The sequence below is a fragment of the Acidimicrobiales bacterium genome, from assembly GCA_030747595.1.
GTDB lineage: Bacteria > Actinomycetota > Acidimicrobiia > Acidimicrobiales > MedAcidi-G1 > UBA9410.
The window spans coordinates 1-57,518 of record JASLKK010000003.1; the positions used below are offsets into that span (position 1 = coordinate 1).

General features: G+C 66.2%; 54 protein-coding genes and 2 tRNA genes (1 of these 56 running past the window's edge). 45 read left to right on the forward strand and 11 right to left on the reverse strand.

The window, feature by feature from the left end; translation table 11 throughout:
* Positions 1–105: 105 nt before the first annotated feature.
* Positions 106–2,970, reverse strand: coding sequence for a BMP family ABC transporter substrate-binding protein (locus tag QF777_02575; GenBank protein MDP6910438.1), 2,865 nt, complete (start codon positions 2,968–2,970; stop codon positions 106–108).
* A 777-nt stretch (positions 2,971–3,747) separates the two neighbouring features.
* On the opposite strand from QF777_02575, the gene ychF reads away from it, so the two are divergent.
* From ychF to QF777_02610, 7 genes are all read left to right on the forward strand, one after another.
* Positions 3,748–4,860 carry a redox-regulated ATPase YchF gene (gene ychF / locus QF777_02580; GenBank protein MDP6910439.1) on the forward strand — a complete coding sequence of 371 codons (1,113 nt, stop codon included), beginning with the start codon at positions 3,748–3,750 and terminating at the stop codon, positions 4,858–4,860.
* Between the two features lie 103 nt (positions 4,861–4,963).
* Positions 4,964–5,803 carry a 16S rRNA (cytidine(1402)-2'-O)-methyltransferase gene (gene rsmI / locus QF777_02585; protein ID MDP6910440.1) on the forward strand — a complete coding sequence of 280 codons (840 nt, stop codon included), beginning with the start codon at positions 4,964–4,966 and terminating at the stop codon, positions 5,801–5,803.
* 85 nt (positions 5,804–5,888) lie between these two features.
* On the forward strand, positions 5,889–7,610 hold the full coding sequence (metG, locus tag QF777_02590) for a methionine--tRNA ligase (GenBank protein MDP6910441.1): 1,722 nt from the start codon (positions 5,889–5,891) through the stop codon (positions 7,608–7,610).
* 19 nt (positions 7,611–7,629) lie between these two features.
* A complete protein-coding gene (locus QF777_02595; GenBank protein MDP6910442.1) occupies positions 7,630–8,388 on the forward strand; it encodes a TatD family hydrolase in 759 nt (252 codons plus the stop codon).
* A 128-nt stretch (positions 8,389–8,516) separates the two neighbouring features.
* A complete protein-coding gene (locus QF777_02600; GenBank protein ID MDP6910443.1) occupies positions 8,517–9,344 on the forward strand; it encodes a transglycosylase family protein in 828 nt (275 codons plus the stop codon).
* A gap of 43 nt (positions 9,345–9,387) precedes the next feature.
* Entirely contained in the window at positions 9,388–10,254 is an 867-nt protein-coding gene (rsmA, locus tag QF777_02605; protein MDP6910444.1) for a 16S rRNA (adenine(1518)-N(6)/adenine(1519)-N(6))-dimethyltransferase RsmA, read from the forward strand.
* The gene (locus QF777_02610) at positions 10,251–10,991 is read left to right on the forward strand and encodes a 4-(cytidine 5'-diphospho)-2-C-methyl-D-erythritol kinase (GenBank protein ID MDP6910445.1); all 741 of its coding nucleotides are present in this window, start codon (positions 10,251–10,253) and stop codon (positions 10,989–10,991) included. Before rsmA ends, QF777_02610 begins: the two co-directional genes overlap by 4 nt.
* Before the next feature lie 8 nt (positions 10,992–10,999).
* On the opposite strand, the gene QF777_02615 is transcribed toward QF777_02610, so the two are convergent.
* Complete coding sequence (locus QF777_02615) at positions 11,000–11,098, reverse strand: AURKAIP1/COX24 domain-containing protein (GenBank protein MDP6910446.1); 99 nt, start codon at positions 11,096–11,098, stop codon at positions 11,000–11,002.
* 137 nt (positions 11,099–11,235) lie between these two features.
* Between QF777_02615 and QF777_02620 the strand changes: the two genes are divergently transcribed.
* From QF777_02620 to glnT, 3 genes are all read left to right on the forward strand, one after another.
* Positions 11,236–11,712, forward strand: a complete 477-nt coding sequence (locus QF777_02620) for a nucleoside deaminase (GenBank protein MDP6910447.1) — start codon at positions 11,236–11,238, stop codon at positions 11,710–11,712.
* Positions 11,713–11,771: 59 nt separating this feature from the next.
* Positions 11,772–11,847 (forward strand) — tRNA-Gln (locus QF777_02625).
* 73 nt (positions 11,848–11,920) lie between these two features.
* Complete coding sequence (glnT, locus tag QF777_02630; GenBank protein ID MDP6910448.1) at positions 11,921–13,273, forward strand: type III glutamate--ammonia ligase; 1,353 nt, start codon at positions 11,921–11,923, stop codon at positions 13,271–13,273.
* A gap of 60 nt (positions 13,274–13,333) precedes the next feature.
* Here the strand turns inward: glnT and QF777_02635 are convergent, their stop codons facing one another.
* A complete protein-coding gene (locus tag QF777_02635) occupies positions 13,334–14,956 on the reverse strand; it encodes an AMP-binding protein (GenBank protein MDP6910449.1) in 1,623 nt (540 codons plus the stop codon).
* 83 nt (positions 14,957–15,039) lie between these two features.
* Here QF777_02635 and QF777_02640 point away from each other — a divergent pair, with 83 nt between their 5' ends.
* Positions 15,040–15,792: an SDR family oxidoreductase gene (locus tag QF777_02640; GenBank protein ID MDP6910450.1), complete on the forward strand. Its 753-nt coding sequence runs from the start codon at positions 15,040–15,042 to the stop codon at positions 15,790–15,792.
* A 69-nt stretch (positions 15,793–15,861) separates the two neighbouring features.
* Positions 15,862–16,773 carry a phytanoyl-CoA dioxygenase family protein gene (locus tag QF777_02645; GenBank protein MDP6910451.1) on the forward strand — a complete coding sequence of 304 codons (912 nt, stop codon included), beginning with the start codon at positions 15,862–15,864 and terminating at the stop codon, positions 16,771–16,773.
* 25 nt (positions 16,774–16,798) lie between these two features.
* Here the strand turns inward: QF777_02645 and QF777_02650 are convergent, their stop codons facing one another.
* The gene (locus tag QF777_02650) at positions 16,799–17,764 is read right to left on the reverse strand and encodes a hypothetical protein (protein MDP6910452.1); all 966 of its coding nucleotides are present in this window, start codon (positions 17,762–17,764) and stop codon (positions 16,799–16,801) included.
* Between the two features lie 64 nt (positions 17,765–17,828).
* Here QF777_02650 and QF777_02655 point away from each other — a divergent pair, with 64 nt between their 5' ends.
* Complete coding sequence (locus QF777_02655; GenBank protein ID MDP6910453.1) at positions 17,829–18,671, forward strand: phytanoyl-CoA dioxygenase family protein; 843 nt, start codon at positions 17,829–17,831, stop codon at positions 18,669–18,671.
* A 20-nt stretch (positions 18,672–18,691) separates the two neighbouring features.
* Here QF777_02655 and QF777_02660 read toward each other — a convergent pair whose 3' ends face one another.
* Positions 18,692–19,927, reverse strand: coding sequence for an aminotransferase class V-fold PLP-dependent enzyme (locus QF777_02660; protein MDP6910454.1), 1,236 nt, complete (start codon positions 19,925–19,927; stop codon positions 18,692–18,694).
* Between the two features lie 471 nt (positions 19,928–20,398).
* On the opposite strand from QF777_02660, the gene QF777_02665 reads away from it, so the two are divergent.
* From QF777_02665 to QF777_02700, 8 genes are all read left to right on the forward strand, one after another.
* Positions 20,399–21,379, forward strand: coding sequence for a ribose-phosphate diphosphokinase (locus tag QF777_02665; GenBank protein MDP6910455.1), 981 nt, complete (start codon positions 20,399–20,401; stop codon positions 21,377–21,379).
* A 110-nt stretch (positions 21,380–21,489) separates the two neighbouring features.
* Positions 21,490–22,185, forward strand: coding sequence for a 50S ribosomal protein L25 (locus QF777_02670; GenBank protein MDP6910456.1), 696 nt, complete (start codon positions 21,490–21,492; stop codon positions 22,183–22,185).
* A gap of 21 nt (positions 22,186–22,206) precedes the next feature.
* Positions 22,207–22,818 carry an aminoacyl-tRNA hydrolase gene (gene pth / locus QF777_02675; GenBank protein MDP6910457.1) on the forward strand — a complete coding sequence of 204 codons (612 nt, stop codon included), beginning with the start codon at positions 22,207–22,209 and terminating at the stop codon, positions 22,816–22,818.
* Positions 22,819–22,866: 48 nt separating this feature from the next.
* Positions 22,867–26,376: a transcription-repair coupling factor gene (gene mfd, locus QF777_02680; protein MDP6910458.1), complete on the forward strand. Its 3,510-nt coding sequence runs from the start codon at positions 22,867–22,869 to the stop codon at positions 26,374–26,376.
* 23 nt (positions 26,377–26,399) lie between these two features.
* A complete protein-coding gene (locus QF777_02685; protein ID MDP6910459.1) occupies positions 26,400–27,329 on the forward strand; it encodes a peptidylprolyl isomerase in 930 nt (309 codons plus the stop codon).
* A 23-nt stretch (positions 27,330–27,352) separates the two neighbouring features.
* Positions 27,353–28,741: a MazG nucleotide pyrophosphohydrolase domain-containing protein gene (locus QF777_02690; protein MDP6910460.1), complete on the forward strand. Its 1,389-nt coding sequence runs from the start codon at positions 27,353–27,355 to the stop codon at positions 28,739–28,741.
* A gap of 10 nt (positions 28,742–28,751) precedes the next feature.
* Positions 28,752–30,029 (forward strand): phosphopyruvate hydratase, encoded by a 1,278-nt coding sequence (gene eno, locus QF777_02695; protein MDP6910461.1) that lies wholly within the window; start codon positions 28,752–28,754, stop codon positions 30,027–30,029.
* A gap of 3 nt (positions 30,030–30,032) precedes the next feature.
* Positions 30,033–30,359 carry a septum formation initiator family protein gene (locus QF777_02700; GenBank protein ID MDP6910462.1) on the forward strand — a complete coding sequence of 109 codons (327 nt, stop codon included), beginning with the start codon at positions 30,033–30,035 and terminating at the stop codon, positions 30,357–30,359.
* Positions 30,360–30,396: 37 nt separating this feature from the next.
* On the opposite strand, the gene ppc is transcribed toward QF777_02700, so the two are convergent.
* Positions 30,397–33,210: a phosphoenolpyruvate carboxylase gene (gene ppc / locus QF777_02705; GenBank protein ID MDP6910463.1), complete on the reverse strand. Its 2,814-nt coding sequence runs from the start codon at positions 33,208–33,210 to the stop codon at positions 30,397–30,399.
* Positions 33,211–33,348: 138 nt separating this feature from the next.
* Here ppc and QF777_02710 point away from each other — a divergent pair, with 138 nt between their 5' ends.
* The 9 genes from QF777_02710 (at position 33,349) to QF777_02750 (ending at position 41,561) form a co-directional block, all read left to right on the forward strand.
* On the forward strand, positions 33,349–34,296 hold the full coding sequence (locus QF777_02710) for a CoA ester lyase (protein MDP6910464.1): 948 nt from the start codon (positions 33,349–33,351) through the stop codon (positions 34,294–34,296).
* Positions 34,297–34,354: 58 nt separating this feature from the next.
* Positions 34,355–35,527 carry a malate--CoA ligase subunit beta gene (locus QF777_02715; GenBank protein ID MDP6910465.1) on the forward strand — a complete coding sequence of 391 codons (1,173 nt, stop codon included), beginning with the start codon at positions 34,355–34,357 and terminating at the stop codon, positions 35,525–35,527.
* A gap of 2 nt (positions 35,528–35,529) precedes the next feature.
* The gene (sucD, locus tag QF777_02720; GenBank protein MDP6910466.1) at positions 35,530–36,408 is read left to right on the forward strand and encodes a succinate--CoA ligase subunit alpha; all 879 of its coding nucleotides are present in this window, start codon (positions 35,530–35,532) and stop codon (positions 36,406–36,408) included.
* A gap of 65 nt (positions 36,409–36,473) precedes the next feature.
* The gene (locus QF777_02725; protein MDP6910467.1) at positions 36,474–36,788 is read left to right on the forward strand and encodes an XdhC family protein; all 315 of its coding nucleotides are present in this window, start codon (positions 36,474–36,476) and stop codon (positions 36,786–36,788) included.
* 45 nt (positions 36,789–36,833) lie between these two features.
* Entirely contained in the window at positions 36,834–37,661 is an 828-nt protein-coding gene (locus QF777_02730; GenBank protein ID MDP6910468.1) for an XdhC/CoxI family protein, read from the forward strand.
* A gap of 10 nt (positions 37,662–37,671) precedes the next feature.
* Complete coding sequence (locus QF777_02735) at positions 37,672–38,250, forward strand: nucleotidyltransferase family protein (protein ID MDP6910469.1); 579 nt, start codon at positions 37,672–37,674, stop codon at positions 38,248–38,250.
* Positions 38,241–39,671 carry a DUF501 domain-containing protein gene (locus tag QF777_02740; protein ID MDP6910470.1) on the forward strand — a complete coding sequence of 477 codons (1,431 nt, stop codon included), beginning with the start codon at positions 38,241–38,243 and terminating at the stop codon, positions 39,669–39,671. The genes QF777_02735 and QF777_02740 overlap by 10 nt, the downstream gene beginning before the upstream one ends.
* Before the next feature lie 91 nt (positions 39,672–39,762).
* Positions 39,763–40,857, forward strand: a complete 1,095-nt coding sequence (locus tag QF777_02745) for an alanine--glyoxylate aminotransferase family protein (GenBank protein MDP6910471.1) — start codon at positions 39,763–39,765, stop codon at positions 40,855–40,857.
* Between the two features lie 65 nt (positions 40,858–40,922).
* Positions 40,923–41,561: a GNAT family protein gene (locus QF777_02750; protein MDP6910472.1), complete on the forward strand. Its 639-nt coding sequence runs from the start codon at positions 40,923–40,925 to the stop codon at positions 41,559–41,561.
* 13 nt (positions 41,562–41,574) lie between these two features.
* Here QF777_02750 and QF777_02755 read toward each other — a convergent pair whose 3' ends face one another.
* A complete protein-coding gene (locus QF777_02755; GenBank protein MDP6910473.1) occupies positions 41,575–42,342 on the reverse strand; it encodes an enoyl-CoA hydratase in 768 nt (255 codons plus the stop codon).
* A gap of 119 nt (positions 42,343–42,461) precedes the next feature.
* Here QF777_02755 and QF777_02760 point away from each other — a divergent pair, with 119 nt between their 5' ends.
* Positions 42,462–43,724 (forward strand): MFS transporter, encoded by a 1,263-nt coding sequence (locus tag QF777_02760; GenBank protein MDP6910474.1) that lies wholly within the window; start codon positions 42,462–42,464, stop codon positions 43,722–43,724.
* 45 nt (positions 43,725–43,769) lie between these two features.
* Here the strand turns inward: QF777_02760 and QF777_02765 are convergent, their stop codons facing one another.
* Complete coding sequence (locus QF777_02765) at positions 43,770–44,738, reverse strand: PD-(D/E)XK nuclease family protein (GenBank protein ID MDP6910475.1); 969 nt, start codon at positions 44,736–44,738, stop codon at positions 43,770–43,772.
* 53 nt (positions 44,739–44,791) lie between these two features.
* Here QF777_02765 and QF777_02770 point away from each other — a divergent pair, with 53 nt between their 5' ends.
* From QF777_02770 to QF777_02780, 3 genes are all read left to right on the forward strand, one after another.
* The gene (locus QF777_02770; protein MDP6910476.1) at positions 44,792–45,142 is read left to right on the forward strand and encodes a hypothetical protein; all 351 of its coding nucleotides are present in this window, start codon (positions 44,792–44,794) and stop codon (positions 45,140–45,142) included.
* 30 nt (positions 45,143–45,172) lie between these two features.
* Positions 45,173–45,258: transfer RNA gene (locus tag QF777_02775), tRNA-Leu, on the forward strand.
* 64 nt (positions 45,259–45,322) lie between these two features.
* Positions 45,323–46,066: a nitroreductase family protein gene (locus tag QF777_02780; protein MDP6910477.1), complete on the forward strand. Its 744-nt coding sequence runs from the start codon at positions 45,323–45,325 to the stop codon at positions 46,064–46,066.
* Positions 46,067–46,123: 57 nt separating this feature from the next.
* Here QF777_02780 and QF777_02785 read toward each other — a convergent pair whose 3' ends face one another.
* On the reverse strand, positions 46,124–46,993 hold the full coding sequence (locus QF777_02785; protein MDP6910478.1) for a DMT family transporter: 870 nt from the start codon (positions 46,991–46,993) through the stop codon (positions 46,124–46,126).
* A 119-nt stretch (positions 46,994–47,112) separates the two neighbouring features.
* Between QF777_02785 and QF777_02790 the strand changes: the two genes are divergently transcribed.
* The 4 genes from QF777_02790 to QF777_02805 all read left to right on the forward strand — a co-directional run bounded on the left by QF777_02790 (position 47,113) and on the right by QF777_02805 (position 49,978).
* Positions 47,113–47,559 carry a GFA family protein gene (locus tag QF777_02790; protein ID MDP6910479.1) on the forward strand — a complete coding sequence of 149 codons (447 nt, stop codon included), beginning with the start codon at positions 47,113–47,115 and terminating at the stop codon, positions 47,557–47,559.
* 97 nt (positions 47,560–47,656) lie between these two features.
* Positions 47,657–48,268, forward strand: a complete 612-nt coding sequence (locus QF777_02795) for a LysM peptidoglycan-binding domain-containing protein (protein MDP6910480.1) — start codon at positions 47,657–47,659, stop codon at positions 48,266–48,268.
* A complete protein-coding gene (locus QF777_02800) occupies positions 48,265–49,533 on the forward strand; it encodes an aconitase X catalytic domain-containing protein (GenBank protein MDP6910481.1) in 1,269 nt (422 codons plus the stop codon). The genes QF777_02795 and QF777_02800 overlap by 4 nt, the downstream gene beginning before the upstream one ends.
* Positions 49,526–49,978: a DUF126 domain-containing protein gene (locus QF777_02805; GenBank protein MDP6910482.1), complete on the forward strand. Its 453-nt coding sequence runs from the start codon at positions 49,526–49,528 to the stop codon at positions 49,976–49,978. Before QF777_02800 ends, QF777_02805 begins: the two co-directional genes overlap by 8 nt.
* On the opposite strand, the gene QF777_02810 is transcribed toward QF777_02805, so the two are convergent.
* Both QF777_02810 and QF777_02815 read right to left on the reverse strand, forming a co-directional pair.
* A complete protein-coding gene (locus tag QF777_02810; GenBank protein ID MDP6910483.1) occupies positions 49,960–50,679 on the reverse strand; it encodes a hypothetical protein in 720 nt (239 codons plus the stop codon). The two genes, QF777_02805 and QF777_02810, sit on opposite strands and share 19 nt — an antisense overlap.
* A gap of 17 nt (positions 50,680–50,696) precedes the next feature.
* Complete coding sequence (locus QF777_02815; protein MDP6910484.1) at positions 50,697–51,611, reverse strand: aminotransferase class IV; 915 nt, start codon at positions 51,609–51,611, stop codon at positions 50,697–50,699.
* A 149-nt stretch (positions 51,612–51,760) separates the two neighbouring features.
* On the opposite strand from QF777_02815, the gene QF777_02820 reads away from it, so the two are divergent.
* From QF777_02820 to QF777_02850, 7 genes are all read left to right on the forward strand, one after another.
* The gene (locus tag QF777_02820) at positions 51,761–52,891 is read left to right on the forward strand and encodes a branched-chain amino acid ABC transporter permease (GenBank protein MDP6910485.1); all 1,131 of its coding nucleotides are present in this window, start codon (positions 51,761–51,763) and stop codon (positions 52,889–52,891) included.
* Complete coding sequence (locus tag QF777_02825) at positions 52,888–54,711, forward strand: branched-chain amino acid ABC transporter permease (protein ID MDP6910486.1); 1,824 nt, start codon at positions 52,888–52,890, stop codon at positions 54,709–54,711. The genes QF777_02820 and QF777_02825 overlap by 4 nt, the downstream gene beginning before the upstream one ends.
* Positions 54,708–55,490, forward strand: coding sequence for an ABC transporter ATP-binding protein (locus QF777_02830; GenBank protein MDP6910487.1), 783 nt, complete (start codon positions 54,708–54,710; stop codon positions 55,488–55,490). Before QF777_02825 ends, QF777_02830 begins: the two co-directional genes overlap by 4 nt.
* Entirely contained in the window at positions 55,490–56,233 is a 744-nt protein-coding gene (locus QF777_02835; protein MDP6910488.1) for an ABC transporter ATP-binding protein, read from the forward strand. The genes QF777_02830 and QF777_02835 overlap by 1 nt, the downstream gene beginning before the upstream one ends.
* A 107-nt stretch (positions 56,234–56,340) precedes the next feature.
* Complete coding sequence (locus QF777_02840; protein ID MDP6910489.1) at positions 56,341–56,775, forward strand: hypothetical protein; 435 nt, start codon at positions 56,341–56,343, stop codon at positions 56,773–56,775.
* Between the two features lie 30 nt (positions 56,776–56,805).
* On the forward strand, positions 56,806–57,393 hold the full coding sequence (locus tag QF777_02845) for a thioredoxin family protein (GenBank protein ID MDP6910490.1): 588 nt from the start codon (positions 56,806–56,808) through the stop codon (positions 57,391–57,393).
* A gap of 8 nt (positions 57,394–57,401) precedes the next feature.
* Positions 57,402–57,518: the 5' end (the start) of a hypothetical protein gene (locus QF777_02850; protein MDP6910491.1), read on the forward strand. Its footprint extends 960 nt past the window's final position; 117 of the gene's 1,077 nt are visible here — the first part of the coding sequence; it begins with the start codon at positions 57,402–57,404; its stop codon lies beyond the right edge, outside the window.

Genomic DNA, 57,518 nt, shown 5'->3' on the forward strand with positions numbered 1-57,518 from the left:
AAAACGGTGGGAGGCCGGGCCCTTGTGGGCCCGGCCTCCGGTCACCGTGTCCCGTTGCCTGCCCCTCAGAGAGGGACCGGATCCGGGATCAAACGTTTAGGCCGTTCAGCCAGCAGCCTCAGCGATCCACGCATCAACGTGAGCCGCGTTCTCAGCCATCCAGCCAGTCGCCAGTTCAGCGACATGGGCCTGGGAACCGTCACCATCGGTCTGGTCGACCTGCAGGAACGAAATGTCCAGGATCGACGGCTTGATCAACGGGAACAGCTTCCGCAAGAACCCATCAGTGCCATCGAGCATGTCGGTACGGGCCGACACCTGAATGTCAGCAGCCGACCAACCCAACTGGCAGGGCTGGGTGCACATGTCGGCACCGAAGGCCGTGAAGCCCTCTTCCTGCTGGTGGTTCTCGCCACCCTCCTTGCCCAACGGGTTGGACTCGTCAAGAACCGCCTCAACAGACAGCCACAACACGTTGTCACCAGGCACCAGCACCGTCAGGTACGAAGCAGGCGACCACGTGTACAAGATCCCCGGCTCACCGGCATTGACGCGGTTCACCATCTCGGCGAACAAGGCGTCGTACTCGGCCTTGGTCTCCTCCATGTTGTCCCACGGCTCACTGCCGTTACCCCAGGCGATCTGGTTCTCGATGATGTCGTCACAGGTCCACGACTCCGGGCAACCAAGGATCTCGCCCTTGCCGTTGCCATCAGAATCGAACTGCGACCACAACGACTCGTCACGGTTGATCTGATCAATCGTCGAGATGTTGTTGTCCTCAGCCCAGGTCTTGGTCACCAGGAAGCCCTGGACACCAGAGTCCTGGAACAGACCCGGCACAGCCTCAACGTGGTCACCCACGAGGCTGCCGTCAGACAACTCGTTTTCGAACCACGAGAAGTGACCCGGGTACCAAGAGTTGGCCCAGAAGTCACACGAACCCTCAGCCATTGCCGTATAGGCATTGGACGGGCCCAACTCGATGACCGACGGATCAGAGATCTCGTAGCCAGCCTGCTGAAGGACCTGACGCACGATCTCGGCCTGGATGTAACCAGACGCCCAGTTCGCACGACACATCGTCAACGACACACCATCACCAGGCAGCGCCGCCGCGTCCTCGGCGTAGGCGCCGTCACCGATGTCGTCGTAGGTGACCGTGAATGCGGTACCGAAGTACTTGCCGTTCAGTGCAGCGAGAGTGCCGTCGTCCTTCATGGACTGGATGGCCTCGTTGAACGGAGCCACGAGGTCACTGCCTTCAGTGAAGGCCCAGCCCAGCGGATCCGACTGCAGGGGATCGGGGAGCATGTCCACAGAATCTGCGTTCTCACCCTGGTAGCCCTGACCGGCCACGTCGTCCATGATCACGGCGCACACGTCACCGGTGATCAGGGCCTGCACGGCAAAGGCGAATGACTCGAATGCCACGATCCGGTCCTCGCCGACTACGTCCACTGAAAGGTCGTAGTTGGTGGTTCCGGTCTGCGAACCGACGTTGCAGTTCGCAGCCTCGAGGTCGCCACGAGAGCCGATCTCCGAGTTGCCCTTGGCCACAAGGATCTTCTGGTCAGTGCTGATGAAGCTGATCGAGAAGTCCACGACCTTGTCACGCTCTTCGGTGATCGTGATACCGCCACCGGCCATGTCGAACTGGCCCTCGCCTGTGGCGATGATCGTGGCGTCCCAGCCAAACTCCTGGAAGCTCGGAACGCAGTTCAGTCGTGCACAGACCTCGTCCATGGCGTCGTAGTCCCAACCCATAGCCACACCGGTGTCAGCCGGGATGTAGGCGAACGGCAGGTAGGCGTTGTCCACCGCGATGGTGACGACGCGGCCGCCCAGGTCGGGCAGAACCACTGCCCGCTCACCGGGCACCTCGGGCACGCTGATGGCGCCGCTAACGACCTTTGCCTTGAGGGAGTCAAGATCCCCGGCAATGTCGTCTACGAAACCACCACTTGTGGCGTAACCAACTCCGTCGTTGGAGAGGTTGAACATGACCGCTCCGCCCTGGAATGTGCCTTCACCCTGAGCCTTAATGGTGTCGAACACGGATACGTCCATGTTCTTCATCATCGAGGTCAGGAGGTATTCCTTGACCGAGTCATCGACCACGTTGTACTGGTCAGAGTCCACGCCAATGGCCCAGACCTTCGAACCTGAGTCCTCGGTATGGGACTTTGTGGCCTCGAAGACACCGAATCCGGTTCCACCAGCGGCCTGGTAGATGATGTCGGCACCCTTTTCGTACATCGACAGTGCGATCTCGCGGCCCCGGTCAGGAGCGTTGAATCCGTCGAAGTCCGGTGGTTCGGTGACGTACTCGACCAGGACTGTTGCGTCCGGGTTGGTCTGCGCGACACCGGCGGCGAAACCAGCCTCAAACTTGTTGATCAGTGGGAAGTTCACGCCACCGATGAATCCAATGACGTTGGCGCTGGTCTTCATACCCGCTGCCGCACCCACGAGGAACGAACCTTCGTGTTCGGCATAGAGCAGAGAGGCCACGTTCGACGCATCCACGAAGCCATCGATGATGGCGAAGTTCGTGTCCGGGTATTCGGCCGACACCTCGGCCATCGAGGAGTCGAACAGCCAGCCAACACCAATCACCAGATCGTTGGATTCAGCCATCAGGCGGAGTAGTTCTGCCCTATTCGAGCCATCAGAGTTGGGCGAGGCGTCGGAGATGTTGGCTCCGAGCTCGTTGGCCGCCTTCTCTAGACCTGCATAGGCCATGTCGTTGAATGACCCATCTCCGCGGCCACCGATATCGAAGACCAGTCCCACATTGACCGGTTCGTCCGGCGGTGCCGGAGCCTCGGTGGCTGCCGGTGCAGCAGTCGCAGCGGGTGCCGCGGTGGTCGCCGCTGGTGCGGCATCGTCGCTGTCGCTACCGCACGCCGAGACAACTAGGGCAAACCCCAGCATCACAGCGAGCAGGCTGGTAAATCGCTTACTCATGAACCCCTCCGGTCCCTTGTCGCATCGTTGCGCTGCGCGACGACCCATGGTCACCCGCAGGACAGATGACGGTACTCCCTCCTGTGACCGAACGCACATGAAACTGATCGGGTCGGTGAGGTACGGGCGATTCCGGTCAGCGGGAATGGTCCAGGAGGCCGAGTTCAGGACCGAGCACCGGCGACCGTCACGGTGGTGACGATGCCGCTGCTGGCCTGCTGGGTCAGGGCGGCGGAGACCGGTACCGCAACGACATCGTCTAGGTGGGCGGCGATTTCGGACACCAGACGTTCGGCGAAGATGCTGCGACTGTCAAAGGTCCGCAGGTAAAGCTTGAGCGACTTGTACTCGATGTCGATCGTGTAGAAGTCCGGCCAATTGGTGACCGGTCACGTTGAAGCGAGCTTCGAGAAGACGAAGTGCACCAGATCGAGCGAGCCCCTGGCTCTATCCCTTGGCGGGGAAGGCCTCGAACTGACTGCTGGGAAAGGCGTCGGGACGGCAGAGAACCGGCTCGTCAAGGGACGCCATGACGGGGTTCGTCAGCTGTTGCGACCCAGATTGGGTTTGCGACCGTGGTTGGCTTTCTTACGGCGGACGTTGGCCTTCGCCCTGCTGGTGCGCTTTGACATGTCGGTCAGGGTAGCGGCGGCCATCACCGGATCCGCAGGGCTGATCCAGTCAGACCGCCGGGCCTCGGTCACACAGCCGTCGGCCGTCCGGCCGTCGGACCTAGCCTGATCCGACCAGAGGACACGTCGGAGCCGGAGGCCCCAAGTGGAACGGTTCGGATTCGTGGGGCTACCCAACGCGGGAAAGTCATCGCTGTACAACGCACTGGCTGGAGGCGGCGCCCTGGCCGCCCCTTACGCATTCGCCACCACTGACCCGAATATCGGCGTGGCCAAGGTCCCCGACGTTCGTCTTGACCGTCTGGCCGAGATGAGTTCCTCGAAGAAGGTCGTCCCAACCAGCGTGGAGTTCGCCGACATTGGCGGCTTGGTCGAGGGGGCATCCCAGGGTGAGGGCCTGGGCAACAAGTTCCTGGCCGGCATTCGCGAGGTCGACGCCATCGTGTTCGTCCTGCGAGCCTTTCGCGATGCCGACGTGCCGGGCCCGAGCGACCCACTGGAACACCTCCGCGTCGTCGAGGTGGAGCTGGCTCTCGCCGACCTCGAAACCACCGAGAAGCAACTCGACAAGGTGCGCCGTGCCGCCAAGGGTGATCCGTCCCTAGGCCCGGCCCTGGCGGCCCTCGGCAAGGCCGTGGACCAGCTCGGTGAGGGCGTGCCCCTATACCGCAGCGACCTTTCGGCCGATGACCGGACGGCGCTACGGCCGTTCTTCCTCCTCACTGACAAGCCGGTCCTGGCCGTGGTGAACCTCGACGAGGAGCAGGTCATGGATCCTGACCCGGTACTGGCGCCGGTCTGCGCCGAACTCGAGGGTGCGTCGAGCACCGCTGGTCCCGGAGGAGCGGAAGCCGACGCACAGGTCGTAGGAATGTGCGTGCAACTCGAGGCCGAGGCTGCCCTTCTACCTGAGGCCGACCGAGTCGAGATGCTTGAGGGGCTGGGACTGGGTGAGGGTGCGCTGCCCGTGTTCGTCCGGGCCGCCTACCACCTGCTCGGTCTGCGGACGTACTTCACGACCGGTGAGAAGGAGAGCCGGGCCTGGACCTTCCGGGCCGGCTCGTCAGCCCCCGAGTGCGCCGGTCGAATCCACACCGACTTTCAACGAGGCTTCATCCGGGCCGAGACCATCCGGTGGGACACGCTGCTAGATAAGGGTTCGTGGTCCGGGGCACGGGATTCCGGGCTGGTTCGTAGCGAGGGCAAGGACTACTTCCCCGAGGACGGCGACGTGATGGAGTTCCGTTTCAACGTCTGATAGGAGCGAGGCCCGCCCTCGGTCGTCGGTCGGGACGTACGCTCAGTGCCATGCCATGGTTGGTTCGATGCGATGGCAATCCCGTGGATCAGGAGACGAGTCGATGACTGGCCGGCTGGTACCGGGCCGACTGATGCTGGTGGCCACTCCGATCGGCAACCTCGGCGACCTGTCGCCACGGGCCGTCGAAGCGTTGGCTAGCGCCGACCTGGTGGCCTGTGAGGACACCCGGCGGACCGGTCGACTGCTCCAGCACGCCGGAATCACCGGAAGCGACCTCCTCCGCCTCGATGATCACACCGAGGAACGTTCCGCAGTCGTGGTGCTGCGCCGGATCGGCGAGGGAGCCACCGTGGCCCTCGTGTCCGACGCCGGTATGCCCGGGATCTCGGACCCCGGAGAACGGGTGGTGCGCCGGGTCGTCGACGCCGGTCATTCGGTGGTCGTGGTGCCGGGGCCCTCTGCTCCGGTGGCGGCCGTAGCGGCCAGCGGTCTGGCTACTGACCGGTGGTGCATGGAGGGGTTCCTGCCCCGCAAAGGCTCGGCCCGCTCGGATCGGCTGGCCGAGTTGGCCGTCGAGGAACGGACCATGGTGCTGTTCGAATCGCCGCATCGTCTGGCAGCCACCCTGGGAGAAATGGTCAGGGTTGTGGGTCCCGACCGGCGGGCCGTGGTGGCCCGCGAGATCACCAAACTCCACGAGGAGTTCGTCCGGGGCACGGTGGCTGAGTTGGCTGAGCGGTTCGCCGAACCGCCAAAGGGCGAGATCGTGCTGGTGCTCGAAGGGGCACCGCCGCCGTCCGAGGTCGGCGACGAGCGTATTCGGGTGGTGCTGGCGGAGGCACGGGCCAGCGGGGCGTCGACCCGTGACGCCGCCGACGAGGCGGCCCGCCGTCTCGGGGTGTCGCGGCGCCGGGCCTACCGCCTGGGCCTCGAGAGCTGACGGAGCGGGATCGCTGCCGATTGGATTCCCTGAGGGCCGGTATCGGGCACCGTTCGATCGCGGGCCCACCGGTAGCCTGCGGGTAATGGTTGATACACCCCAGACCGATCGGCGCGCCGAGATACCTGTTGCTGGTACGCCTGCTGGCACGCCGGTACTGGTGGCCGTGGCCTGGCCCTACGCCTCCGGATCGCGTCACCTCGGGCACCTGGCCGGTGCCTACCTGCCGGCCGACATCTACGCCCGCCACCAGCGCCTGGTCGGCAACCGGGTGATCATGGTGAGCGGATCGGATGTCCACGGCACCCCGATCACCGTTCGGGCCGATGCCGAGGGGGTCACCCCAGCTGACGTCGTGGCTCGCTACCACGCCGAGTTCGTCGCCGACTGGGATCGGCTCGGCATCAGTTGGGATTGCTACACCTCCACCGGCACCGCCAACCACGCTGAGGTCACCCAGGACGTCTTCATGCGCCTCCTGGACAATGGCCACATTGATCGTCGGATCAGCGACCAGTACTACGACGCCGAGGCCGACCGGTTCCTACCCGATCGGTACATCGAGGGCACCTGCCCCCACTGCGACTACACGGAGGCTCGCGGTGACCAGTGCGAAGACTGTGGCCGCACGCTTGACCCCGAAGAACTGGTCGACCCCCGGTCCAAGATCACGGGTTCCACGCCCGAGCTGCGTTCCACTGAACACTTCTACCTGCGGCTCTCGGACTTCACCGAGCGGTTGGGGGAGTGGTTGGGCACCCGCGAGGGTTGGCGCCGGCACGTACTCAACTTCTCCAAGGGTTGGGTCGACGAGGGTCTCCAGGATCGCGCCATCACCCGGGACCTCGACTGGGGCATCGAGTTGCCGGTCGACGATCTGGGCCCCGGTAAGCGGATTTATGTCTGGTTTGAGGCCGTCATCGGCTACCTCTCGGCAGCCAAGGAATGGGCGAGGGCTAGTGGTGACCCTGAGGCCTGGCGCGATTGGTGGGAAGGCGACGACGCCCGCTCCGTCTACTTCATCGGCAAGGACAACATTCCGTTTCACACCATCATCTGGCCGGCGATGCTCATCGGATACGGCGGGTTGAACCTGCCCACAGACGTGCCCGCTAACCAGTACGTGACCTTCAAGGGCGGGAAGGCCTCGGCCAGTCGTGGTGTGGGCCTGACTATCGGCGAGGGGCTCGAACTCTTCGAGGCCGATGCGCTGCGGTATGCGCTGGCCGCCTCGTTGCCTGAGCAAAGCGATACTGACCTTTCCGTCGAGGAGATCGGCCGCCGCATCAACGAGGAACTGGTCGCCACCTGGGGAAATCTGGTCAACCGGGTGTTGTCGATGGTCCACAAGACGTGTGAGGGGGTAGTGCCCGAAGCAGATGGACGGAACGCTGAGGACCTCGCCGTGCTGGCCACCGTGGACGCTGCGCTGGCCACCGTGACCGACCAGATCGAGGAGGTCGAGTTGCGGGCAGCGCTGAGGACTGGCATGGATGCCGCGGCGTCCGTCAACGCCTATCTGAACGCCACCGAACCGTGGAAGTTGGCCAAGACCGACCCCGGCCGGGCCCGGGTGGTGCTGGGTACTGCTCTGGCCGCGGTAGCCGGCGTCCGGGTCTCGTTGTCTCCCTACCTGCCGTTCACCACGCTGGCTCTCGAGGACGTGTTCGGACCCGTCCTCGCCTGGAAGCGGGTGGAGCCGGCACCTGGCACGCCTGTGTCCAAGCCCACTCCGCTCTTTACCAAGATCGACCTCGACGAACTGCTCGACGGCCAGTCACCCATCCAACAACCCCCGGCCGAGTAGCCGACGGACCCCGGTAACCATGTCCACTTGGTTCGACAACCACTGCCACCTGGGTGCTGATGCAGGCGAGGTGGTGGACCGGGCCCGGGCTGGAGGTGTGGTCGGCATGGTCACCGTGGGGTGCGACCTTGACGACAGCAGGGCCGCCATCGTGACGGCGTCGGCCCATGACGACGTATGGGCCACGGCCGGCGTCCACCCCCATGAGGCCAGCCACGGCGTCGAAGGTCTGGCCGATCTGTTGTCGGAACCGAAAGTGGTGGCGGTCGGTGAGGCGGGGTTGGACTTCCACTACGACCACTCGCCACGCGATGCCCAGAGAGAAGTGTTCGCTGCCCAGGTCGGGTTGGCCAACGCCCACGACCTCCCGTTGGTCATCCACACCCGTGAGGCGTGGGAGGAGACCTTCGCCCTGTTGGACGCCGAGGGGGTTCCGAACCGGACGGTGTTCCACTGCTTCACCGGTGGCCCCGACGAGGCCCGTGAGGGACTAGAGAGAGGTGCCCTGCTGTCGTTTAGCGGGATCATTACCTTCCGGGCCGCCGATGATCTCCGGTCTGCGGCGGCTATCTGCCCACTGGATCGGGTCATGGTCGAGACCGACTCGCCCTTCCTGACGCCCGTGCCCCACCGCGGGAAGGCCAACGAGCCGGCCCACGTGGCGCTGGTGGGTGCCGCGGTGGCCGAGGCCATGGGGCGGCGGGTCGACGAGGTGGCTGAGGCCACCACGGCCAACGCTCGGGTCTTCTACGCACTAGCGGGCCACGACCAGACCTGACGCGTCGTGTATTCCGGGGTTCCTCCCCCGGGGCGGTGACCGACGACCGGCTGGTCGATCCGTCCCCGATCTTGCGTTGACCGGCTGTCGTCCCTATCGTCGCGCCGGCGATCCGGCCATGGCCGGTCGTGTCCGGAGGGGAAGGGGACGGAGCTCTGGACGTTGAACCCACCGTCGAACGGTGGCGTGTGGTCGTCGTGGCCCTGGCCACGATCGCTGCGTTGCCGCTGTTCGTACTCGAGAACCCGTCGTCGCCCGGTGCACTCACCGGGACGGCTGACGCGGCCACCCGCCCCGTCAGCGACGCGCCCCGGATCGAGACGATCGAACTCGTCGTCGCCACGCCGGACCGTTCCTCGTCGGGGGCATGGCCCACCCCCGCGGTTTCGGAGCTGAGTTCGCGGGCCCGGGACTGGCATCTGGCCCGGTCCACTCGGGAGGTTCAGGACCAGATGGCGGTCGTGGCCCACGAACACGAGGCCGAGGCGCTGGCCGCCGCCCGCCTGATGGCCGCCGAGGAGTTCGCTGAGAGGGCCGAGCTGGACGCCCTGCTGGCCAGCCGACAGTTGGAGGCCGATCGTCAGGCCGAACGGGCCCGCCTCCGGGCCGAGGAGCTCAAGCGTCGCGAGGAGGCCATGGTCGCCCCGGGCCCGACGACCACCATCCCGTGGGACACCGATCCTCATCCGCATGGTCCGTCGGACATTCAGTGGGAGGCACTGCGGTTCTGCGAAGCCACTGGCAACTACACGGCGGTGAACCCGACCGGCAAGTACCGAGGCGCCTACCAGTTCAGCCGACAGACCTGGGATTGGATAGCCGGACTGAACTTCGAGCATCTCGTCGGCGTGGACCCGGCTGCCGCAACGCCTGCCGATCAGGACCGCATGGCCCAGGCCCTCTACGACCTGCGAGGTCGGGGCCAGTGGCCGGTGTGCGGCCGCTACCTGCCCTGAGCGACCTTCGGGTCCGGCCCGCTACCGCGTCGACCGCCAGATCGTGACCCTCACCCGGACGCAGGTCCGAGGCCTGCTGGAGCGTCATGGCATCCACCCAAAGCGGTCGCTTGGGCAGAACTTCGTGGTCGAACCCAACACGGTGCGACGTATCGCTGAACTGGCTGGCGTCGGGCCCGGAGACCGGGTGGTCGAGATCGGGCCGGGCGTGGGTTCGTTGACCCTTGCCCTGGCCGACACCGGAGCCTCGGTCACCGCCGTGGAGATCGACGACGCACTGGTTGGCGTGTTGGCCGAGGTGATGGCCGGACCGGGGGCCCGTCGAGACGTCCGGATCGTCCACGCCGACGCCATGGAGGTCGACTGGGATTCGGTGCTCTACACCGGCCCGGGTGGAGGCGATCCAGGAGATGGGAACTGGACGTTGGTTGCCAACCTCCCGTACAACGTGTCTGTTCCGCTTGTCTGCGATTTGCTGGACGGTGTGCCGGCCATCGGCAAGATGGTGGTGATGGTCCAGAAGGAGGTGGCCGACCGTCTGGTGGCTGGTCCAGGTGACGACGCCTACGGACTGCCCAGTGTGAAGGTGGCGTACCACGCCGTCGGACGGCTGGTCGGCCGAGTGCCGCCCTCTGTCTTCCTGCCCCGCCCGAACGTCGACTCGGCCCTCGTCGAGGTGGTACGTCGGCCCGAGCCGGCTGTCAACGCCGACCAAGGTCGGTTGTTCGGCCTGGTCCGGGCAGGGTTCGGCCAGCGCCGCAAGATGCTGCGCCGGTCGCTGGCCGGGCTAGTCGACGAGGCAGTCATCGTGGCCGCGGGAGTAGATCCGACCGAGCGGGCCGAAGAACTGAGTCTCGAGCAGTGGGCGGCGCTGGTCGACGCGTCCGGCCCGGTGGGTGCTAATTCATGACGACCGAGGTGCTGGTTGCTCCGGCCAAGCTCACCCTGTCGCTGCGGATGGTCGGCCTCCGAGCCGACGGCTACCACCTGATCGATGCCGAGATGGTGGCCCTGGACCTGGCTGACGAACTGGTGGTCGGTCCGCCGACGGGCGGCGGCACGCTAACGATCGAGGACCTCACCGGCGGCGGCGGGCTGACGGTGCCCGGAGACTCTGACGATCTGGTGGCCCGGGCGTTACGTCTGGTCGACCGGACGGTTGATGTGGTGGTCCACAAGGTGATTCCGGCGGGTTCGGGCCTCGGTGGCGGGTCGGCCGATGCGGCAGCGGTGCTGCGCTGGGCGGGCCTCACTGATCTGGTCGCCGCAGCGCGGATCGGCGCCGACGTAGCGTTCTGCCTGATGGGTGGCCGGGCCCGGGTGGCCGGTATCGGCGAGATCGTCGAGCCCCTTCCGTTCGAGGAGCAGGTGTTTACCCTGCTGACACCGCCTGTCGGCTGTCCGACGCCCGCTGTCTACCGACGGTGGGACGAGATGGGCGGCCCGACAGGCGAACACGGCAATGACCTCGAGCCAGCGGCCGTGGACCTGGTGCCAGAGTTGGTGCGCTGGCGGGACGTGCTCGGGGACGCGACGGGTCGCCGTCCGAGGCTGGCCGGCAGCGGGAGTACGTGGTTCGTGGAGGGGGAGTATCCGGGAGGCGGTCGCCGAGTCGTGCGGACGATTCCACAGGCGGCGATGGCCTGAGATTAGGACTACTTGCCCCGCTGCCGCTGGGCGCGGGTGCGCTTGAGCATCTTGCGATGCTTCTTCTTGCGCATGCGCTTACGGCGTTTCTTGATCAGGGATCCCATGACGGGCCGCAGACTAACGGCGCCGTCGAGGATTGCGACGGCCGGCGTGGTGGGAACCGATCATTCGAACGTCAGGTGGTGCACTCCCTCTTCGGCCCCGTTGCCCCTCGACCGCTTGGCGATGGGAGGCTATGCCGATGGATGCTTCGCGGACCGAGGATGAATCCCTTCTGGACCTGGCCATTGTCGAGGCCCGTGCCGGGCTTGCTGAGGGTGGCATCCCGATCGGAGCGGTGCTGGTGGTCGACGGCGAGGTGCTGGGCGCTGGCCACAACCGACGGGTCCAGCAGGGCTCGGCCATCCTCCACGGCGAGACCGATGCCCTCGAGGCGGCCGGCCGGCTACCAGCGTCCACCTATGCCCGAGCCACAATGGTCACCACGCTTTCACCGTGCCATATGTGTACCGGCGCGGTTCTTCTGTACGGGATCAGGCGGGTAGTGGTCGGCGAGAACCGCACGTTCCTGGGTGCCGAGGACCTGCTGCGGTCCCACGGCGTCGAGGTGGTGAACCTGGATTCCGAGGAATGCATTGAGATGATGACGGACTTCATCGCGGCGAATCCGATGCTCTGGAACGAGGACATCGGCGAGGTCGACCGATTGGATACCTGAGTCGACCGGTTGCCTCCGATGCGCTGATCGGGGCGGCCATTATCATCGGGCATGCGCAGTGTCCGGTAGTTCAACTGGCAGAACGCCTGACTTTGGATCAGGAGGTTGGAGGTTCGAGCCCTCCCCGGACAGCCACTACCGTGCCAGACGCAGTCGTACCGCCACGGCCGCCGCACCAGTGGGTGCGCCATCAGGGGGAGGTTGGTCGATGACGCCGGACGAACTGAAGTCCCAGATCGCTGACGACGGGGTGGAGTTCATCTACGCCATGTTCGTCGAGATGCACGGCAAGCCGTGCGCCAAGCTGGTGCCCGTCACCGCCATTGACGACCTGTTGGAGGTGGGTGCCGGGTTTGCCGGGTTCGCCGCCGGGCCGCTTAGCCAGAATCCGGCCGACCCCGACATCCTGGCCATCCCCGATCCGGATTCGTACGTCCAGTTCCCGTGGCAGCCCAACGTGGCCGCCATGCAGTGCGACGCCACCGTGGAGGGCGAGCTTTGGCCCTACGCGCCGCGGGTAATCCTGCAGCAGGTGCTCGCCCGGGCCGCCGAGCAGAACCTGGTACTCAAGGCGGGAGCCGAAGTGGAGTACTCGCTGCTGCGGCGTCACGAGGACGGCTCGCTGAGCGTGGCCGACGAGCGGGACGTGTCGACGGCGCCCTGCTACGACGCTCGGGGCCTGACGGCGGTGCTCGACCACCTGAGCACGGTGTCACGACACATGGATGCCATGGGGTGGGGCAACTACGCCAACGACCACGAGGACGCCAACGGCCAGTTCGAGCAGAACTTCAAGTACGCCGATGCCCTTACCACCGCCGATCGCCTGGTCGTGCTTCGCCTGATGTTGCACACGCTGGCCCGACGGGATGGTCGGTACGTAACGTTCATGCCCAAGCCGTTCGCTGACAAGACGGGCAATGGGTTGCACACCCACCTCAGCCTGTGGACTGCCGACTCCGACGAACCGCTGTTCCACGACGACGACGATCCGAGGGGACTGGGCCTCAGTGAGATGGCCTACCAGTTCACCGGCGGGATCCTGGACCACGCCCAGGGGCTGACCGGGATCGTCTGCCCGACGGTTAACTCGTTCAAGCGCATTGGTGTTGGTCCGCCTGACTCGGGGGCCACCTGGGCGCCTTCGTACGTGGCCTATGGAGGGAACAACAGGACACAGATGATCCGCATCCCCGAGGGTGGCCGCCTCGAGGTCCGGGTGCCCGATGGGTCGGCTAACCCCTACCTGGCCCTGGCTGCCCTGTTGGCCAGCGGCCTGGACGGGATTGAACGTGCTGTGGATCCGGGCGAGCCCAACACCGACAACCTGTTCACGCTGTCACTTGACGAGATCGCCGCCCGGGGCATCGCCGCGCTGCCGCCCACCTTGCTGCACGCCATGGATGCCCTGGTGGCCGACGACGCCCTCCGATCAGCGATGGGGTCGGGTCGCGATGGCGACTACGTGGACTACTTCGCCGAGGTGAAGCGGGCCGAGTTCCGTGCCGTCAACGACCAGGTCTCTCCGGCCGAGATCGACCGGTACCTCACGCTGATGTAGAGCAGCCGGTCGCTCCTGATCGGTTGCCCTCGGTGGCCTATTGCCATTCCCGCCGCGGGATCAGGCCATCTCCGTCCACTGGCCGTCCACCCACTGGTCGCGGAGCACGAACTTCTGGATCTTGCCGCTACCCGTGAGTGGGTACTCCTCTACTTCGAACCAGTGGCGGGGCGTCTTGTGGGGCGCCAGGTGTTCCCGAAGGTAGGTGAACAGCTCGTTGCGGTCGATGGCCTGGCCGGGGGCCGGCCGCACGAAGGCCGATACCACCTCACCCCACTTGTCGTCGGGTAGGCCCACCACGGCCACTTCGCCCACCGTGGGGTGGGCGAACAGCAACTCCTCGAGCTCCCTGGGATAGATGTTCTCGCCGCCCCGGATGATCATGTCCTTGAGGCGACCCTCGATGGTCAGGTAGCCCCGCTCGTCCATGGCCGCTAGGTCGCCGGTGTGCAGCCACCCGTCGGCGTCGATCGTTTCAGCGGTGGCATCGGGCATCTCGTAGTAGCCGTGCATGACCAGATAACCGCGGGCGCAGTACTCACCGACCGTGCCTGGGGGCACCGTCTCGCCGGTCTCCGGGTCGATGATCTTGACCTCCACGTGGGGCATGGCGTTGCCGATGGTCGACGCCTTGTCCTCGATGGTGTCCGTGGTGTGGGTCATCGACGACACCGGCGACAACTCGGTCTGGCCGAACACGATGGTGAACGGAGCCTTCAGTTCCCGCTCGAGGCGTTCCACGAGCGCCGCGGGCACCGTGGAGCCGCCGGAGCAGATGGCCTCGATGGCCGACAGGTCGCGGATGGCGAAGTCCGGGTGTTCGAGCATCGCCACGAGCATGGTGGGTACGCCCAGCATGGCCGCCCCGTCGTAGGCCTCGATGAGTTCCAGCACGAGGCCCGGGTCGAAGGCCTCGACCAGAACCATGGTCATCTTCATCGACACCGCGGTGAGGACCCCGAGCACGCACCCACCGGTATGGAACAGCGGCATGGTCAGGACGTAGACGGCGCCCTCGGTGACCCCGACCCGGTCGCCGGTGTGGGCACCGTTGTTGACCAGGCCCCGATGGTGCAGCAGGGCACCCTTGGGGAAGCCGGTGGTGCCCGACGTGTACTGGATCATGCAGGGGTCCATCGGGTCGGGGTCGGGCAGCTCGCCGTCCCAGACATCGCCCGAAGCCAGGAAGTCCTTCCACTCGTCTAGGCGGATGACCTCGCGCAGTTCGGGGCACTCCGACTGCACGTCGAGGGCTGTGCCCAGCATCGGGTTGCCCCGGAACTCGGGGAGCAAGATCAGCCCTGCCGCCCGGGACTGGGTCAGGACGTACTGCAGTTCCCGGGCCTGGTAGGCCGGGTTGATGGTTACCAGGATCACCCCTGCCATGCCGCAGGCAAACTCCAACACCACCCACTGGGGCACGTTGGGAGCCCAAAGTGCCACTCGCTCCCCAGGCTCGAAGCGGACCCGCAGGGCACGGGCCGCCCGTTCGGCGTCAGCCAACAAATCGGCGTAGGTCCACTCGCGGCGGCCGGCGGGATCGGGCACGCCGGCCACCAGGGCCCGCCGGTCGGGGACCTGGGCGGCCACCTCACGAAGCAACCCGCCGATAGTCAAGTCGCGTAACGGCGGTTCGGAGGGGCCGCGGGTCTCGGAGAGGGTGAGGGTGCTGGCATCGGTCATGAACGGTGACCGTACTGTGGAGGCCGCGGCTGGTTCGTGGGCGGGGCTACATTCCGCGGAGTTGCAGCACTGAGACAGGGGGAATGCCTGTGGGGGCACTGGACGGAAAGTCGATCGTGGTCACAGGGGCCAGCAGCGGCATCGGCGAGGCCATTGCCCGCCGGATGGTTGCCGAGGGGGCCCGGGTCGTGGTGGGCAGTCGGTCGGAACCGTCGGTGGACGGTGCGGTCTGGGTGCCGACCGACGTCACCGATCCGGTGGCCGTCGATGCGCTGGTCGCCGCGGCAGTCGACGCCTACGGGGGCCTCGACGTGATGGTGGCCAATGCCGGGGTCCAGATTGCGAAGACGGTTGCCGACACCACCGACGCAGAGTTCGACCAAGTCATCGGGGTCAACGTGCGGGGTGTGTTCAACTGCTGCCGGGCCGCCGTGCGCTACATGCGCGACCACGGAGGGGGGTCCATTGTCAACATCGGGTCGGTGGCCGGCGACATGGCCGACCACGGGATGGCCGTGTACAACGCCTCCAAGGGAGCGGTGCATTCGCTGACCCGTGCGGTGGCTGTCGACCACGGGCGTGACGGGGTGCGCTGCAACGCCATCCGTCCCGGGTGGATCACCACCGAGATGGCCGAGGTGGTCTTCGCCGGGGCTGATGATCCGGCGGCCATGCGAGCTGACGTGGTGGATGCCCATCCGGTGGGTCGTCTCGGGTCACCTGGCGACATCGCGGCGTTGGCCGTGTGGCTGGCGTCTGATGAGTCGACGTTCGTGTCGGGGAGCCTGTTCACCGTCGACGGGGGCCTTACCGCCCAGAGTCCCGTCAGGAGCTGAGCCGGGGGCGGGTCGTCCGTTCATCCGACGGAACTGGACGTTCGTTCAGCCCATCGGTAGCGTGCACCCATGGCCGGATCACCCACCACCGGGCCACCTGTTGCTGGGTCGCTGGCCGCGACACAGATCGCGACCTATCGGGACGAGGGGTACCTCTTCCCGGTTCCGGTGTTCGACGCTGACGAGGCGGCCGAACTACGGGCCGCCTTCGAGGCCTTTGAGGCTCGCTGGAGCGACGACACCCACTTACCCCGCCCCTTCGCCCAATACCTGCGCGACGGAATGCAGGTCATCAGCCCGGTGGCCGACCGCATTGCCCGCCACCCGGCGGTCCTCGACGTCATCGAGTCGATCCTCGGCCCGGATCTGATGGTCTGGACGTGCGAACTGTTGGCCAAGGAACCCCACAGCTCGAAGATGCTGACCATGCACCAGGATCTCCACTATTGGGGCTTCGACGCCATTGGCCAGCATGTCACTGCGTGGATTGCCCTGTCGGAGGTGACTGACGAGAACGGCGCCATGCACTTCGTTCGGGGAAGCCACCGGTGGGGCAATGTCGACCACTACGACACGTTCGGCGCCGACAACATCTTGAGTCGAGGCCAGCAGGTGACGGTGACCCACGATCCGGCCGACGAGGTGGTGGTGGCCCTTAGCCCCGGAGAGATGTCCCTGCACGACGGCCTGATGGTCCATGGATCGGGACCCAACGTCTCTGACGTGCGGCGGGTCGGCGTGGCCATCAGGTACCTGACGCCGTCGGTTCGAATGCAGGCCGGGAGGGATGACTACGCCACACCAGTACGTGGGGACTGCTCAGGGGCCGAGCTGCTAATGCTTCCAGTGCCTGCCGTCGACTTCGACCCCGAGACGGTGCCGTTCCATGAACGGATGCTGGTGGCCCACGATGAGACGCTGGGGGCCGGAGCCACCCAACCCATGGTCTACGACGGGATCAGAACGGTCGAATCAGCCTGACGCCACTCGGCATCAGAGCCGGCCCTCAGGAGCCGGTGGGGTAGCCGGGGTAGGAGTCTTTGAACACGCCCTGGTGGAGCAGTACCTCAGCGGTCGGCCCGTCACCCTCGGTGTCGGTTAGTACCGTCCGGGTCCAGTAGGACTCGGTGCGACGGCTGGCACCCATGGCCACGATTTCCCGGTCGACCCGGTACGTGTGTCCGACCAGCACCGGTCGGCCCAGTAAGCGCACCTCCAAGTCGATGAAAAGACCGATGGATGGCTGGCGGGCCGCGAACCCCGAGTGCTTTGATGCCGAGTTGGTCAACACGCTGAGCATCTCGATGGGGACGATTGGGCCGCCCCAGGTCGTGTCGGCCTCCGGCAGATACCACGGCGACGGTTCGGTGATCCGGTCCAGTTTGTGGGCTAGCGAGAACGGGTAGAGGTCACCGAAGTCCTCGTCGAAGGTCACGGTGACCGATTCGTCGCCCGGTCCGGTCATGCCGACGGACAGAATGTCGATGACGTGGAGGTCGCCCGGTGGCTCAGCCTTCGCTCGGGCCAGCCTAGGGGCCAGTGCGGTGTCCGGATGGTCGGGGCCGACCGAAGCCGTCCCAGTCAGCACCGGCGTGCCGTCGGCCTTGGCCGCATCGATGGTGACCCGGCAGGCGTCAGATTTGTCGTCCGTCACACTGGCCCGTACCTGCTCGCCTCCGACGACCATGGTCTGGAAGTGGGCGCTCAGGCATCCGTGGGAGAACCACCGGTCCCCCCACCGGTCGACCAGCAGTGGATCGAACTGGCTGAAGTGGGTCGGTCCTTCGATGGGTCCGGCGGTCAGGCCAAGGGAGGCCGCGGTAGCGTCGTCATGCACACTGGCGTGACCGCCATAGGACTGGTCGGCCAGCATCTGGGCGGGCGCTCGCAGCGGTCCGGAGACCGTGTCCTCGACGCTGCGGTCCAGTTCGGTATCGAACGGCTGCGGGGTGTAGCGGAGATCTTCGGCCATGGGCGGACGGTATCGGTAGGCCGGCGTTTGCGCTGGGTTGGCGACAGCAGGAAGGATGCGCGTCATGAAGACTCTCACAACCGTGGATCGCGACGAACCGATCGATGAGTTGCTGGCCCATTTGCATCGTGACGGCGGGGTGATCGTCCGGGACCTGCTGTCCGACGAGGGACGCCTGGCCATCATCGAGGATCTGGCCGGAGCTATGGAGGTCATTGAGCCGGGGTCCCGGAGCGGGCTCGAGCAATGGGAGCTCTTCCACGGTCGGGAGACGATCCGGTTCTGTGGGCTGGCTGCTCGAAGTCGGGCCTTCGTCGACCACGCCCTTTTGGAACCGGTGTTCGGTGCGGTCACCGACCACGAGCTGCTCGGCGGGTGCACCTCCTACTGGTTGAACACCGGCCAGGTCATGGCTGTCGGCCCGGGGGAGAAGGCCCAGTACCTCCATCGCGACGAGAACAACTGGCCCGAGGCCATCACTGCCGAACGGGAGATCACCGTCAGTTGCATGTTTGCCCTCTCGGAGTTCACCCGGGCCAACGGGGCCACCGTCGTGGTGCCCGGGACGCAGGCCTTGCCGCCCGGACTGGTGCGCGGTCACGAGGTAACCGAGGACGACCTGGCCTACGCCGAGATGCCGGCCGGCGCCGGCCTCATCTATTCGGGCAAGGTCATCCACGGCGCTGGCGCCAACACCACCGACGTAATGCGGTACGGCATGCACGTGAGTTTCGTGGCCGGGTGGCTGCGACCCGAGGAGGCCAGCCCGCTCCACGTCGATCGGGCCCGGGCCGCCGGCCTACCCGAGGAGGCCCGAAGGCTGCTGGGTTGGTCGTCGTACCACTCCGAGGGTGGCGGTCGGACGTGGCTGGTCGACTTCGAGGACGCCGCCGACCTGTTCACCTGATCAGGACACGACTTTCTCCGTTATTCCAGAGTCGAGTATGCGCCGGCCTCGGGTTCGGAGCAGCGGTCACCGGTTGACCGCACCTCGTCCACGGCATCGGCAAGGTCGGCCAACCACTCGTCCACGATCGGTGCGTTACCGGCGCTCACCGTCAGGTGCAGGTTGTCTGGTGGTGCCTGCCGATCGTGGTGCCAACCCCGGGAGGCCAGGGCATCGCCCACCGCATACGGATCGAGCGGTCGATCGGCTACGACATCGGCGGTGATGGAGAGCAGGTGGTGGCGAGGGTCGCCAAGCACCGTCAGTCCGTCCATGGCCCGAACGCCGGCCCGGATCCGGTCGGCGGCCTCCAGCGCGGTGCGAACCAGACGCCGGTAGCCGTCGACGCCGAGGAACCGAACCACGGCCCATGCGGCGGCCATTGGTAGGCCCGACCGGGTGCCCTGCAGGTTCGGTGTGACGTACCGCCCACCCAACCAGCCGTCGAAGTCGAACGTCTGGTAACGCCGCAGCGCCCGGGACCGGTGGAGCAGCACCGACACCCCCTTGGGGGCGTAGCCCAGTTTGTGGAGGTCGGCCGAGATGCTGGTCACGCCTTCGACCGCTAGATCCCACGGCGGAGCCGACCACGCCTGTGGCTGCTCCAGGGCGGCGAACGGGAGGACGAAGCCGCCCATGCATGCGTCGACGTGGCACGACGCCCCGGCCTCGGCAGCCATTGCCGCGATCTCGGTCACCGGGTCGACCACCCCCTGCGGGTACTGGGGTGCGGAGGCCACTACCAGGGCCGTGCGATCGGAGATGGCGTCGGCCATTGCGTCGAGGTCGGGCGTCCAGTCCCCGGTCACGTCCACGACACGGGTTCGCAGTCCGAACAGGTGGGCTCCTTTGTGGAAGGCCGCATGGGCGCTGGTCGCCAGCACGATCTCCGGCTCGTTGACGCCGCGTTCGGCCCGGGCCCGCTCCCGGGCCGCCTCCACCGCACACAGGATGCTCTCGGTCCCACCACTGGTCACGAAGCCCGCAGTCCCCTCCGGGCCATGGAGCAGGTCAGCTGTCCAGGCGCAGAGTTCGGACTGAATGGTGCCCAGTGACGGGAAGGCGGCGGTGCTGAGCGCGTTCTCATGCAGGAACGCCCGGGCCGCCCGTTCGGCCACGTCACGGACCTCGGCGCCACCGTCGAACACCAGGCCGAAGGTACGCCCCTCGTCCCAACGGACGTCGTCGTGGCGTTTGTCCTCCAATTCGGCCAGCACCTGATCAGCCGGCGTAGGACCTGCGGGGAAGCGCTTCGAGTCGGGGGGAGGCGTGGGAGTGGAGATGGGAACGACAATAGGGTCGAACCAGTGGATGGTGCCGGGCCCTTCTCGTTTTCCCATCCGGTCGACGAGGTGTCGGCGGCACGGCCACGGTGCTGGTGGTCGCCGTGTCGGCCGTCGCCTTGCTGGAGGCATTTCTCGGTCTGTGCCTCGGATCCCACCTATTCCGCCTGCTGATTCAATTGGGGCTGGCGCCGCCCGAGACGTGCGAGGCATGGGTCAACCTCTGGGAGGCGCGCTGAGCAACCTCGGGTGATCCACTGGATCGGAGCCTGCTGAGGTACCCGAGGCCGGCAACCTTTCGGCATGGTCCCTTCGAAACTCGTCTACATCGGCTGATCCGTGCCACCAGTCGCCGACGTATGATCGAAAACGAAACCGCCCCCGACGAGGATCTCGCCGCAGCCCATGGAACTGGTCACGCACAAGAAGTTGTACCTCGTCGCCGGTCGGGCTAGCCGCCCGCTGGCCGAGGCCGTCGCCACCGAACTCGGCGAGTCCCTCGGGGAGCCCAACATTGCCGAGTTCGCGAACGGGGAGATCCACTGCAGGTTCTCCGAGTCGATCCGAGGTTGCGACGCCTTCATCATTCAGACCCACTGCCATTCTGAGGGCATGTCGATCAACGACACCCTGATGGAGCAGTTGATCATGGTCGACGCGGCGCGCCGGGCCTCGGCCAAGCGGATCACCGTGGTCTGCCCGCACTACGGCTACGCCCGTCAGGACCGGAAGGCATCGGGCCGCGAGCCCATCACAGCCAAGCTGGTGGCGAACCTGTTCAAGGAGGCCGGAGCCAGCCGCCTAGTGGGGATCGACCTGCACTCGGGTCAGATTCAGGGCTTCTTTGACGGGCCAGTCGACCACCTCACCGCCATGCCGGTCCTCGTCGACCGTCTGCGGTTACTCGAGGGAGACCTAGCCATCGTGTCTCCTGATGCCGGTCGAGTAAAGGTGGCCGAGCGTTATGCAAATCAGTTGGACGCCGATCTGGCCATTGTTCACAAGCGCCGCAGCCATACGGCGTTCAACACCGTGGAGGCCAAGGAGGTCGTTGGTGAAGTGGAGGGCAAGGTCTGCGTCATCGTCGACGACATGATCGACACGGCGGGCACCGTCTGTGCCGCGGCCGAGCAGTTAGCCGAACGAGGCGCCTCGCGGGTCATCGCGGCGACTACCCATGGCGTGTTCTCCGGACCGGCACTGGAGCGACTGTCTGCGTCGCCCATCGAGAAGGTCATCGTCACCGACACGGTGCCGCTGCCCGACGGTGCCGACCTCGACCTGGTCGAGGTTCTGTCCGTGGCCCCAATCATCGCCCGAGCCATCGACGCCGTCTTCGAGGACGCGTCGGTCAGCGAGATCTTCGGCGGCGACAACCTCTCCTGACGCCCCGGGGCCGTGCGCCGGTAGGCTTTTCTGCCGGTCCCCACAAGACCACCTGTCCGAACCTGCCGACCCGCGCAGGCCGGTTGAACGCACCTCCAGAAAGCACTTCCATGAGCGAGATCGTCCTCTCCGCAGAGACCACCCGGGAAACCGGAACCCGGTCCAGCCGCCGCCTCCGTCGCGCGGGTCGTATCCCCGCTGCCGTCTATGGCCTTAGCCAGGACCCGGTCAGCATCGACGTCGACTGGCCGGACTTGCGTCGTGTGTTGACGACCGATGCCGGCGTGAACGCGGTGATCCACCTTGAGTTTGACGGCGCCAAGCAGATGTCGATCGTCAAGGACATCCAGCGTCACCCGGTACGCCGTGACGTGATCCACGTCGACTTTCTGCGTATCGACCCCAAGCAGGACGTGACCGTCGACGTCCCCATCGTCATGGTCGGGGAGGCCAAGGAGGTCTCCGATGCCGACGGCATGGTCGACCAGAACCTGTTCAGCCTGACTGTGAACGCCGCGCCGGACAGCATCCCCAACGAGCTCGAGATCGATATCTCGGACCTCGTCATCGGCGATTCCAAGCGTGTCGGCGATATCGCCCTCCCGGCCGGCGTCACTACCGACGTCGACGTCGAGGAGACAGTGGCCGTCGGCATGATCACCCGCTCCACGTTGGAGGCCATGGCCGCCGACGAGGCTGCTGAGGAAGAGGCTGCCGAAGGCGCCGAGGCTTCGGACGGCGAGGACGGCCAGGACGGCGAAGGTGGCGAGGGCGGCGACGCTGACGAGGCCGCCGACTCCGAGTAGCGACTAGGACCGACACGACACGTGCTGCGTCGGTCCCGCGCCGAACGGACCGGGGAACCGGCGGCCCTACTGGTCGTCGGCCTCGGAAATCCCGGAGACGACTACGACGGCACGCGCCACAACGTGGGTGCCGACGTCGTTGCCGTCCTGGCCGACCGCCACGGTGGCTCGATGCGTCGGTCCAAGGAACTTGCCCTGTCGTGCGAGGTCCGCATTGGTGGCCAGCGAGTGGCGTTGGCGTTTCCGCAGACCTTCATGAACGAGTCGGGTCAGTCGGTTCGCAAGCTCACGCACCGGCATGGGGTGGACGATCCGGCCCGGATCGTCGTTGTCCATGACGAACTCGACCTGCCGGTCGGCAGCCTGCGGGTCAAAGTCGGCGGTGGCATGGCCGGCCACAACGGCCTGAAGTCGATCACCGCACATCTGAAGACACAGGACTACCTGCGGATCCGCATCGGGGTGGGTCGGCCCCCCGGTCGCCAGGCCGGCGCCGATTATGTTCTGCGCCGTCCCGGGAAGGCTGAGGTGGCTGAACTTGGTGTGATCGTGCAGGAGGCAGCCGACGCGGTGGAGGCGATCCTGGCAGAAGGTGTCGACGCCACCATGGGCCGCGTCAACGCCCGCTCCTGAGAAATCCTCCCTTGAGAAACCTCCGCTGAGAAACTTTCGCTGAGAAACATGTCGAACCTCCTGGAGCACCTCCCCGCGTTGCTCGACGATGAGCCGTCGGTGGCTGCCGTATTGGGTCGCCGGACCGCCTCGCTCGCCGTTGCCGAACCGGCCCGGGCCGTGGTTTTGGCCTCCCTCGTGCGCCGGACGGGACGGACGCCACTAGTGGTGGCCGTCCCAACTGGGACCGAGGCCGAGCGCCTGGCCAACGACCTACGGCTCTTTCTGGGGGATCGGGCCGTCGAGTTGTTTCTGGCATGGGAGACGTTGCCCTTCGAACGCATTAGTCCCGGCGTGGAGACCATGGGTCGCCGGCTTCGTGCCCTCCACCGGTTGGCTTCGCTTGATGACCGCCCGTTGGTAGTCGTGGCATCAGGAAGGGCGCTCGTCCAGCGACTCGGCCCGGGTGCCGGGCGGATCGACCCGGTTCGCATCGGACCCGGCGACACTGTCGACCAGCAGTCGCTCGTCGCGGACCTGGTGGCTGTGGGCTACCGGCGCGAATACCAGGTCGAGCATCGAGGTGAGCTGGCAGTACGTGGTTCGATCATCGATATCTGGCCGTCCACCGACGATGCGCCGGTCCGGATCGACCTGTGGGGCGACGAGGTGGAACGCCTGACCGAGTTCGGGGTGGCCGACCAGCGGGCCACTGTGCCCCGCTCCGAGGTCGAACTGCATCCCTGCCGAGAACTGCTTCCTGACGACGAGGTTCGGGCTCGGGCCACCCAACTGGTGGCCTCCGAACCTTGGGGTCGGGAGCAGTGGGATCGGCTGGCTGACGGCGAGCTGTTCGACGGAATGGAGTCGTGGTTGCCGTGGTTGTCCGGTGACGAGCGGGTCCTGTTCGACCTCGTCGACGATGACGCACTGGTGGTGGCCGTCGAACCTCGGCGGCTAAGAGATCGCATTGCTGACCTCCAGGCGGAGGAGGCGGAGCTGGCCGCCACGCTGGCCACCACGTGGGGTGCCGACGACACGGTCTTCCCCCGGCTGCATACCGACTGGGATCGCCTACTGGCCCATACCGGCGCCCCGGTCTGGACCATGGACGCCGTACCGGACGGGCCCGGCGTGGAGACCGTTCAGGCTTCCGGTTGGGGCCGTGATGTCGCAGTGGCCGTGATTGCCGAAGACTCCGAGGGGCCGGCTGGACGGCTTCGACGCCTGCTGGCCGAAGGCCACCGGGTGGTGGTGGCTGCCGACGGGGAGGGGAGCGCCGACCAGTTGGCGCGCCGGCTCCTCGACGCCGAGATCGAGGTCTTTCGTCCGGGTGCCCACCTGGAGGGAGAAGACCTCCGGTTCCCGACCGGCGCATCGCTGGTCGTGGCGCCCGTCGAGCGGGGCTTCGTCCTGCCGGGCTCCCGGCTGGCGCTCGTCACCGAGGGCGAGCTCACCGGCCGCCGACGGACCAGGCGACGGACCCGGCCTCGCCGACGGTCGGCCATCCGGGTGTTTGAGGATCTGGCACCTGGTGACTACGTCGTCCATGAGCACCACGGGGTGGCCCGCTTCGGCGGTCTGACTACCCGGTCGATGGGCGGCGTCGAACGCGACTACCTGCTGCTCGAGTACCGGGGCGACGACCGGCTCTATCTCCCAACCGACCAGATCGACGCCATTCGCCCCCACACGGGCGGCGAAGTCCCGACCCTGAGCCGCATGGGTGGGTCGGACTGGCAGAAAACCCGGGCCCGGGTGCGGTCCGAGGTGGCCGAGATCGCCGAGGAACTGGTGGTGCTCTACCAGCAGCGGGTGACCGCCGAGGGCCACGCCTTCGCTGAGGACACCCCGTGGCAGCGAGAGCTCGAACAGGCCTTCCCATTTCAGGAGACGCCCGACCAGTTGCGAGCTATCGATGAGGTCAAGGCCGATATGGAGCGGCCGGTGCCCATGGATCGCCTGGTGTGCGGTGACGTCGGCTTCGGCAAGACCGAGGTGGCGGTGCGCGCCGTGTTCAAGGCCGTGCAGGACGGTCGTCAGGCCGCCGTGCTGGTCCCGACCACCTTGTTGGCCCAGCAGCACGGCCAGACGTTCCGGGACCGCTTCGCCCCGTACCCGGTACGCGTCGAGGTGTTGAGCCGCTTCCTGACCACCGCTGAAGCCAGGACGGTGTCGGAGGGGTTGGCCGACGGATCGATCGACGTGGTGATCGGCACCCACCGCCTGTTGTCGGCCGACGTCCGGTTCGCCCGCCTCGGCCTGCTCGTCGTTGATGAGGAGCAGCGGTTTGGCGTCAGCCACAAGGAGGCGATCAAGACGTTCCGGGCCAACGTCGACGTTCTGACCCTGACCGCCACCCCGATTCCCCGAACGTTGGAGATGTCGCTTACCGGCATCCGCGACCTCAGCCTGCTCGACACCCCACCTGCGGATCGCCAACCCATCCTCACCTACGTGGGCGACTACGACGAACGTCCGATCGCCGAGGCGATTCGGCGCGAGTTGTTGCGCGAGGGGCAGGTGTTCTTCGTCCACAACCGGGTGCACGACATCGACCAGGTGGCCGGTGGGGTACGCGATCTAGTGCCCGAGGCGCGGGTTGCCGTCGCCCACGGACAGATGGACGAGACCAGCCTGGAGTCGGTGGTATTCGACTTCTGGGAGGGTCGCTACGACGTTCTGGTTTGCACCACCATCATCGAGTCGGGCATCGACATGCCGACGGTCAACACCCTGGTCGTGGACCGGGCCGACCTTCTGGGTCTGGGCCAGCTCCACCAGCTGCGGGGCCGGGTCGGCCGTGCAGGACAACGGGCCTACGCCTACCTCTTCACTCCGCCGGACAGGTCGCTCAGCGAACAGGCCCACGAACGGCTCCGCACCATCGGCGAAACCACTGAGCTGGGTTCGGGCTTTCGGATTGCCATGCGCGACCTTGAGATCCGGGGGGCCGGCAACCTGCTGGGCACCGGGCAGACCGGGCACATTGCGGCGGTGGGCTATGACCTCTACTGCCAGATGGTTACCGAGGCGGTGGCTGAGCTGGCTGGAACGGCATCGGTGCCGCAGGCCGAGATCCGTGTTGAGTTGCCGGTCGACGCCCACCTGCCGGAGGACTACGTGTCCCGAAGCGACCTACGACTCGAGGCCTACCGCAAGCTTGCCAACGCCGGAACCGAGCCTGATCCGGCTGCCGTCGACGCCGTGCAGGCCGAGTGGGAAGACCGCTATGGGCCGATTCCTCAGCCGGTGAAGGCGCTCCTGGCGGTGGCCCGCCTCCGTACGGCATGCGTGGCCCGTGGCATTACCGAAGTCATGGTTGGCAAGGGCCCCGGTCTCGGCGGGCCCGAACACATTGCCCGCTGTGCCCCGGTGGTCCTCCCCTTGAGTCGCCAGGCCCGCCTGGCCCGCCTGTATCGCGACGCCCGGTACAAGGAAGAGCAGCAGCAGGTCTTCCTGCCGCTGAAGAAGCCCAGCTCCGGCGACCTCGCGTCGGTGCTAACCGAGATTCTGGAAGACGTCGTGCCACTGTTTGAGGCTGGCGTGGCGACGGGTGTCGGCACCGCCACGACCTGAGGATCGCGTAGCCTGCACGACCTGTGCGTCCCTTGAACGAGGTCCCCGCGAAGAGACGAGTCGGCTCGACCGCCAGTGCGCTGGTCGCCCTCACCCTGCCCATCATGCTGCTGGTCGCAGCCTGTGGTTCCTCGGTCGAGGCGATCCGGGTCGGCGAGACCACGTTGGATCGGGAGGGAGTGGCCGCCCTTGTGGCCGAGGCCACCGGAGGCCCGGTGGATGTCGAAGCCGTGAATGCCGAGGCGGCGGCCAACGTCGTCGACCGGTACGTCCGTTACGAGGCGCTGTCCGACCTTTTGGCCGAATACGACGTGGCGGTCGATGCCGAGGCGCGCACTGCTGCCCGGGATCGCCTGATCGCTGCCGGCGTGGATGCCGGAGACCCCTCGTTGCCGCGCTTCATCGGGTGGCAGTCCGCCCTCGACGTGGTGGAGGAGGCCGGAGGCGGCATCCGGGCCGCCTACGAGGCCAACGCCCACCTGCTGGGCCACGACCTGTGCACCAGTCACATTCTCGTCTCTTACGAGGACGATGCCCGGGCCGTCATGCATCTCCTTGAGTCCGGGGAGGACTTCGCGGCATTGGCCGGATCGGTCTCCCAGGATCCGGGATCGGGACAGGCCGGCGGATCGCTGGGTTGTGTCGGACTCGGTCGTTTCGTTCCCACATTTGAACGGGCCGCCCTCGGAGCCCTAGCTGCCGGTGAGACTCTGGTGGGTCCGGTACCCAGCGAGTTCGGTTTCCACGTGATTCGCATCGACGAGGTGCGTCCCGTCGAGCCTGTGGCATTCGACGACCTCGGGGTCCGCCTGTCCGCCGCGCTACTCCAGATCGCCGGGCTGACCCGTACCGTCGAGGTGGACGCACGTTTCGGTGACTGGGACCCCGTGGTGGGACGGGTCGCTCCGCCCGCCGGCCCGCTAGCTCCGGCGCTCGCCCGACTGGGTTCGTGATCCGACGAGGTTCGTGAGGTCCGGTGAGCGGTCAGCACGTTTCCGCCACTAACGAACGTCCCCGGGTGACGGTGGTCGGCCTCGGGCCGGCCGGACCCGACCTGTGCACGACGGCCACGTTGGTCGCCATCGGCGAGCATCCCCATCGACTTGTCCGGACAGTCCGCCATCCGGCGGTCTCCGTGCTCGGTGACGCGGTGGTGGCCCTCGACCACCACTACGAGTCGGCTGTCTCGTTTACCGAGGTCTACGCCGGGGTGGTCGAGGAGGTGGTGGTCGCCGCCGAAGTTCACAGTCAGGTCCTGTATGCCGTGCCCGGTTCGCCGATGGTGGCCGAGCACACCGTCGAACTTCTGTTAGCCGACGATCGGGTCGACGTGACCCTCGTTCCGGCCCTGTCATTCTTGGACCTCGCCTGGGTGCGACTGGGCGTGGATCCGTTAGATAGCGGCGTCCGTATCGTCGACGCCCACCGCTTTCCGGTCGAGGCGGCCGGCGAGCGGGGACCATTGCTGGTCGCCCAGGTCGACAGCCCGGCGGTACTGGCCGACGTCGTGGCTGCCGTTGTCGATCCGCCGGACGAGCCGGTGACCGTGTTGCAGGGACTTGGTACCGACGACGAACGGATCGTGCAGGCCCTCTGGGATGACCTGCCCGATGTGGTCGACCCCGATCACCTGACGTCGTTGTTCGTACCCCGTCTGGCTGCGCCCATTGCCGCCGAGGTGCAGCGGTTCGTGGATCTGGTGGCCGTGTTGAGGCGCGAATGTCCTTGGGATGCCGAGCAGACGCACACCACACTGCGGCCCCACCTCCTGGAGGAGGCCCATGAGGTCCTCGAGGCCCTCGACGAATTCGACGAGGTCAGCGGTGAGGGCTCGGAGGCCCTTGAGGAGGAACTCGGCGACTTGCTCTTCCAGGTGGTCTTCCACGCTCGGATAGCGGCTGATGACGGGCGCTTCGACCTGGCTGACGTGACCCGGGGGATCCACGACAAACTCCGTCACCGGCACCCCCATGTGTTCAGGCCCGAGTCCGGTGAAGACCCGGTGGGCGTCGATGGTTCGGCCGACGTAGTGGCCAACTGGGACCGGATCAAGCAGGTCGAGAAGGGGAGGGAATCAGTGTTGGACGGCATTCCGCCGACACTGCCCGCCCTGGCCGTCGCCCAGAAGGTCGTCCGTCGAGCCGCCGGCATCGACGTCGAACCCGACCTTTCGCTGTCCGGGCTTCGGGATGACGAGGCGTTGGACGACGAGGCGTTGGGGGATCTCCTGCTGGCCTTGACAGTGTCTGCCTGGTCCGCCGGCCTAGATGCGGAGGACGCGCTACGCGGAGCGGTTGGTCGATTCTCGACGGTCGTCCGGGCCACCGAGTTGGAGCGCCTCTACGGCGGGGACCACCCCCGGTAGCGTTCAGGCCATGAGCAGCATCGCCGTGGTCGCCGGTCGTCAGGTCATCGACAGTCGGGGGAACCCGACGGTGGAGGTTGACGTCGTCCTGGAATCCGGTGCATCCGGCCGGGCCATGGTGCCCAGCGGCGCTTCGACCGGGATGTTTGAGGCCGTGGAACTCCGTGATGGTGGTGACCGGTGGGCCGGCAAGGGCGTGGGAGCCGCGGTGGCCAACGTGAACGGAGAGTTGGCGGCTGCCGTCCGGGGGTTGGATGCCTACGACCAGCGGTCCGTCGATTGGGCCCTGTGCGACTGCGACGGCACCGAAGACAAGGGCCGCCTGGGTGCAAACGCCATTCTCGGCGTGTCGCTCGCTGTGGTCCGTGCTGCGGCCGCGGATGCCGAGGCGCCGCTGTTCCGCTACGTCGGCGGCGCCAACGCCCACGTGCTGCCCGTGCCCATGCTCAATGTCCTTAATGGTGGCGAGCATGCCGACAACAACGTCGACCTGCAGGAATTCATGCTGATGCCGGTGGGTGCCGCCTCGTTCTCCGAGGGCCTGCGGTGGGGCGTCGAGTGTTATCACGTGCTCAAGAAGGTTCTGTCCGAGCGGGGCATGGCCACGGCCGTCGGCGACGAGGGCGGGTTCGCCCCAAACCTGGGTTCCAATGAGGAGGCCATCACCTTGCTGATGGAGGCCGTCGAAAGGGCCGGGCTCACCCCGGGCGATGACATGGGTATAGCGCTGGACGCTGCCTCCACCGAGTTCTTCCACGACGGCGCCTACCGTCTGGCTGGCGAGGGTCGGACTCTGTCGTCCGATGAGATGGCCGGCTACCTGGCCGACCTCTCGGACCGGTACCCGATCGTGTCCATCGAGGACGGCATGGCCGAAGAGGACTGGGATGGCTGGGCCGCCCTGTACGGGCTGGTCGGTGATCGGGTCCAACTAGTGGGCGATGACCTGTTCGTTACCAACGTCACCCGTCTCCAGAGGGGCATCGACGCCGACGTGGCCAACTCGATCCTCGTGAAGGTCAACCAGATCGGCACGCTTACCGAGACCCTCGAGGCAATCGAGATGGCTACCGCCAACGGATGGACGGCCGTCATGTCGCATCGGTCCGGGGAAACCGAGGACACCACGATCGCCGACCTGGCCGTGGCCACCAACTGTGGCCAGATCAAGACCGGTGCGCCGGCCCGTAGTGACCGGGTGGCCAAGTACAACCAGTTGCTTCGTATCGAGGAGATGCTCGGTGAAGCGGCCGCCTTCCGTGGGCGGGCCGCGCTAGCCGGCGGCTGAACCGTGCGACCAGCCGCCACCCGACGGCTGATCCTGCTGTTGGTGGTCGTCACCGCAGCCGCTGCTGCATTGCCGCTCGGGGTGGTGCCGTTTCGCGACTGGTTGGAGCAGCGGGACCGCACCGCAGCGCTGCGGGTCGAGGTTGAAGCCGTCGAGGACGTCAACCGGGGCTACGACGAACGGATCGACGCCCTGGGTACCGATGAAGAGATCGAACGGCGGGCCCGCGAGGACTACGGCCTGATCCGGCCTGATGAGGAGGCCTACGCCATTCCGCCGTCACCCCGTGCCGAACGAGAGATCCCTGGCGTCTGGCCCTTTGGCGACTGATGGGCCACCTACCCCGAACTCCCGGGCAACGGTTGCTTCAGCCGGTATTGCGCATTCCCGCGGCGATGCCGTTGATGGTCAGCAGTAGTCCCCGCTGGAGCTCGTCGTCGGCTGGCATACCTTTGGCCGGGCCGGACCGGGAACGATGCAGCATCTCCACCTGGAGGACGTTGAGCGGGTCGAGGTAGGCGTCGCGGACGGCCAGGGTGCGGCGCAGCGTCGGCTTCTCGGCCAGCAGGGCGGCACCGGTGATGGCCCGGATCTCGTCGGCCGTCCGGTGGTACTCGTCGACCACCGTGTCGAAGAGGTGGTGCAGCGACGGATCCACCAGGCGTTCCACGTAGTGGTGGGCAATGGCCAGGTCGGTCTTGGTCAGCGTCATCTCGACATTGGAGACGTAGGTCCGGAAGAAGTGCCAGTCCTTGTACATGGCGCGTAGTTCGTCGCCATGGCCGGCCGCCCGACACGCCGCCAGGCCGCTACCGGCGCCGAACCAGCCTGGGATGATCTGACGGGACTGCGTCCACCCGAACACCCAGGGGATGGCTCGTAGGTCGGCGATACCGGTGGTGGCCCCCCGGCGTCGGGCTGGGCGCGAACCGATGTTCATCTCGCCCAACTCCTCGACCGGCGTCGAGGTGGTGAAGTACTCCACCAGTCCTGGGGTCTCGACGAAACTCCGGTAGGCCGCGTAGGCGTCGTCTGCCATGTCGTCCATGATCGAGTGCCACCGGATGATGGTGGCCTCGTCGTGCCGGGGGGCCCTGTGGGCCAGTGACGCTTCGATCACCGCGGTGAACGCCAGGTCAAGATTTCGGCGGGCGATCTCGGGGTGCCCGTACTTGTCGGCGATGACTTCGCCCTGTTCGGTGAACTTCACTTCGCCGTCCAGTACGCCGTTTGGTTGTCCGAGGATCGAGGCATGGGTGGGGCCTCCACCCCGGCCAATCGTCCCGCCTCGGCCGTGAAAGACGCGAATGGGGATTCCCGTCTCGTCGGAGACCTCTCGGATAACCCGCAGGGCCTTGTGAATTTCCCACTGTGAGGTGGTGATGCCCCCGTCCTTGTTGGAATCCGAGTAGCCGACCATGACCTCCTGATTGCCGCCGCGGAGCTCCACGATGCGGCGGTAGGGGGCCACGGCGAACAGGGCCCGGAGGGTGGGCCCGATCGAGCGGAGGTCGTCGATGGTCTCGAAGAGGGGCACGAACCCGATCCGCGCCGTGTCGTGCGCTGGGTCGATGAGCCCCACCTCGCGGGCCAGCACCACGGGGGCCAGGACGTCCTGGACGCCCTGGGTCATGGAGATGACGTAGCTCTCGATCACGTCGTCACCGTCGCGGTCCATGATCTGACGCAGGGTTCGGAACAGTGCCAGAGCACCGGCGTCGTCGGGCGTGGCGGGCGGTGCCAGTGGCCGTCGGCTCTCCATCTCGGCGGCCAGAAGAGTGCAGCGTTCGGCCGGGGTGAGTGCGCCGTAGTCGACGTCGTTGGCGGCAAATAGCGTGGTCAGGGCGTCGTGGTGACGATCGGAGTGTTCGCGGACGTCGAGGGTGGCGAAGTGGAAGCCGATCACCTGGAGGATCCGTCGCACCCGGGCAACGGCTCCGTCGGCCAACAGGCCGCCACCGTTGGCTCGCAGGGAACGGTCGATGACCTGAAGGTCGGCGTGGAGTTCGGACGGTGACTCGTATCCACGTATCCCGGCGGTTGCGGTTTGGAAACCGGCGGTGGCCCGAAGTCGACGCCGGATGGCTTCGCACCGGATCCGGTAGGGCTCCGAGTGGTCGACCCGGTTGCCCAGGTCGGACAGCATTGAACGGTCGGCCTCGGTGGCCGTGGCAAGTTCATCGGACACGCCGTGGACCCTCGTGCTGATACTCAACTCATGGCCTAGGTCACGCACCTCCTCGGTGAGGATCTCGAGTGCGCGGCGGCGCTGCAGGCCGAGCACCTCGGCGGTGGTGGCCGGGAGCACGTTGGGGTTGCCGTCCCGATCGCCACCCACCCACGTCCCGAACCGGATGGGTACTCGATCGGCGGGCAGCGACTGGCCGATGGAGGATAGGGCGGCCTGCATTTCGTCGAACAGGTCGGGGATGGCCTCCCGGACCGTCAGGCCGATGTAGTAGAGGACTGAACGCGCCTCGTCCATCGGATCGGGGCGTACATGCCGCAGTTCGTCGGTCTGCCAGACGGCGTCGATGATCTCTTCGATTCGGCGGTCGATCCGTCGCTGGTCGGCCTCGGTGCGGCGCTGCTCGGACCGCTGTTCGAGGAGTTGACTCACCGTGGCCAATTTGTCGAGGATGGCCCGACGTGACGCCTCGGTCGGATGCGCGGTGAAGACCGGTCGGACCTCGGCTCGTCCGATGAGGGTGGCGATCTCGTTGGGGGTGACGCCCGTCGCCACCAACGAGTGGATGGTTTCCTCGAACTGGTTGGCGGCGTTGGGTGATCCTGAGTTGAGGTCCTCGATGCGGTGGACCTGTTCGGCCACGTTGGCCAGGTGGAAGTAGACGGTGAAGGCCCGGACTAGGAGGATGGCGTGGGCCACATCGGTGTCGTCGAACAACTCGTGGAGTTCGGTGGCCGCCCATCCTTTGGCAGAAGAGCTGGCGACGGCTGGCTCGTCGACGATCTGGCCATCGGGTGGGGTTTCCCGGGTGCCTTGCTCTCGGAGGTGTCGGGTTAGAGAGCGGACCCGTTCCACGGCCTCTAGTAGATCTTCGCCGTGCTGGCGCACCAGCGTGTTTCCCAACTGGGTCCCGAGGCGTCGGATGTCGGCCCGGAGGGCGGCGTCGGTGGGCTCAGGACCGCGCTCAGGTGTAACTGATGTCAACTGTGACATGCGGGAAACCTAGTTCTTGCGAGGGACCGAATCGTCCCTGTGGTTCTATCTACTTGAATACGAGGAAACATTCGTGCAGAATGCGTATCAGTTTCCTCCGCCCCATCCAGCATATGGGGCACTTCTTGTCGGAGCATCATGAGCCACACCCGATACGCCCCTGCCCGCCAGCGACTCCAACGGAGTGAGCTTGCCGTGCCTGGATCCAACCCGGCAATGTTCGAAAAGGCGGCAGCCAGCGACGTGGACTACGTGTTCCTGGACCTAGAGGACGCGGTCGCTCCCGGAGACAAGGAACAGGCACGCCGTAACGTCATCGAGGGTCTCCGGGACATCGACTGGCGAGGGCTGGGCAAGACCATCTCGGTTCGGATCAACGGCATCGACACCCATTACATGTACCGGGACGTCGTCGACGTGGTCGAGCAGGCCGGCGAGCACCTCGACACCATCCTCATTCCCAAGGTGGGCGTGGCTGCCGACGTCTACATGGTCGACGCCATGGTCACCCAGATCGAGGAGGCCACTGGACTCGACATCTCCGATGGCGGGATCGGCATCGAGGCTCTCGTCGAGACCACGCTCGGCATGGCCAACGTGGAGTCGATCGCCACCTCCAGTCGTCGGCTCGAGGCGATGCACTTTGGTGTCGCCGACTACGCGGCGAGCTGTCGAGCCCGCACCACCAACATCGGTGGTCTCAACCCGGACTACCCGGGAGACCAGTGGCATCAGGCTCTCTCGCGGATGCTGGTGGCCTGTCGGGCCTACGGCGTCCGACCTATTGACGGTCCGTTTGGCGACTTCAACGACCCCGACGGCTACCTGGATGGTGCCCGTCGTGCCGCCGCGCTGGGCTACGAGGGCAAGTGGGCCATCCATCCCTCCCAGATCGAGTTGGCCAACCAGGTCTTCTCGCCGCCCGCTGACGAGGTTGACCGGGCCCACCGGATCCTGGCGGCCCTCGAAGAAGCGGCTGCCGACGGTCGGGGAGCGGCTCAACTGGAGGGCCGGATGATCGACGCAGCGTCAGCCCGCATGGCCGCCAACGTGGTGGCCCAGGCCGCAGCCATCGCCGGTAAGTAGCCGAACCAGTAGATCCACGCCAGAAACGCGTTCGAGAAAGCAGGACGGAGACCAGTCCATGGACATCCACGAGTATCAGGCCAAGGCTCTGCTCTCGGAATTCGGCGTACCGATCGCCACCGGAGGTCTCGCCTACAGCCCGGAGCAGGCGGCCTATCGCGCCAAGGAGATCGGTGGCGAGAAGTGGGTCGTCAAGGCCCAGATCCATTCCGGGGCGCGAGGCAAGGCCGGCGGCATCCGCATGTGCGCTGACGAAAACGAGGTCTGGGAGGCCGCCGACGACTTGCTCGGTCGTCGACTGGTGACCAACCAGACCGGTCCGGCCGGCAAGGGCGTCTATCGCCTCTACATCGAGCCCGTGGTGCCCTTCGAATGTGAGCTCTACCTCTCCATGGTGCTCGACCGCCAAACCGAACGGATCGTGCTCGTCATGTCCGGATCTGGTGGCATGGAGATCGAGGAGCTGGCCGAGACCGACCCCGGGGCCATCCACCGCACCCACATCGAGCCAGCGGTCGGACTCCAGGGCTTCCAAGCTCGGGAGGCCGCCTTCGCCTGCGGCCTGGACGCCGGGCTGATCTCCCAAGCCGAGACCCTGCTGCTGGGGGCCTACCGATCCTTCCGGAACCTTGACGCCACCCTGCTCGAAATCAACCCGCTGGTGGTCACCGAGGAGGGTCGTCTACTGGCGCTGGACGCCAAGATGAGCTTCGACGACAACGCCCTGTTCCGTCACCAGAACGTGTCCGAACTCCGGGACAAGTCACAGGAGAACCCCCGTGAGATGAACGCCGCTGACCGTGGTCTCAGCTATGTGGGTCTCGACGGCAACATCGGCTGCATCATCAACGGGGCCGGCCTGGCCATGGCCACCATGGACATGATCAAGCACGCTGGCGGGGAGCCGGCCAACTTCTTGGACATCGGCGGTGGGGCCTCGCCCGACCGGGTGGCCAAGGCATTCAAACTGGTCCTGTCCGACGACCGGGTTGAGGCGATCCTCGTGAACATCTTCGCCGGCATCAACCGCTGCGACTGGGTGGCCGAGGGCGTCGTGAAGGCCATGACCGAACTAGACGTGAAGGTCCCGGTGGTCGTAAGGCTGTCGGGCACCAACGTCGAAGAGGGGCGTCGCATCCTCGACGAGAGCGACGTCGACACCATCACCGCAGAGACGCTGGCCGAGGCCGGCGAGAAGTCTGTGGCCGCCGTGTCCTGGGAGGCGAACTAGTCATGAGCATCATCGTGAACGAGAAGACCCCAGTCATCGTCCAGGGGTTCACCGGACGCATGGGCACGTTTCATGCCGAGGAGATGATCGAGTACGGGACGAACCTCGTCGGGGGGATCGCGCCCGGCAAGAGCGGGTCGGACCATCTGGGATTACCGGTGTTCGATACCGTCAAGGACGCCGTCAACGAAACGGGGGCTGAGGCGAGCATCGTGTTCGTCCCGCCACCCTTCGCTGCTGACGCCATCATGGAGGCTGCCGACGCCGGCATTGCCCACTGTGTGTGCATCACCGACGGCATCCCGGCCCAGGACATGATGAAGGTCAAGCGCTACATGCGGACCAAGCGGGTCGAGAGGCGAATGACCCTCATGGGCCCGAACTGCGCCGGCGTGATAAGTCCCGGCAAAGCCTTGCTCGGAATCATGCCCGGCCACATCTACGTCAATGGCCCGGTGGGCATCATTGGACGCTCCGGAACGCTGGGCTATGAGGCCGCCTCGCAGCTCAAGGCGTTGGGCATCGGGGTGAGTACCAGTGTTGGAATCGGCGGTGATCCCATCAATGGAAGTTCGTTCACCGACCACCTCAAGGCTTTCGAGCAGGATCCCGAGACCAGCTTGGTCTGCGTCATCGGCGAGATCGGTGGCCCACAGGAGGCTCAGGCAGCGGCGTTCGCCAAAGAACACATGCATAAGAAGGTGGTGGCTTACATCGCCGGCCTGTCGGCCCCCAAGGGTCGAACCATGGGCCATGCCGGAGCCATCGTCACCGGTCCCGGTGAGTCAGCGGCTGAGAAGGTCGAGATTATGAAGGACCACGGGGTGACGGTGGTCGAGCGACCGTCGGACTTCGGAGGCGTCATCTCCAAGCTCCTCTGACGTACCGACCCAGGGCTCCTCACGGAAGACGGTGGCGGCACGACGATGGGCCATAGCCTGCGGGCGTGCGAGAGTTGATCAACGACATCCAGCGGTGGCGCCGTCAGGGCCATCGGGTCGCGCTGGCCCGCGTTGTCGACGTGGAGGGCTCCGGGCCACGTCTGCCGGGCGCGGCGATGGCCGTTGCCGAGGGTGGCGAGGTCGCCGGATCGGTCTCGGGAGGCTGTGTCGAGGGAGCCGTGGTCTCCGAGGCGCTCGAGGTGCTGGCCACCGGTGACCGTCGCATGGTCTCCTTCGGGTACAGCGACGATGAAGCGTTCGCCGTCGGATTGACGTGTGGTGGCACCGTCCACATCTTCGTCGAACCCCTGGACTGGTAACCGGTGCCTGCGTCGACAGAGGGACGGACCGTTAAGGCTGGTGGGATGGACCAGATCTTCGACCGACTGGCCGAACTATTGGTCGACGAGGTGCCCGTGGCGTTAGCCACCGTCATCGATGAGACCGGCGAGGCAGTACCAGCAACGGGGGAGTCAGCGGTGGGCCGCCACCTGCTGGTCCGGCGTACCACCGGAGGTGGCGTCGAGGTTCTGGGTTCACTCGGTGACGAGGGGCTGGACCGGGTCGTCTCTCGTGACGCGCTCGGTGAACTGTCGGCCGGCCGCAGCGGTGTCCGCCACTATGGCGAACACGGCGAGGCTCGTGAGGAGACCATCTCAGTCTTCGTTGAGTCGTTCGCCGCTCCGCCTCGGATGCTGGTGTTCGGAGCGGTGGACTTCACCGCGGCGCTCGTGCGGGTGGCCAAGGTGCTGGGCTACCGGGTCACGGTGTGCGACGCCCGCGAAGTATTCGCCACTACGCAGCGGTTCCCGCTGGCTGATGAGGTCGTTGTGGACTGGCCCGACAGGCTCCTCGCCGAAGTCGGTCACGATCTCCGTCGCCGTGATGTGGTGTGCGTGCTCACCCACGACGTGAAGTTCGATGTGCCTGCCATCATCGGGGCGCTGGCCACCTCGGTCGGCTACATCGGGGTCATGGGGTCCAGACGAACACATGACGACCGCCTGGAGCGACTCCGGGAAGCCGGCGTAACCGACGAGGAGTTGGCTCGGCTGCGGTCACCCATCGGGCTGGACATCGGCGCCCGGACACCCGAGGAGACAGCCATCTCCATCGTGTCGGAGATCATCGCCCTGCGGACCGGACGTTCGGCTCGGGGGCTCTCGGCCACCGACGGCCCGATTCACGACTAAAGACGCAACCGTGCCTTCTGTGGGCGATAGGGCTACCCGAGCCGCCGTGGTGCTGGCCGCCGGAGGCGGCACCCGCTGGGAGGGCGACGGTCACAAGTTGCTGGCCGAACTGAACGGACGACCCTTAGCTGCCCACGCGTTGGACGCCGCTGCCGAAGCTGGCCTGGATGAACTTGTCGTGGTGACGGGGGCCGTGGACCTTTCCGCGGTGATCCCGGATGGGGCGACGGTGCTGCACAACGACCGGTGGGCTGAAGGCCAGGCCGCTTCCCTTCACTTGGCCCTGACCCATGCGGTGATCGCCGGCCACGACGCCGTTGTGGTGGGTCTGGCCGACAGTCCGGGTGTGCCGGCTGAGGCATGGCGGGCGGTTGCCTCGGTCGACGCCATTCTGGCCGTTGCCACCTTCGGCGGAAGCCGCCGTCCACCGACGCTGATCGGACGGAGCCTCTGGGGGGACCTTCCCGAGACCGGCGACGAGGGGGCGCGGACGCTTCTGGCCGAGCGGTCGGACCTCGTGGTGGAAGTACCGTGCCCGGGCGATCCCGCTGACGTGGACACCATGGAGGACCTCCGCCGATGGAGATGAGCCACGGTCGTACGACCGAGGGGCACGACGATCGGCCGACCGAGGGGCTGGTCGTAGAAGAACTTCTGGGTCGGCGACCCGAGGGGGCGTTCGTCGTCGTCGTCCGCGATGAGGACGGCACGCCGGTGGTCATTCGCAACCATCCGCTGCTGGACGACGGACGACCTATGCCCACCCGGTACTGGCTGGTTGGCAACGCCCTCCGGACGCGCATCGGCACGTTGGAGTCGACCGGCGGGGTCCGCGACGCCGAAGCGGCTTGTGATCCCACCGAGTTGGCCGAGGCTCATGGTCGGTACGCCGCCGAGCGTGATGCGGCTATTCCGGCCGACCACGAGGGACATCGCCCGTCAGGCGGTGTTGGTGGCACCCGCCAAGGGGTCAAGTGCCTCCATGCCCACTATGCGTGGTTCCTGGCCGGTGGCGACGACCCGGTGGGCCGCTGGATCCATGGCCGACTCGCTCCCGAGAGGACCGCGGGCGGGGAGCCGGAGGTGGGAGTAGTGGCCGCCATTGACTGCGGGACGAACTCCACGCGCCTCCTGATTGGTCGGGCTTCTGCTGGTTCGAGTCTGGCGGGATTCGAGACCCTCGACCGGCAGATGCACATCACCCGGATGGGGGAGGGGGTCGACGCCACGGGGCGACTGGCACCGCAGGCCATCGACCGGGTGTTGGCCGTCCTCGGTCGGTACCGCGAGGCCATGGATGCCTATGGGGTGGCCAGTTGTCGGATCACCGCCACCTCGGCGGCCCGGGACGCGGCCAATCGCGATGAGTTCTTCGACGCGGCCGAAGCCATCGTGGGATTCCGGCCCGAGTTGTTGTCTGGCCTGGACGAGGGGCGGCTGTCGTTCGCCGGAGCTACCGCGGACCTCGACGCCGACGATGGACCGTTCCTGGTTGTCGACATCGGCGGTGGATCGACGGAGTTCGTGGTCGGCACCACCGACGCCGAGGCGGCCTGGTCGTGCGACATTGGATGCGTCCGACTCACCGAACAGTGGATCGACCACGATCCGGCCCGACCCGAAGAGTTGGTGGCCTGCTTGTCGGTCACCGAAGCCCACCTCGATGAGGTGCTGCTCGAGGTTCCGGGGGCGGCCGACGCCCGCACGCTTGTCGGATTGGCCGGCACCGTGTCGTGCACGGCGGCCGTCGAGATTGGCCTGGCCGCCTACGACCGGGAACGAATCCACCATTTCCGACTCTCCAAGGAGGCGGTGGAGGACGTATACCGAACGCTGGCCACCGAGGATCGTGACGAACGCATGGCCAATCCGGGAATGGAGGAAGCGCGGGCTGACGTCATCGTGGGTGGCCTCTCGATCCTCGTGAAGGTGATGCGCCAGTTCGGCTTCGACGAGTGCCTGGTATCGGAATCTGACATCCTCGACGGCTTGGTGGCCTCGCAGGTTTGACCGTTCGACGAAGGCGGAGGCCCCAAGAACGTATTTCCTGAGGGGAGATAACTTTCCCACCAGTAGTGATTTATGGACTAGCCTGCGCTCCATGTCGCACGCTGACCGCATCCTCATGGGCCCCGGCCCCGGGAATCCGTACCCGGAGGTTATGGAAGCCTTCAGTCGCCCGGTCATCGGCCACCTGGACCCGGACTTCATCGCTCTTCTGGACGAGACCAACGACCGCCTCCGCCAGGTATTCCGCACCGCCAACCCGCTGACCTTTTCCGTATCGGCGACCGGCTCGGCGGGCATGGAAGCCACCTTCGTCAACGTGCTGGGCCCCGGCGACGTGGTCGTCATCGGCGTCAATGGCGTGTTCGGCGAGCGCATGTGTGACGTCGCGTCGCGCTGCGGCGCCGAGGTCGTCCGAGTCGACGCCGAATGGGGCACGGCCATCGACCCCCAGACCCTGCTCGACGCCCATCCGTCGCCCAAGGTCATTGCCGTGGTGCATGCCGAGACCTCGACCGGCGTTCGCAACGACATTGCTCCCATCGGGGCCGGAAAGGGCGACGCTCTGCTTCTCGTGGACTGTGTCACCTCCCTCGGCGGCATCCCGTTGGAGGTCGACGCCTGGGGCGTCGACCTGGCCTACAGCGGAACCCAGAAGTGCCTCGGGGTACCGCCCGGCCTCTCGCCGGTGACCGTGTCGCAGGCCGCCATTGAAGGCTTCGTCGAGAAGTCACAGTCCTGGTACCTCGACTTCGCCATGATCGCCAACTACGTGACCGGTGGCGGCGCTCGCGCCTACCACCACACCGCTCCCATCTCCATGCTGTACGCGCTCCACGCCGGTCTGGGCGTGGTGCTCGACGAGGGGCTCGAGAACGTCCAGGCCCGACACCAGGCATGTGGTGACCGGCTACAGGAAGGCCTCGTCAAGCGGGGCTTCGAACTCTTCGCCCAGGAGGGCCACCGGCTACCGGAGCTCACCTCTGTGATCGTCCCGGTGGACCGACTGCCCTCCGGCGTCGACGAAGCGGGCGTACGCAAGCGCCTCCTGGTCGACTACGGGATCGAAGTTGGCGGTGGACTCGGGCCGGTGGCCGGCCGGGTCTGGCGAATCGGCTGCATGGGCCACACCGCCCGCCAACGCAATGTGACTCTCTTGCTGGGTGCCCTGGACGAGATCCTGAGCTGACCTGCCGGAGCCCGTGGGTGGGTCCCGGGTTGTCCATAGACCCGGGCCGCCGGGGAAGATGCATCGTGGCTACCGAGGAGATCGTCGACAGCCCGGTCGTCCAGGGCCGGCGACTGGTTCTGCGACCCCTGGAGTCTGACGACTTCCAGGACTGGCGTGACGTCCGGCGACGCAACGCCGACTGGCTGACCAGTTGGGAGCCCCGCCGGGGATTCGGCCAACCCGACCCGGTGGAAGATCAGCAGGCGTTCGCCATGCGGTGCGCTACCCGGCGACGGGAACGCCAACTGGGCACAGGCTGGGGATTCGGCGTGTTTGTCATCGGTGACGTCGCGTCGCCCGCCTTCGCCGGCGAAATAAACCTCGCCAACGTGGTCCGTGGCGCCTTTCGCAGCGCCCACGTGGGGTACTGGATGGACGAGGACTTAGCCGGCAACGGCTACATCCCCGAAGCCCTGGCCGCACTCTGCAGATTCGCCTTCGACGAGGTTGACCTGCACCGCGTCCAGGTGTCGATCGTGCCCCGCAACACGAGGTCCCGTCGAGTGGTCGAGAAGTTGGAGTTCCGCTGCGAAGGACTCGCCGAGCGTTACCTGGAGATCGCCGGAGTGTGGGAGGACCACCTTCGCTACGCCATGACCGCCGAGGAGTGGTGTGTGCGACGAGCCGAACTGGTCGGCACGTGGCTGGAGGACGCGGGCTAGTTCTCGACGATTTTCACTTGTTTCCAGCGATCTTCGCCTGGAGCTTGGCCACCATCTCGGTGAAGGCCGGCTGACGCATCGACCAGACCTGGGGTTCGATCTCCAACTGCACCGACGGGACCGAGTCGGTCACCGCCGCGGTGTCGTGCAGGGTCTGCTTGGTGACGGCCACCAGTTCGCGTGGGTGCTTGGCCGCCTTGGCTGCGTACTCCACCGCCCGGTTCAGGAGGTCGTCGTCGTCCACGCAGTCCCAGGCCACGCCGTGCCGGACTGCCTCCTCGCCGTTCAGAATCTGTTCGAACAACACCATGGCTTTGGCTGTCTGGAGGTCGGTGATGTTGCGTAGGCGCCACGTGTGGCCGCCGCCCGGGTGGATACCGATAGTCAGGAACCGAGAGTCGAACCGGGCTGACCGGCCGGCGATGACCAGGTCGCAGGCCAGGATCATGTTCATCCCGGCGCCCACCGCTGCACCGTTGACGGCCGCCACCGTGGGAAGCGGCGTGTGGGCCACACGAAGAAAGCCCCGGTAGATGTCGGGGAGCGAACCGTCGGCTCCGTCTTTGCCGGCATCCAACAGGTCGTCCAGCACCGCTCCGGCGCAGAATGCCCGCCCCTCGCCGGTGAGGACGACCGCTCCGACGCCCTCGTCGGCCTCCAACTCGTCAAAGGCCGTGAGCAGCTCGTCGTTCAACTCGTTGCTGATCACGTTGCGACGATCGGGATCGTCGAAGGTCAGGATGGCCACACGGTCGCGTCGTTCGATTCTCAGCATGCTCATGGTCGGAGTCTCGCACGGGCCCGATCGGAGCTGACCATCAGAGTTCTGGCCATCAGAGTGCAGGCAGCCCCAGATGTCCGCTAGCCGGTGCGGACGGGGCCTCATCTAGGGTCGAAATCATGTCGACCGGAGCTCAAGTCTCGCCCGGTCGGCGGTATCCGGCGATGGCCTTCCGCAACTATCGACTCTTCTGGATCGGTGGTGCGCTCACCAATAACGGCCGGTGGACCCAGTACGTGGCCACCTACTGGATCGTGTACCAGATCACCGAGTCCGCGGCCTGGGTGGGGACTGCCGCCTTCGCGTCGTTCATCCCGATGCTGATCACCAATCCGGTGGCCGGCTACGTGTCGGACCGCTTCGACCGCCGAAAGGTGCTGCTGTGCACGAACACGGGCTGCTCCCTGCTGGCTGCGCTGATGGCCATCACCTGGGGTCTGGGCGTTCGCAACGTGGCAGCCTGGATCGGCCTTTTGTTGGCTGGTGGGTTCGTCTACGGGATCCAGCTGCCCACCTGGCAGTCATTCGTGGCCGAATGCGTCCCCCGCGAGCACCTCCGCAACGCCATCACCTTGAACTCAACCCAATTCAACGCGGCCCGGACGTTCGGCCCGGCTCTCGGCGGTGTACTCATCGGAACGGTCGGACCCGGGTGGGCGTTGTTCGTGGCGGCCGCCTTCTACGGTCCGGTCCTCACCGCGTTGTACCTGATTCGGGCCTCTGACCTGTTCCGGCCCGAACGGGTGCCCGACGGGAATCCGACCGACCATGCGCCGTCGATCCTCGGGGACTATCGGGAGTCGATCCGGTACGTCCTGGGCTCGCCGGGCATCAGAGTGGCCATCGGGACCACCGCTCTCGTGTCGACCATGGGTCAGCCGGTGGTCCAGCAGATCGTGGTGTTCGCCGAGGAGGTGTTCGAGGTCTCGCCGTTCTGGTTCGGCATGCTCGGTTCGGCGCAGGGCCTGGGTGCCCTGCTGGCCGCCCCGCTAATCGTCGGGGAACTCGGGCAGATGAAGCGCTCCAGGATCCAGGTGTTCGCCACCTGCGGGTACGGCATCGCTCTCATGTTGTTCGCGGCCGCTCCAGTCCTCTGGATGGGGTTCGTGGGACTAGGCCTGATCGGATGCATGCACCTCGGGTCGGCCTCCAACCTGAACGCCACCGTGCAACTCCAGGTCGACGACACCATTCGTGGGCGGGTGATGGCCCTGTACCTGATGGGGGTGCTGGGGGTGTCGCCATTCGCCAACTTGGCCATGGGGGCGGCCATCGCCGTGTTCGGCCCCCGCCCGGTCGTGGCCTTCGCCGGTCTCGTGGTGCTCGGCGGGGGAGTGTTCCTCCACCTCACGGGCCGGTTCCGACTCCTCGACGTCAATTGAGCAGCGATCCGAGCGGACGGCCGACCTGAGACGACCGGCTGATCGTCAGTCGTCGTCGAACTCGGCTCGATGGGCCTGACCGACATCGCATTCGTCATAGGCCGGACACCACCTGCAGGGTGGTCCCGGTATCCGGTTCGGCGTTCGGCCGCCGTGGCGGAGCTCGACCAGTCGCCCGACGCCGTCGGCCACCCGGGCAATGGTGGTTCGGAGGGTTTCGATGGTCACCGCCTCGGGGACGAAGTGGGCCCGATCCAGATAGTAGGAAGCCAACATCCGCGGTGGAACGCCGATCCGGAGTGCATCGATCAGGGCGTAGAAGCGGAGGTCCTCGCGGTGAAGGGGAAGAGACGTGCCGGTCTTGAAGTCCACGATGACCTTGCCGGCCTGGAGCCCGCGGGCCGTGCCCAAGGAGAGGTCGACCTTGCCGTCGAGGACTACCCGGCCGTCACACAACTCGGCCCGGAGTCGGGACTCGGTGACCGGTCGCCAGGCCGGCTGGAGGCGAGGCCAGCACTCCACGAACTTCGTGAAGGAGTCCACGGCAAGGGAACGCAGTTCGGCCCGTTCGGCCTCGGACACCCCCTGGAGCCAGTAGCCCAGGCCCCGGTCCTCAGCTTCGAGGCGGGCCAGGGCCTCGTCGACCAGGGACGGAGGCTCGAAGTCCCGTCGCCAGTGGACGGCCAGTTCCACGGCTTTGTGCACCACTGATCCACGGGCGATGGGCACCCGCCATTCGAAATCCTCGGCATCCTCGGCGAGGTACTTTGCCTCGCACCCGTGGACCTGACCGAGTCGGTGTTTGGAGAGGTAGACGTCCTCGTTCGGCGGGAGGGCGTCAAGGTGCGGCTCGATGGCCGTCTCGAGGGCCGCTCGGAGGTGCGGGCGGAGGTCCTCGTCGAATTCCGGGCGATCGCCGGCCCTGGCGCCCAACTCGTCGAGCACCGCCTGCTGGGCGGGGTTCAGCTCCTCGCGTTTGGTGGTGGGGTCATCGGCCCCTCGGTCTTCCGACATGAGACGAGTATGACCCGAGAGGGCTGTCACAGGCGGGCGCGAAGATCGTCGGCATGGAGCGGAGAGATGAGAGATCACCAAGAGCGGGTACCGGGCGCAGCGAGAGCCCGGGGGCCATCCGGTTCGCCGAAGCGGCCCGGTCGATCGGGCGGGCCGCCCGGTTGCGGGGCCTCGAGGTGCCGACCTTCCGGAGCCCACCCGGCCTGGAGGGGGTGCAGCGAACCATCCGGCGACGCGGCGCGTCGGCCACCGTCTCGGTGGTGGTCCGGGGTCGCCCCTGGGGTGCCGTGCTGGCCGACATGGTCGAAGGCGTGGCGGTAGCCAACGAGTTGGACAGTCGACGGGCCGACACCGTGCGAGCCGCGTTGTGGCAAGCCGTCGACGAACCGGCGCTCGCAGCCTGAGGCCTGCGGGCTGGCTACCGTGGGCGGTACGCCCGGGTGGCGGAACTGGTAGACGCAGCGGGCTTAAACCCCGCGGCCCCTCCGGGGGCGTACAGGTTCGAATCCTGTCCCGGGCACGGCTATTCCGATCGCGTACCGCTGCGGTTCCGGACGAGGGGGAGCGCGGGGGAGAATGTCCCCATGTCAGAATCCCCCGATGCCCAGATGGGCGAATCGCCCTACCGGTACCCCTATCCGTCGCCTGACCTGGCTGCCCGACATCCCTTCGTGGTCCATGACCATCAGCGGGTCGATGACGACACCATGCGCAGCCGTGCCGAGGCGTTTCGCTCCTCGGTCGACCGTCGACGCAGCATTCGGATGTTCAGCCCCGACCCGGTACCCCGGGACCTCATCGAGTCGGCGGTGGCCGCTGCCTCGACCGCCCCCTCTGGTGCCCACAAACAGCCGTGGACCTTCGTAGCGGTCTCCGACCCGGCGACCAAGGAACGGATCCGACTGGCCGCGGAAACCGAGGAGAAGGCCAACTACCTCGAGAACCGGATGAACGCCGAGTGGCAGGAGGCCCTGGCCCCGTTGGGGACCGATCACCACAAGGAGTTTCTGGAGGTGGCTCCGTGGCTGGTCGTCCTGTTCGAGCAGCGATACGAGTGTCGTCCGGACGGATCGAACCGAAAGAACTACTACGTCAAGGAGAGCACGGGCATCGCCGCTGGATTGTTCGTGGCGGCCATCCACGAGATCGGCCTGGCCACCCTTCCCCACACGCCGTCACCCATGGCCTTCCTGCGGACCGTGCTCGGCCGTCCCGACAACGAGCGCCCGTTCGTGATGTTCCCCGTTGGGCATCCACTTCCTGGTGCCTGTGTGCCTGACCTGGCCCGCAAGGCCCTCGAAGAGGTGCTGGTCGTCATCGACGACTGAACGACGTTCCCACGACCAGGGGGACCGGCAGGGCGCCTCGCCGGACGGGGAGACTCGTCAGAGTAGAAGAGCGGTGCCCACCACCGTGAGGGCGGCGCCCGCCCAGGCGCCGACGGTCGGAACTTGGCGCATCCGTAGCCACAGGAGGGGAAGCAGGATGACCGGCGTGGTGGCCGAGAGGATGGTGGCTACACCGGTATCGCCGTGCCCGAGCGACCACAGCAGCAGCGACATGCCCACCACCATGGCCACGAAGCCACTCCCGGCAAGCCGAAGATGGTCCAATGGCAGCAATGCGCCGCGCCGTGCCGGGCGAGCCAGCCGGTCACCGGGTCGGGCGAAGACCCAGAGGGCGATCGTGGCTATCACCACCCGGGCGGCTGCCACGGCCAGCGTGTCGGCTCCACCGTCGAGGATCGGCTTGACGGCCAATGCCCCGAGGGCCTGACCGAGGGCGCCGATACCGGCCCATGTCGCCCCGACCAGCAGTGATCCTTCGACCCGTTCGAAGACGTCGGTGTGGGTTCCGCTGCGTGAGCCGAAGTTCACGGCCAGAGTGATCCCGGCCACCGTCAGGACGGCGCCGACAAGAGCCCATGGGGCGAATGACTCGTCGAACAGCAGCACGCCACCCACCGCGGCCAACGGGGCATTGCAGGTGAACAGCACCGACGTTCGACGGGGACCGATCCGTGCCATGGCGGTGAACAACGCCAGATCGCCCACCAGGATCCCAACCAACCCCGACACGGCCAACAGGCCCAGATCGGACGCGTCCAGGGTCGTCCAGCCTCCGGTGGCGGTGACTAGGACGAGGAGCATGGCACTGACGTACAGCATCCGAATGCGGCAGAACCGGGGACCGCCGAGCCGACGCACCGGTTCGGCGGCGATGAGGCTGCTGCACGCCCAGGACGTGGCAGCCAGAAGAGCGGCGATCTGATAGGGCAGATCGGCAGTCCACCACCGGTGATCCGTTTCGGCACCATCGGATATGGGGCATCGGGTGTGGGTTCCGAGGTGCGGTGCCGTGCGAGGATGCGCGCATGGGTTCTGAACTACGGGCGTTCGAAGGCGAGGACGCCGCCGAAGAGCGAGCGACCGGAGGTTGTGCCTGCGGTGGAGTCCGCTACCGGGTCACCGGTGGGCTCCGTGACGTCGTCCACTGCCACTGCGAGCCGTGCCGGCGGATAACCGGCCACCACATGGCGGCCACCGCGGCGCGAGCTGAGGACCTCCACCTGGAGTCCGACGAAACGCTCCAGTGGTACCAGCGAACCGAGACCGTCCGGTACGGGTTCTGTTCGGCGTGTGGCGGCACCCTGTTCTGGGAGGCCACCGACAAGGCGAACCGTGTGTCGATCGCCGCCGGCACCCTTGACCAGCCGTCCGGCCTGCGAACGGGGGTGGCCATCTACGCTGGCGATGCCGGCGACTACCACCACCTCGACCCAACGATCGAGACTTTCGATGGCGACCAGGCCGTCGACTAACCGTCCATCATCGAGCCCAGGGTGGACCAGGTCTGACCGCCTCTCGAACTCCACGGGGGTACCCGGTGGGGCGGGGTGCCGGATCTATGCTCCGACCATGCGCAGGCTCGCCTTTTCCCTGACCGTTCTCGCCTTGGTTGCCACCGCCTGTGGCGGCTCCGACGACGATCCTGTCGTCGTCCCGGCCACCACGACGGCCATCTTCGCTACCACCACGGTTGATGTACCGACCGGCGACGCCTCGGCCGCCACGACCACGACTGAGGCCGTATACGAGGCGCCCACGACCACGACCACGATCACAGCGGCGCCGGCCACCACCACGGAGGCACCTCCGGAGGTCGCCGAGTCGGTGACCGTCGAGGCCGGCGATTCGCTGTCCAAGATCGCCAAGCGGTTCGGCACCAACGTCGACACGCTGGTTCGCATCAACGAACTGTGCGACGCCAATCAGATCTTCGTCGGACAGGTCATCCTGCTCACCGATCCGGATGCCGACGAACCCGCCGAGGAAGGCGACGTTCTCATCGTGACCGTCATGGCCGGGGATTCGTTGACCAAGATCGCCAAGCGCCACGACACCACGGTCGAGGAGATCATGGAACGCAACGCCATCGACGACGCCAACCTCCTCTTCGTGGGTCAGGAACTGGTCATCGACGGGGACGTCCCGGCTCCTGACGAGCCTGAGGTCAACCCGAACTGTTGACGCTCCGCCTCGACGAGCGCGACGCCGCACGTCTGGCGGGAGACGAGGGTCCGGCAGTTGCCCTGGCCATGCGGGTGGTGACCCGGGTCGCCGAGGCCATGGAGGCCGACCGACTGTTGGACGTCGTCGGGGCCCACATCGACTCCTGCCTGTTCACGGGCATGGCCGCACTCGACTTTGCCGATCGCCTGGCTGGGGGTGGCGCCCGGGTTTCGGTGCCGACCACCCTGAACGTCTCGTCCCTCGACCTGCTCCACCCCGAACTCTCCCGGGGTGATCCGGAAGAGGCCCGATTGTCGCGCCTCCTCATGGAGCGGTTTGAGGAAATGGGCTGTCGGCCCACCTGGACCTGCGCGCCCTACCAACTTGAAGATCGCCCGGCCTTCGGTGAGCACGTGGCGTGGGCCGAGTCCAACGCCATCGTGTTCGCCAACTCTGTCCTCGGAGCACGCACCCACCGGTGGGGGGACTTCATCGACCTTTGCTGTGCGATCACCGGCCGTGCGCCGGCTGCCGGCCTGCACCTCGACGCCAACCGGGTGGCCACCGTGGTAGTTCGACTTAGCGAGGTGTCTGACGACCTCCTGGATCGTGACGTCCTCTACCCGGTACTCGGCGGCCTGCTCGGGTCGCTGGTCGGCAAGGCCGTCCCGGCCATCGTGGGCCTGCCGTCAGGGGTCTCCGAGGATCGGCTGAAGGCCGTCGGTGCCGCCGCGGCCTCGACGGGCAGCGTGGGCCTGTTCCACGTCGTGGGTAGCACGCCCGAAGCCCCCACGCTCGAAGCAGCGCTTGGAGGCCGTCCCCCGGTGGCCGAATTCCGGATCGGGCCATCGGAACTCCGGGTCGCTCGGGACCGACTCAGCACGACCACCGATGGCCACCTTCGTACGGTCAGCCTCGGCACGCCGCACTATTCGGTGGGGCAGTTCGGTCGCCTCGTCGAGGTTCTGGGCGACCGTCGCGTCCACGACGGGGTTGCCGTCTACGCCTCGACAGGTCGTGACGTGCTCCACGAGGTCGAGTTGCGTGGCTGGGCTGACCGCCTGGCCCGTGCCGGCGTCCAGTTGGTGGTCGACACCTGCACCTACTTCACGTCCATCATCGAGGACACGTCGGGTACTTCGATGACCGACTCGGCCAAGTGGGCCTACTACGCGCCGGGGAACCTCGGCGTCGAGGTGGTGTTCGGCAGCGTCGAGGACTGCGTCGAATCGGCGATCGCCGGCCGGGTGGTCCGTGACGAAGGGTTGTGGGCTCGTGCCTGAGCAGGTGCCTGCTCTGATGCTTGAGGGCCGGGCCATGGTGGCCGGCGAGGCATCGGGCCAGGTCCTCCGTCTGGACGAGCCTCTGAGTTTCTGGGGTGGCCTCGATCCGGCGACCGGCCGGATCATCGACCGGCGTCACCCCCAGGTCGGACAGTCGGTGACCAACCAGATACTGGTCATGCCCTCCGGTAGGGGCTCCAGTTCTGGAAGCAGCACCCTGTGCGAGGCGGTCCGTGCCGGGACGGGCCCGGCCGCCATCTTGATGGGGGAACCAGACGAGATCATTGCCCTCGGCGCTGTAGTGGCCGACGAGATCTACGGTCGACTGATCCCGGTGGTCGTTCTTCCGGCCGATCGGTTCGACGACCTGTCGACCGGTGTCCGAGTCGAGGTGTCCGGGGCGGTCTGTCGGGTCGGGGCGTCCGGTCAGACGGCGAGCGCGTAGCCCACAAGTCGTTCGTAGAGACTCCGGGCCTCGGCGACCACCGGTCGGAGGTGGGTTGGAACGGGTTCAGTGCTGGGCACCCCGGCCTCAAAGCCCGTGGACCGGTGGGTGCTGGCGTACCAGTGCTTGGCCCACACGCCGTCGGCGGGCTTGGGCCCGGCCGGCCACGAGAGCATGGCCGGGTCGAAGGGCAGGCCGAGGCGACCACACAACAGCCTCAGCATCGGCTCGGGTGAGGCCAGCAGTGCGGCTGAGTCGACCACGAGCGGTTCCTCGCCGGCGGCAAGCATGGCCTCCAGTAGCTCGACCTGGATGGACAACCCGGTGTCGGCCACCCCCACATCGGGGACGTTCTTCGCGAACGACGTCACCACCCGCTCCGGGTCCCGGATCAGGAGCATGTTGCGACACGATTCGAGGAAGTCCAGATCGAGGTCGACTGCGTGGTGGGCCATCTGCTTGAAGAAGACCACTGGCGTCGGATGGTCGCCGAGGATCACGTCTCGTACTACAGCTTCGCCGTCGGGATCCTGGCTGGCTAGCACCTCGGCCCTCCCGGGGTGCTGGCGCCCGGTCACCCGCAGGTAGTGGGCGTAGATCGGTTCGTCGAACACCTTGGTGTCGGCCCGTTGCCCGAAGGCGTACATGAACGACGTCGAGATGTTGCGTGGTCCCGACCAGCAGTTGATGCGAAGGGTCATCAGGAAAGCAGCCCTGGTCAGCGGGACACGTCAGCTTCGACGGCCGCCTGGTACAGGTCACGAAGTAGGGCCGTCATGGTTCCCGGGCCACCGTCGCCGATGCTTCGCCCATCGACGGCGATCACAGGAGTCAGGCCGGCGAACGTGCCGGTCACGAACGCCTCGTCAGCCGAGTAGACGTCGGTCAACGAAAACGGCTTCTCGTGGACGGTCAGCCCGGCCTGCGGTGCAATCTCCAGCACCAACTGGCGGGTGATGCCGTTCAGGTTGTAGTGCCCGGTCGACGTCCACACCCCGCCGTCGCGCACCACGAAGAAGTTGGTGGCGTTGCAGGTGGCCACCGCACCGGTCGGATCCAGCATGAGGGCCTCGTCGGCACCGGCCTCCACGGCTTGGATGAGCGCGATCACCTCGTGCAGCTTGGAGTGGCAGTTGAGACGCTGGTCAAGCGTGTCGGGCGGCGGGCGTCGCACGGTTGCCGTGAACAACGAGATGCCTGACTCCAGTACCGCCGGATCGGCCGCCTTGTACTCGGCAATGATGACCACGTTGGGCCCACCCACACAGTTCGACGGGTGCTGGGAGGGAGTTTTCTTGTCGCCCCGGGTGACCATGAGTCGTACGTGCACATCGTCGTGCATGTCGTTGTGGTCCACGGTTGCCTGCAGGGCGTTGGCCACGCCATCCCGGGTCATCTCGATATCGATGCCGGTGGCGGCCAGTCCGGCGAACAGGCGATCCAGGTGGCGGTCCAGGAAGGCGAACCGGCCGTGGTGCAGGCGAAGCCCCTCCCAGACGCCGTCGCCCACCAGGAAGCCGCTGTCGAACACCGACACCTTGGCCTCGTGACGGGGAAAGAACTCGCCGTTGATGAAGATCTCGACGGTGGCGTTGCGTTCGTCGGTTAGGGCCTGGTGGGTGCTGCGGGACATAGCGGGAGCGTACCGAGGGCCACCACCGGGTGGCCGGCCAGATGTCAGCGGGCCGTTGATATGCCAACGGTGACGGAGGACACGCGACCACACCGCCGGGCAGGTAATCTTCCGTCTGCCCTTTGCCAGTGACGTCAGACGGAGCACCTGTGCCAACCCACGCCATTACGACGAAGTCAGCGCGACGACTCGTGTCCGTCGACCGCTTCCTCACCTTCATCAGGGTCTTCTTGGTGACCGTGATCGTGGTCGGGTTCCTGGCCTTCATCTGGCAGCAGTTCGACGCCGACAACCCGTTCGCCCAGTGGCGCAATCCCGGTGCCCGAGGTCTAACCGGCGACCAGTTCAAGGGCCTACTCATCTCCGGCCTCTCCCAGGGTTCGATGTACGGCCTGATCGCCTTGGGCTACTCCATGGTCTACGGCGTGCTGGGCTTCATCAACTTCGCCCACGGTGAGGTGTTCATGGTGGGTGCCATGACCGGCTTCATCGCCTCGGACAAGTTCCAGGCCAACGGGATGTGGGAGTCCAACTTCCTGCTCTGCCTGGCCCTGATCATCGTGATGGCCGTGTTCTTCTCAACGTTTACCGCGGTGGTCATGGAGAGGGTGGCCTACCGGCCGCTTCGCAACTCGCCCCGCCTCATTCCGTTGATCACGTCGATTGGTGTGTCGTTCTTCATCCAGAACTTCGTACTCGGTCTGTTCGGTCCGGCCACCAAGAGTTACCCCCGTCTCCCGGAGTGGTTGGCCAAGCAGCGGTCGATCCTGACGTTCGAGATCGCCGGAACCCGCTTGCTGGTGTTGGTGGTGGCCGCCGTCTCGATGGCCGGACTCTGGTACATCGTCGAACGCACCAAGACCGGCAAGGCCATGCGAGCCGTCGCCGAGGACAAGGAGATCGCGTCCCTCATGGGGATTGACGTGAACCGCACCATCGTCACCACGTTCGCCGTGGGTGGCGCCATGGCCGGCGTGGGAGGGATCCTGTGGGGGCTCATGTTCCGGTCGGTGACCCATATGACCGGCTTCCTACCCGGCGTCAAGGCTTTCACTGCAGCGGTGGTCGGCGGCATCGGCAACCTGGGTGGCGCCATGGCCGGCGGCATCTCTCTGGGCTCAGCGGAGTCCATTGCTCCACTGGTCATCCTCGAACCGCTCGGCGTGCCGGGCGTGTCCCAGCTCAAGGACGCGGTGGCCTTCACCGTGCTGGTCCTCGTGCTCCTGTTCAAGCCCTCCGGGCTCTTCGGAGAGCGGCTCTCATCGGAGGATCGGGCATGAGTACCTTGGCTGCACCCATGCCGTCCTCAGCTCTGGATCAGGACTGGCGAAAAGTTCTCCGATGGGGGTTCATCTGTGGCGGCGCCCTGATCGCCCTCTGCCTTGTCGGCATGCCCGTCGAGTTGGATCGCCGAGAAATCATCGAGCGGTACCTGAGTCTCGGCTACCTCTCAGTGGTGCTGGTCCCCCTCGTCATCGGCTGGGTATCTGCCAGTCAGGTCGTCCTTGAGGGCTTCGAGTCCCGCAAGCAGGGCCTGTTTGACCTTGTCACCGGTCTGGTGGTCGGCGTGATCGGCGGCGGGCTCCTGTCACTGCTCATGGTGGCGCTTGACACGTGGAACCTGCGGGACCCGCTGGTCAACTGGAGCCCCAAGCTCTTTCGATTCCTGACCTATGAGAACGGCATGGGCTTCGGTGCCGGTGCATGGATCGTGACCTGTGGGGTACTCGGCCTGGCTGGGGCGTCGTTGCACGTGGTGCCCCGCTTCGCCCGTCGCATCGTGGCCATCGTCATAATCGGATTGTTGTCCCTGTCGGTGCTGGAGGCTGCGGTTTCGGACGTCTCGGAGGGCTTCGGCCTGGAGTGGCTGACCGATCTGATCTACGCCAAGAAGGGTGGCCTGACCCTGACGTCGGCCTTCGTGGTCGGCGCCGTGATAGCCGTCGTGGCGGCGCTCACCGACGGCCGGGTCAAGGCGGTGACAAACCGGTACCGCGACATGGAGGGCGTCGAACGGCAGAAGACCTCCATGATCCTGTTTGCCGTGGTGGCCGTCCTGTGCATTGTCCTGCCGATGTTCCTCGGCAAGATCATGAACGAACTGCTGGCCAACGTCGGACTCTTCCTGTTGCTGGCCCTCGGTCTGAACATCGTGGTCGGCCTGGCCGGCCTTCTCGATCTCGGCTACGTGGCCTTCTTCGCCGTCGGCGGCTACACGACCGCGGTGCTCACCTCACCAAACAGCCCGTGGTTCGCCCCTGAGCTGCACTTCGGATTCAGCCTCTTCTTCGTGGTGATCTTCGCCATCATCGTCGGCCTGGTCATTGGGGCGCCCGTCATCAGGATGCGCGGCGACTATCTGGCCATCGTGACCCTCGGCTTCGGCGAGATCATCCGCCTGCTGTTCATGTCGGACTGGCTGGGCCCGTACTTCGGTGGCGCCCAGGGCATCACCAACGTGCCGGGCGTTGACCTGGGCTTCGCCATGGTGAAGGGCACCGACCCGAGGTCGGTCTTCTACCTGGTGTTGTTCTTCTCTGTGATCGCCATCTACGTGTCCTGGCGCCTGCAGGCGTCCCGCCTGGGTAGGGCCTGGATGGCCATCCGGGAGGACGAGCAGGTGGCCGAGGCCATGGGTATCAACACGGTGAGTGCCAAGTTGATGGCCTTCGTGGTGGGTGCCGTGCTGGCGGCCTTCAGCGGTGCCGTACTGGTGGCCAAGGTCGGCTCCGTGTTCCCGACCAGCTTCATGATCCTGATCTCGATCATCATCCTCGTGGTGGTGATCGTCGGCGGGATGGGCAACATCGCCGGCGTGATGGTCGGCTCGTTCGTCCTCATCGGCGTCCTTGGTGGGCCCAAGCAGCCCGGCCTGCTCCAGGAGTTCCAGAACTTCAAGCTGCTCATCTACGGGATGCTGCTCGTCTTCATGATGCTGAAGCGTCCGGAGGGCCTCGTGCCGAGCGCCCGCCGTAGTCGCGAGCTCCACCAAGAAGAGTTCCTGCAGGACGCCTGGCTCAGGGGAGACAAACCCGGCATCGACGATGACGATGACGCGGCGCCCCTGCTAGTGGGCGACGGGGGAGGGGAGGAGGAATGAGCCTTCTCGAGATCAAGGACCTAAAGATCACCTTCGGTGGACTCGATGCCCTGTCGGGACTGAACTTCCATATCGACGAGGGCGAGATCGTCAGCGTGATTGGCCCCAACGGCGCCGGCAAGACGACCTTCTTCAACGCCATCTCAGGCCTGGTGACCCCCACTGAGGGCGACATCCTTTTCGAAGACGAGACGATCGTAGGGCTCGATCCCAGCACGGTGACATCACTCGGCATCGCCCGGACGTTCCAGAACGTTCGCTTGTTCCCCAACATGACCATCCTCGAAAACGTGATGGTGGCCCAACACTGCCGGACCAGCCAGCTGGTCTACGGGGCGCTGCTCCAGACGAAGGCCTTCAAGCGCGAGGAGCGGGAGATCCGGGAGCGGGCCATCGAGGTCCTCGAGTTCTTCGGGCACCGCCTCGTCGGCTACCGGATGGACCAGCCGGCTTTCGCGCTGTCGTACGCCAACCGGCGCCGCCTCGAGATCGCACGTGCCATGGCCACCCAGCCTCGCCTGCTACTGCTCGACGAACCGGTGGCCGGAATGAACCCGATAGAGACCGCGGAGTTGACTGCCCTGGTCGGTCGGCTCCGTACCGAGTGGGGCTTCACGATCATCATGATCGAACACGACATGAAGGTGGTACGTGACGTCTCGGACCGAGTCGTGGTTCTCGACCACGGGGTGCCCATTGCCCAGGGGTCCTACGACGAGGTGTCGACCAACCCGGACGTGGTGGAGGCCTACCTGGGTCGTCCCGTGGAGGCCAACTGATGAGCGAGACCGCTTCCACCAACGGCGCCACGCCACTTCTCGAGTTCCGCCAGGTCAACACCCACTACGGCGCGGTCCACATCCTCAAGGACGTCGACCTGTCCATCTACCCGGGTGAGCTGGTCTGCCTGCTGGGCGGCAATGCCTCGGGCAAGTCCACGACGCTCAAGACCCTGCTGGGTATGGTCACGCCGACGTCGGGCGAGGTGGTGCTGGACGGCGAGGTCGTCAACGACAAGCCGACCAGCTACCGGGTCATCAACGGCATCACGATGGTTCCCGAGAACCGCCGGCTCTTCAAGCGCCTGTCAGTCAAGGAGAACCTTGAGTTGGGGGCCTACCTCCGCAACGACAAGGACGGCATCGCCGAGGACCTCGAGAAGATCTATGACCTGTTCCCACGGGTCAAGGAGCGCCTCTCGCAGAAGTCCGGCACGTTGTCTGGCGGTGAGCAGCAGATGGTGGCCATTGGTCGTGCGCTCATGTCGCGCCCGCGGGTCCTGCTCATGGATGAGCCGTCGATGGGTCTGGCCCCGGCACTCGTCCAGCAGAACTTTGAGCTGATCCAACAGATCCACGCCGACGGTACGGCCATCTTCATGGTGGAGCAGAACGCCAACATGGCGTTGTCCATTGCTGATCGGGGCTGGGTTCTCCAGACCGGCCGGGTGGTGCTCGACGACACTGCCGAGGCCCTGCTGGCCAATCCGGAACTGCGGGCCTCCTACCTTGGTGAAGGCTGAGATCCAGTTCCGTTGACCCCCGTGCCCAGGCCGACCGTTGAAGAAATGCTCGATCAAGGTGACTCTTGTGGACGGTCGGATCCGATGCCTACCCGAAACCCACCGCTGTGAGTTCTGTTGGCACCGGCCTGGCCCGGCGACCTCTTACCGTGATTACCGAACAGGCCTCGACTGTCGAAGCCGTCTGGGATGAGGGGCGACCCATCGTGGGTCCCGAGGTACTTGGTGAACTGCTTGGCTGGGAGTGGCGTGCCGAAGGCCTATGTCGTGAGACGGTTTGCGTTCCTGTCTCCGACCGCTCCCAGGTCGAAGACGTCGAAGGTATCGACATTCTGGCCGTCGCCAAGATATTGGACCGACCAACCGTGATAGACCCCGACGCCGGGCTACTGGTTGTTGGGCAACCCTCAGGTGACCGGCACGAAGTCCTTTACAAGCGCAGGGCCCCCGACTTCACGCTCCCTGACCTGACGGGGTCGCTTCACTCTTTCTCCGACTGGGTAGGCCACAAACGGCTCCTGGTGGCCTTCGCTAGTTGGTGAGGATGCGCCTTTGACCTGCCCGGGTGGCAGGTGCTGCAAGACGAACTGGGCGACACGGGCTTTACGGTCATTGCGGTAGCTATCGACGAAGACGTCGACGCTCTCAAAGAGCTCGCTAAAGAGGTTTCCTACCCGGTCCTGGTCGATGCCGATCACCACCTCACCGAGTTGTACGCAATAAGCAACGTGCCAACTGTGGTCTGGGTGGACGAAGAGGACCAGATCGTCAGGCCGAATGCAGCAGAGTTCGGTACCGACACCTTCACCGAGCTGACCGGCATCCACTGCGAGGACCATTTCGAACTCGTACGAGCATGGGTCGGTGACAGCCAGGTTCCCACCGATGCAAGTCACGCCGTGGCCGATCTGACCACCGACGAGGTGGAAGCTCGACTCCACTTCAGGCTCGCCGCGCACGCCCGTCGGGCCGGCCTATCCGATGTTGCTGACTCCCACTTCGATCAGGCAGCCGAGTTAACTCCCCTCGACTTCACGGTGGTGCGAGCAGCCATGCCTCTTCGCGGCGAAAACCCGTTCGGTCAAGAGTTCTTCGATCTCTACGGTGCCTACCGGGAAGCCGGATCGCCGTACCACGGAATCCCCAGAATCTCCGGCTGAGGTCAGTTGTGGCGCTCAAGGTGGTGGTGTGGGGTACCGGAAATGTGGGCCGGCCAGCGATTCGGGCCGTTGTCGCACACCGCGGGTTGGAACTGGTCGGCGTGATCGTTGCCGACCCTGACAAG

What these genes read in the sequence shown, in the direction of transcription:
- QF777_02795 (MDP6910480.1), top strand. Translation starts at nt 47,657, where the DNA reads ATGCGCAGGCTCGCCTTTTCCCTGACCGTTCTCGCCTTGGTTGCCACC.
- mfd (MDP6910458.1), top strand. Translation starts at nt 22,867, where the DNA reads ATGTCGAACCTCCTGGAGCACCTCCCCGCGTTGCTCGACGATGAGCCG.
- QF777_02595 (MDP6910442.1), top strand. Translation starts at nt 7,630, where the DNA reads ATGTCCACTTGGTTCGACAACCACTGCCACCTGGGTGCTGATGCAGGC.
- metG (MDP6910441.1), top strand. Translation starts at nt 5,889, where the DNA reads ATGGTTGATACACCCCAGACCGATCGGCGCGCCGAGATACCTGTTGCT.
- QF777_02760 (MDP6910474.1), top strand. Translation starts at nt 42,462, where the DNA reads ATGTCGACCGGAGCTCAAGTCTCGCCCGGTCGGCGGTATCCGGCGATG.
- QF777_02655 (MDP6910453.1), top strand. Translation starts at nt 17,829, where the DNA reads ATGAAGACTCTCACAACCGTGGATCGCGACGAACCGATCGATGAGTTG.
- QF777_02650 (MDP6910452.1), bottom strand. Translation starts at nt 17,764, where the DNA reads ATGGCCGAAGATCTCCGCTACACCCCGCAGCCGTTCGATACCGAACTG.
- QF777_02640 (MDP6910450.1), top strand. Translation starts at nt 15,040, where the DNA reads ATGCCTGTGGGGGCACTGGACGGAAAGTCGATCGTGGTCACAGGGGCC.
- QF777_02615 (MDP6910446.1), bottom strand. Translation starts at nt 11,098, where the DNA reads ATGGGATCCCTGATCAAGAAACGCCGTAAGCGCATGCGCAAGAAGAAG.
- QF777_02635 (MDP6910449.1), bottom strand. Translation starts at nt 14,956, where the DNA reads ATGACCGATGCCAGCACCCTCACCCTCTCCGAGACCCGCGGCCCCTCC.
- eno (MDP6910461.1), top strand. Translation starts at nt 28,752, where the DNA reads ATGAGCAGCATCGCCGTGGTCGCCGGTCGTCAGGTCATCGACAGTCGG.
- QF777_02645 (MDP6910451.1), top strand. Translation starts at nt 15,862, where the DNA reads ATGGCCGGATCACCCACCACCGGGCCACCTGTTGCTGGGTCGCTGGCC.
- QF777_02830 (MDP6910487.1), top strand. Translation starts at nt 54,708, where the DNA reads ATGAGCCTTCTCGAGATCAAGGACCTAAAGATCACCTTCGGTGGACTC.
- ppc (MDP6910463.1), bottom strand. Translation starts at nt 33,210, where the DNA reads ATGTCACAGTTGACATCAGTTACACCTGAGCGCGGTCCTGAGCCCACC.
- QF777_02770 (MDP6910476.1), top strand. Translation starts at nt 44,792, where the DNA reads ATGGAGCGGAGAGATGAGAGATCACCAAGAGCGGGTACCGGGCGCAGC.
- QF777_02715 (MDP6910465.1), top strand. Translation starts at nt 34,355, where the DNA reads ATGGACATCCACGAGTATCAGGCCAAGGCTCTGCTCTCGGAATTCGGC.
- QF777_02710 (MDP6910464.1), top strand. Translation starts at nt 33,349, where the DNA reads ATGAGCCACACCCGATACGCCCCTGCCCGCCAGCGACTCCAACGGAGT.
- QF777_02790 (MDP6910479.1), top strand. Translation starts at nt 47,113, where the DNA reads ATGGGTTCTGAACTACGGGCGTTCGAAGGCGAGGACGCCGCCGAAGAG.
- QF777_02670 (MDP6910456.1), top strand. Translation starts at nt 21,490, where the DNA reads ATGAGCGAGATCGTCCTCTCCGCAGAGACCACCCGGGAAACCGGAACC.
- QF777_02620 (MDP6910447.1), top strand. Translation starts at nt 11,236, where the DNA reads ATGGATGCTTCGCGGACCGAGGATGAATCCCTTCTGGACCTGGCCATT.
- QF777_02765 (MDP6910475.1), bottom strand. Translation starts at nt 44,738, where the DNA reads ATGTCGGAAGACCGAGGGGCCGATGACCCCACCACCAAACGCGAGGAG.
- QF777_02740 (MDP6910470.1), top strand. Translation starts at nt 38,241, where the DNA reads ATGGAGATGAGCCACGGTCGTACGACCGAGGGGCACGACGATCGGCCG.
- QF777_02745 (MDP6910471.1), top strand. Translation starts at nt 39,763, where the DNA reads ATGTCGCACGCTGACCGCATCCTCATGGGCCCCGGCCCCGGGAATCCG.
- QF777_02610 (MDP6910445.1), top strand. Translation starts at nt 10,251, where the DNA reads ATGACGACCGAGGTGCTGGTTGCTCCGGCCAAGCTCACCCTGTCGCTG.
- glnT (MDP6910448.1), top strand. Translation starts at nt 11,921, where the DNA reads ATGACGCCGGACGAACTGAAGTCCCAGATCGCTGACGACGGGGTGGAG.
- QF777_02755 (MDP6910473.1), bottom strand. Translation starts at nt 42,342, where the DNA reads ATGAGCATGCTGAGAATCGAACGACGCGACCGTGTGGCCATCCTGACC.
- QF777_02810 (MDP6910483.1), bottom strand. Translation starts at nt 50,679, where the DNA reads ATGACCCTTCGCATCAACTGCTGGTCGGGACCACGCAACATCTCGACG.
- rsmI (MDP6910440.1), top strand. Translation starts at nt 4,964, where the DNA reads ATGACTGGCCGGCTGGTACCGGGCCGACTGATGCTGGTGGCCACTCCG.
- QF777_02665 (MDP6910455.1), top strand. Translation starts at nt 20,399, where the DNA reads ATGGAACTGGTCACGCACAAGAAGTTGTACCTCGTCGCCGGTCGGGCT.
- QF777_02730 (MDP6910468.1), top strand. Translation starts at nt 36,834, where the DNA reads ATGGACCAGATCTTCGACCGACTGGCCGAACTATTGGTCGACGAGGTG.
- QF777_02780 (MDP6910477.1), top strand. Translation starts at nt 45,323, where the DNA reads ATGTCAGAATCCCCCGATGCCCAGATGGGCGAATCGCCCTACCGGTAC.
- QF777_02835 (MDP6910488.1), top strand. Translation starts at nt 55,490, where the DNA reads ATGAGCGAGACCGCTTCCACCAACGGCGCCACGCCACTTCTCGAGTTC.
- sucD (MDP6910466.1), top strand. Translation starts at nt 35,530, where the DNA reads ATGAGCATCATCGTGAACGAGAAGACCCCAGTCATCGTCCAGGGGTTC.
- QF777_02825 (MDP6910486.1), top strand. Translation starts at nt 52,888, where the DNA reads ATGAGTACCTTGGCTGCACCCATGCCGTCCTCAGCTCTGGATCAGGAC.
- QF777_02815 (MDP6910484.1), bottom strand. Translation starts at nt 51,611, where the DNA reads ATGTCCCGCAGCACCCACCAGGCCCTAACCGACGAACGCAACGCCACC.
- QF777_02575 (MDP6910438.1), bottom strand. Translation starts at nt 2,970, where the DNA reads ATGAGTAAGCGATTTACCAGCCTGCTCGCTGTGATGCTGGGGTTTGCC.